The organism is Bacillus sp. LH1, assembly GCF_057924895.1.
Window position 1 is genome coordinate 5,238,872 of sequence record NZ_CM175007.1, and the last position, 57,671, is coordinate 5,296,542.

The 57,671-nt window shown below is 36.2% G+C and carries 60 protein-coding genes and 1 riboswitch (2 of these 61 running past the window's edge); of the genes, 18 read left to right on the forward strand and 42 right to left on the reverse strand.

All coding sequences use genetic code 11. The annotated features are described in order from the left end of the window. From ACX9TM_RS27065 to ACX9TM_RS27085, 5 genes are all read right to left on the reverse strand, one after another. On the reverse strand, positions 1-578 hold the 5' portion of the coding sequence (locus tag ACX9TM_RS27065) for an ECF-type sigma factor negative effector (protein WP_001001596.1). 94 nt of this gene lie to the left of the window's left edge; the window shows 578 of its 672 coding nt (coding positions 1-578); it begins with the start codon at positions 576-578; the stop codon falls past the left edge of the window. Then, a complete protein-coding gene (locus tag ACX9TM_RS27070; RefSeq protein WP_000656684.1) occupies positions 571-876 on the reverse strand; it encodes an ECF-type sigma factor negative effector in 306 nt (101 codons plus the stop codon). The genes ACX9TM_RS27065 and ACX9TM_RS27070 overlap by 8 nt, the downstream gene beginning before the upstream one ends. Then, positions 863-1,390 carry an RNA polymerase sigma factor gene (locus ACX9TM_RS27075; protein ID WP_000391642.1) on the reverse strand — a complete coding sequence of 176 codons (528 nt, stop codon included), beginning with the start codon at positions 1,388-1,390 and terminating at the stop codon, positions 863-865. The genes ACX9TM_RS27070 and ACX9TM_RS27075 overlap by 14 nt, the downstream gene beginning before the upstream one ends. A 391-nt stretch (positions 1,391-1,781) precedes the next feature. Next, a complete protein-coding gene (gene argS, locus ACX9TM_RS27080; RefSeq protein ID WP_001086454.1) occupies positions 1,782-3,452 on the reverse strand; it encodes an arginine--tRNA ligase in 1,671 nt (556 codons plus the stop codon). Further along, a complete protein-coding gene (locus ACX9TM_RS27085) occupies positions 3,452-3,889 on the reverse strand; it encodes a YwiB family protein (protein WP_065381844.1) in 438 nt (145 codons plus the stop codon). Before ACX9TM_RS27085 ends, argS begins: the two co-directional genes overlap by 1 nt. A 202-nt stretch (positions 3,890-4,091) precedes the next feature. Here ACX9TM_RS27085 and ACX9TM_RS27090 point away from each other — a divergent pair, with 202 nt between their 5' ends. After that, complete coding sequence (locus ACX9TM_RS27090) at positions 4,092-5,078, forward strand: S66 family peptidase (RefSeq protein WP_016125760.1); 987 nt, start codon at positions 4,092-4,094, stop codon at positions 5,076-5,078. A gap of 25 nt (positions 5,079-5,103) precedes the next feature. Here the strand turns inward: ACX9TM_RS27090 and ACX9TM_RS27095 are convergent, their stop codons facing one another. After that, positions 5,104-5,466: a YxeA family protein gene (locus ACX9TM_RS27095; RefSeq protein WP_000779921.1), complete on the reverse strand. Its 363-nt coding sequence runs from the start codon at positions 5,464-5,466 to the stop codon at positions 5,104-5,106. Positions 5,467-5,699: 233 nt separating this feature from the next. On the opposite strand from ACX9TM_RS27095, the gene ACX9TM_RS27100 reads away from it, so the two are divergent. Next, positions 5,700-6,737, forward strand: a complete 1,038-nt coding sequence (locus ACX9TM_RS27100; RefSeq protein WP_016125761.1) for a PTS sugar transporter subunit IIC — start codon at positions 5,700-5,702, stop codon at positions 6,735-6,737. 388 nt (positions 6,738-7,125) lie between these two features. Here ACX9TM_RS27100 and speB read toward each other — a convergent pair whose 3' ends face one another. The 4 genes from speB to ACX9TM_RS27120 form a co-directional block, all read right to left on the reverse strand. Then, a complete protein-coding gene (gene speB, locus ACX9TM_RS27105; RefSeq protein WP_001209831.1) occupies positions 7,126-7,998 on the reverse strand; it encodes an agmatinase in 873 nt (290 codons plus the stop codon). A gap of 217 nt (positions 7,999-8,215) precedes the next feature. Then, a complete protein-coding gene (speE, locus tag ACX9TM_RS27110; protein WP_000424696.1) occupies positions 8,216-9,043 on the reverse strand; it encodes a polyamine aminopropyltransferase in 828 nt (275 codons plus the stop codon). A gap of 186 nt (positions 9,044-9,229) precedes the next feature. Next, the gene (locus tag ACX9TM_RS27115) at positions 9,230-10,393 is read right to left on the reverse strand and encodes an MFS transporter (RefSeq protein ID WP_000444228.1); all 1,164 of its coding nucleotides are present in this window, start codon (positions 10,391-10,393) and stop codon (positions 9,230-9,232) included. A 5-nt stretch (positions 10,394-10,398) separates the two neighbouring features. Beyond that, positions 10,399-10,806, reverse strand: coding sequence for a MerR family transcriptional regulator (locus ACX9TM_RS27120; RefSeq protein WP_000276560.1), 408 nt, complete (start codon positions 10,804-10,806; stop codon positions 10,399-10,401). A gap of 152 nt (positions 10,807-10,958) precedes the next feature. On the opposite strand from ACX9TM_RS27120, the gene ACX9TM_RS27125 reads away from it, so the two are divergent. After that, a complete protein-coding gene (locus tag ACX9TM_RS27125) occupies positions 10,959-11,684 on the forward strand; it encodes a glycerophosphodiester phosphodiesterase (protein WP_000042779.1) in 726 nt (241 codons plus the stop codon). 100 nt (positions 11,685-11,784) lie between these two features. Further along, positions 11,785-13,836, forward strand: a complete 2,052-nt coding sequence (locus ACX9TM_RS27130; protein WP_000372958.1) for a transglycosylase domain-containing protein — start codon at positions 11,785-11,787, stop codon at positions 13,834-13,836. 34 nt (positions 13,837-13,870) lie between these two features. On the opposite strand, the gene ACX9TM_RS27135 is transcribed toward ACX9TM_RS27130, so the two are convergent. After that, the gene (locus ACX9TM_RS27135) at positions 13,871-14,380 is read right to left on the reverse strand and encodes a YwhD family protein (protein WP_000136678.1); all 510 of its coding nucleotides are present in this window, start codon (positions 14,378-14,380) and stop codon (positions 13,871-13,873) included. A 25-nt stretch (positions 14,381-14,405) separates the two neighbouring features. Beyond that, a complete protein-coding gene (locus ACX9TM_RS27140; protein WP_000372445.1) occupies positions 14,406-15,080 on the reverse strand; it encodes a site-2 protease family protein in 675 nt (224 codons plus the stop codon). Between the two features lie 112 nt (positions 15,081-15,192). Between ACX9TM_RS27140 and thmT the strand changes: the two genes are divergently transcribed. Beyond that, positions 15,193-15,378 carry a 2-hydroxymuconate tautomerase gene (gene thmT / locus ACX9TM_RS27145; RefSeq protein ID WP_001147171.1) on the forward strand — a complete coding sequence of 62 codons (186 nt, stop codon included), beginning with the start codon at positions 15,193-15,195 and terminating at the stop codon, positions 15,376-15,378. Positions 15,379-15,417: 39 nt separating this feature from the next. Here thmT and ACX9TM_RS27150 read toward each other — a convergent pair whose 3' ends face one another. From ACX9TM_RS27150 to ACX9TM_RS27175, 6 genes are all read right to left on the reverse strand, one after another. Next, positions 15,418-16,722 (reverse strand): HD domain-containing protein, encoded by a 1,305-nt coding sequence (locus tag ACX9TM_RS27150; RefSeq protein ID WP_065381845.1) that lies wholly within the window; start codon positions 16,720-16,722, stop codon positions 15,418-15,420. A 145-nt stretch (positions 16,723-16,867) separates the two neighbouring features. Further along, the gene (locus tag ACX9TM_RS27155; protein WP_000787724.1) at positions 16,868-17,806 is read right to left on the reverse strand and encodes an ABC transporter substrate-binding protein; all 939 of its coding nucleotides are present in this window, start codon (positions 17,804-17,806) and stop codon (positions 16,868-16,870) included. Positions 17,807-17,995: 189 nt separating this feature from the next. Further along, complete coding sequence (locus ACX9TM_RS27160; RefSeq protein WP_000212068.1) at positions 17,996-18,808, reverse strand: ABC transporter ATP-binding protein; 813 nt, start codon at positions 18,806-18,808, stop codon at positions 17,996-17,998. Positions 18,809-18,823: 15 nt separating this feature from the next. After that, entirely contained in the window at positions 18,824-19,840 is a 1,017-nt protein-coding gene (locus tag ACX9TM_RS27165; protein WP_001260757.1) for a FecCD family ABC transporter permease, read from the reverse strand. Next, the gene (locus tag ACX9TM_RS27170) at positions 19,837-20,892 is read right to left on the reverse strand and encodes a FecCD family ABC transporter permease (RefSeq protein ID WP_000388294.1); all 1,056 of its coding nucleotides are present in this window, start codon (positions 20,890-20,892) and stop codon (positions 19,837-19,839) included. The genes ACX9TM_RS27165 and ACX9TM_RS27170 overlap by 4 nt, the downstream gene beginning before the upstream one ends. 312 nt (positions 20,893-21,204) lie before the next feature. Continuing rightward, a complete protein-coding gene (locus ACX9TM_RS27175) occupies positions 21,205-21,429 on the reverse strand; it encodes a YuzB family protein (protein ID WP_000526071.1) in 225 nt (74 codons plus the stop codon). Between the two features lie 284 nt (positions 21,430-21,713). Between ACX9TM_RS27175 and ACX9TM_RS27180 the strand changes: the two genes are divergently transcribed. Both ACX9TM_RS27180 and lipL read left to right on the forward strand, forming a co-directional pair. Further along, positions 21,714-22,406 (forward strand): RsfA family transcriptional regulator, encoded by a 693-nt coding sequence (locus ACX9TM_RS27180; RefSeq protein WP_065381846.1) that lies wholly within the window; start codon positions 21,714-21,716, stop codon positions 22,404-22,406. Between the two features lie 128 nt (positions 22,407-22,534). After that, positions 22,535-23,380, forward strand: a complete 846-nt coding sequence (gene lipL, locus ACX9TM_RS27185) for an octanoyl-[GcvH]:protein N-octanoyltransferase (protein WP_050229024.1) — start codon at positions 22,535-22,537, stop codon at positions 23,378-23,380. A gap of 48 nt (positions 23,381-23,428) precedes the next feature. Here lipL and pta read toward each other — a convergent pair whose 3' ends face one another. Beyond that, positions 23,429-24,400 (reverse strand): phosphate acetyltransferase, encoded by a 972-nt coding sequence (gene pta / locus ACX9TM_RS27190; RefSeq protein WP_000067215.1) that lies wholly within the window; start codon positions 24,398-24,400, stop codon positions 23,429-23,431. A 255-nt stretch (positions 24,401-24,655) separates the two neighbouring features. Here pta and hemQ point away from each other — a divergent pair, with 255 nt between their 5' ends. The 4 genes from hemQ (at position 24,656) to gerQ (ending at position 28,068) form a co-directional block, all read left to right on the forward strand. Then, a complete protein-coding gene (hemQ, locus tag ACX9TM_RS27195) occupies positions 24,656-25,399 on the forward strand; it encodes a hydrogen peroxide-dependent heme synthase (RefSeq protein ID WP_001287595.1) in 744 nt (247 codons plus the stop codon). 199 nt (positions 25,400-25,598) lie between these two features. Further along, positions 25,599-26,870: a serine hydrolase gene (locus tag ACX9TM_RS27200; protein ID WP_000722869.1), complete on the forward strand. Its 1,272-nt coding sequence runs from the start codon at positions 25,599-25,601 to the stop codon at positions 26,868-26,870. A 319-nt stretch (positions 26,871-27,189) separates the two neighbouring features. Next, positions 27,190-27,612: a cell wall hydrolase CwlJ gene (cwlJ, locus tag ACX9TM_RS27205; RefSeq protein ID WP_000538169.1), complete on the forward strand. Its 423-nt coding sequence runs from the start codon at positions 27,190-27,192 to the stop codon at positions 27,610-27,612. A 27-nt stretch (positions 27,613-27,639) separates the two neighbouring features. After that, positions 27,640-28,068 carry a spore coat protein GerQ gene (gene gerQ, locus ACX9TM_RS27210; protein ID WP_000068652.1) on the forward strand — a complete coding sequence of 143 codons (429 nt, stop codon included), beginning with the start codon at positions 27,640-27,642 and terminating at the stop codon, positions 28,066-28,068. A 31-nt stretch (positions 28,069-28,099) separates the two neighbouring features. Here the strand turns inward: gerQ and ACX9TM_RS27215 are convergent, their stop codons facing one another. From ACX9TM_RS27215 to ACX9TM_RS27225, 3 genes are all read right to left on the reverse strand, one after another. After that, the gene (locus tag ACX9TM_RS27215; protein ID WP_000688315.1) at positions 28,100-28,468 is read right to left on the reverse strand and encodes a DUF423 domain-containing protein; all 369 of its coding nucleotides are present in this window, start codon (positions 28,466-28,468) and stop codon (positions 28,100-28,102) included. 64 nt (positions 28,469-28,532) lie between these two features. Further along, positions 28,533-28,820, reverse strand: a complete 288-nt coding sequence (locus ACX9TM_RS27220; RefSeq protein ID WP_063219918.1) for a YwdI family protein — start codon at positions 28,818-28,820, stop codon at positions 28,533-28,535. A 6-nt stretch (positions 28,821-28,826) separates the two neighbouring features. Next, a complete protein-coding gene (locus ACX9TM_RS27225; RefSeq protein WP_000993980.1) occupies positions 28,827-29,819 on the reverse strand; it encodes a potassium channel family protein in 993 nt (330 codons plus the stop codon). A gap of 95 nt (positions 29,820-29,914) precedes the next feature. Between ACX9TM_RS27225 and ACX9TM_RS27230 the strand changes: the two genes are divergently transcribed. From ACX9TM_RS27230 to ACX9TM_RS27240, 3 genes are all read left to right on the forward strand, one after another. After that, positions 29,915-31,198, forward strand: a complete 1,284-nt coding sequence (locus ACX9TM_RS27230) for a purine/pyrimidine permease (RefSeq protein WP_000847034.1) — start codon at positions 29,915-29,917, stop codon at positions 31,196-31,198. A 227-nt stretch (positions 31,199-31,425) separates the two neighbouring features. Further along, positions 31,426-32,247 (forward strand): Cof-type HAD-IIB family hydrolase, encoded by an 822-nt coding sequence (locus ACX9TM_RS27235; RefSeq protein WP_000221387.1) that lies wholly within the window; start codon positions 31,426-31,428, stop codon positions 32,245-32,247. 209 nt (positions 32,248-32,456) lie between these two features. Next, positions 32,457-32,750 carry a DUF3817 domain-containing protein gene (locus ACX9TM_RS27240; protein ID WP_000953396.1) on the forward strand — a complete coding sequence of 98 codons (294 nt, stop codon included), beginning with the start codon at positions 32,457-32,459 and terminating at the stop codon, positions 32,748-32,750. Between the two features lie 41 nt (positions 32,751-32,791). On the opposite strand, the gene ACX9TM_RS27245 is transcribed toward ACX9TM_RS27240, so the two are convergent. From ACX9TM_RS27245 to ACX9TM_RS27265, 5 genes are read right to left on the reverse strand one after another with little or no spacing between them, the layout of a single operon-like run. After that, the gene (locus tag ACX9TM_RS27245) at positions 32,792-33,469 is read right to left on the reverse strand and encodes a uracil-DNA glycosylase (RefSeq protein ID WP_000432519.1); all 678 of its coding nucleotides are present in this window, start codon (positions 33,467-33,469) and stop codon (positions 32,792-32,794) included. A 19-nt stretch (positions 33,470-33,488) separates the two neighbouring features. Further along, complete coding sequence (locus ACX9TM_RS27250) at positions 33,489-34,481, reverse strand: DUF2705 family protein (protein ID WP_001206500.1); 993 nt, start codon at positions 34,479-34,481, stop codon at positions 33,489-33,491. Then, positions 34,474-35,391 carry an ABC transporter ATP-binding protein gene (locus ACX9TM_RS27255; protein ID WP_063219916.1) on the reverse strand — a complete coding sequence of 306 codons (918 nt, stop codon included), beginning with the start codon at positions 35,389-35,391 and terminating at the stop codon, positions 34,474-34,476. The genes ACX9TM_RS27250 and ACX9TM_RS27255 overlap by 8 nt, the downstream gene beginning before the upstream one ends. Continuing rightward, positions 35,388-36,269 carry an SGNH/GDSL hydrolase family protein gene (locus tag ACX9TM_RS27260; RefSeq protein WP_139256955.1) on the reverse strand — a complete coding sequence of 294 codons (882 nt, stop codon included), beginning with the start codon at positions 36,267-36,269 and terminating at the stop codon, positions 35,388-35,390. Before ACX9TM_RS27260 ends, ACX9TM_RS27255 begins: the two co-directional genes overlap by 4 nt. Before the next feature lie 10 nt (positions 36,270-36,279). Next, positions 36,280-37,257 (reverse strand): LacI family DNA-binding transcriptional regulator, encoded by a 978-nt coding sequence (locus tag ACX9TM_RS27265; RefSeq protein WP_000181979.1) that lies wholly within the window; start codon positions 37,255-37,257, stop codon positions 36,280-36,282. A gap of 97 nt (positions 37,258-37,354) precedes the next feature. Here ACX9TM_RS27265 and ACX9TM_RS27270 point away from each other — a divergent pair, with 97 nt between their 5' ends. Then, positions 37,355-37,981: a YczE/YyaS/YitT family protein gene (locus ACX9TM_RS27270; protein WP_065381848.1), complete on the forward strand. Its 627-nt coding sequence runs from the start codon at positions 37,355-37,357 to the stop codon at positions 37,979-37,981. Between the two features lie 30 nt (positions 37,982-38,011). Here the strand turns inward: ACX9TM_RS27270 and ACX9TM_RS27275 are convergent, their stop codons facing one another. From ACX9TM_RS27275 to ACX9TM_RS27285, 3 genes are all read right to left on the reverse strand, one after another. Beyond that, entirely contained in the window at positions 38,012-39,307 is a 1,296-nt protein-coding gene (locus tag ACX9TM_RS27275) for a homoserine dehydrogenase (RefSeq protein WP_000659109.1), read from the reverse strand. A gap of 141 nt (positions 39,308-39,448) precedes the next feature. Next, a complete protein-coding gene (gene metA, locus ACX9TM_RS27280; RefSeq protein ID WP_065381849.1) occupies positions 39,449-40,354 on the reverse strand; it encodes a homoserine O-acetyltransferase MetA in 906 nt (301 codons plus the stop codon). Continuing rightward, entirely contained in the window at positions 40,338-41,636 is a 1,299-nt protein-coding gene (locus ACX9TM_RS27285) for a bifunctional O-acetylhomoserine aminocarboxypropyltransferase/cysteine synthase (protein WP_000504787.1), read from the reverse strand. The genes metA and ACX9TM_RS27285 overlap by 17 nt, the downstream gene beginning before the upstream one ends. A gap of 92 nt (positions 41,637-41,728) precedes the next feature. Beyond that, a riboswitch (SAM riboswitch) is annotated at positions 41,729-41,833 on the reverse strand. Between the two features lie 321 nt (positions 41,834-42,154). Between ACX9TM_RS27285 and ACX9TM_RS27290 the strand changes: the two genes are divergently transcribed. Beyond that, on the forward strand, positions 42,155-43,384 hold the full coding sequence (locus ACX9TM_RS27290) for a chloride channel protein (protein WP_000182456.1): 1,230 nt from the start codon (positions 42,155-42,157) through the stop codon (positions 43,382-43,384). Between the two features lie 45 nt (positions 43,385-43,429). Here ACX9TM_RS27290 and ACX9TM_RS27295 read toward each other — a convergent pair whose 3' ends face one another. Next, on the reverse strand, positions 43,430-44,125 hold the full coding sequence (locus tag ACX9TM_RS27295) for a YjjG family noncanonical pyrimidine nucleotidase (protein ID WP_000760196.1): 696 nt from the start codon (positions 44,123-44,125) through the stop codon (positions 43,430-43,432). A 107-nt stretch (positions 44,126-44,232) separates the two neighbouring features. On the opposite strand from ACX9TM_RS27295, the gene ACX9TM_RS27300 reads away from it, so the two are divergent. Next, a complete protein-coding gene (locus ACX9TM_RS27300; RefSeq protein WP_000703310.1) occupies positions 44,233-44,904 on the forward strand; it encodes a transcriptional regulator YeiL in 672 nt (223 codons plus the stop codon). 62 nt (positions 44,905-44,966) lie between these two features. On the opposite strand, the gene ACX9TM_RS27305 is transcribed toward ACX9TM_RS27300, so the two are convergent. The 3 genes from ACX9TM_RS27305 to ACX9TM_RS27315 all read right to left on the reverse strand — a co-directional run bounded on the left by ACX9TM_RS27305 (position 44,967) and on the right by ACX9TM_RS27315 (position 48,024). Then, positions 44,967-45,593 carry an FMN-dependent NADH-azoreductase gene (locus ACX9TM_RS27305; RefSeq protein ID WP_000246734.1) on the reverse strand — a complete coding sequence of 209 codons (627 nt, stop codon included), beginning with the start codon at positions 45,591-45,593 and terminating at the stop codon, positions 44,967-44,969. A gap of 191 nt (positions 45,594-45,784) precedes the next feature. Beyond that, the gene (locus ACX9TM_RS27310) at positions 45,785-46,432 is read right to left on the reverse strand and encodes a response regulator (protein ID WP_000695801.1); all 648 of its coding nucleotides are present in this window, start codon (positions 46,430-46,432) and stop codon (positions 45,785-45,787) included. A 20-nt stretch (positions 46,433-46,452) separates the two neighbouring features. Next, positions 46,453-48,024, reverse strand: a complete 1,572-nt coding sequence (locus ACX9TM_RS27315; protein ID WP_000488138.1) for a GAF domain-containing sensor histidine kinase — start codon at positions 48,022-48,024, stop codon at positions 46,453-46,455. Between the two features lie 134 nt (positions 48,025-48,158). Between ACX9TM_RS27315 and pdxK the strand changes: the two genes are divergently transcribed. Then, complete coding sequence (gene pdxK / locus ACX9TM_RS27320; RefSeq protein WP_000174260.1) at positions 48,159-48,983, forward strand: pyridoxine/pyridoxal/pyridoxamine kinase; 825 nt, start codon at positions 48,159-48,161, stop codon at positions 48,981-48,983. 85 nt (positions 48,984-49,068) lie between these two features. On the opposite strand, the gene ACX9TM_RS27325 is transcribed toward pdxK, so the two are convergent. The 8 genes from ACX9TM_RS27325 to ACX9TM_RS27360 all read right to left on the reverse strand — a co-directional run. Beyond that, positions 49,069-50,127: a GGDEF domain-containing protein gene (locus tag ACX9TM_RS27325; protein WP_000942917.1), complete on the reverse strand. Its 1,059-nt coding sequence runs from the start codon at positions 50,125-50,127 to the stop codon at positions 49,069-49,071. 145 nt (positions 50,128-50,272) lie between these two features. Continuing rightward, positions 50,273-50,476, reverse strand: coding sequence for a YbdD/YjiX family protein (locus tag ACX9TM_RS27330; RefSeq protein WP_000914503.1), 204 nt, complete (start codon positions 50,474-50,476; stop codon positions 50,273-50,275). Next, the gene (cstA, locus tag ACX9TM_RS27335; RefSeq protein ID WP_047792095.1) at positions 50,469-52,544 is read right to left on the reverse strand and encodes a carbon starvation protein CstA; all 2,076 of its coding nucleotides are present in this window, start codon (positions 52,542-52,544) and stop codon (positions 50,469-50,471) included. Before cstA ends, ACX9TM_RS27330 begins: the two co-directional genes overlap by 8 nt. 122 nt (positions 52,545-52,666) lie before the next feature. Next, complete coding sequence (locus ACX9TM_RS27340) at positions 52,667-53,383, reverse strand: LytR/AlgR family response regulator transcription factor (protein ID WP_000698256.1); 717 nt, start codon at positions 53,381-53,383, stop codon at positions 52,667-52,669. Between the two features lie 218 nt (positions 53,384-53,601). Then, a complete protein-coding gene (locus ACX9TM_RS27345; protein ID WP_000521075.1) occupies positions 53,602-54,801 on the reverse strand; it encodes an MFS transporter in 1,200 nt (399 codons plus the stop codon). Positions 54,802-55,015: 214 nt separating this feature from the next. After that, positions 55,016-55,756, reverse strand: a complete 741-nt coding sequence (locus tag ACX9TM_RS27350; protein WP_000290748.1) for a WecB/TagA/CpsF family glycosyltransferase — start codon at positions 55,754-55,756, stop codon at positions 55,016-55,018. Positions 55,757-55,777: 21 nt separating this feature from the next. Beyond that, entirely contained in the window at positions 55,778-56,887 is a 1,110-nt protein-coding gene (locus tag ACX9TM_RS27355) for a glycosyltransferase family 4 protein (RefSeq protein ID WP_001221227.1), read from the reverse strand. A gap of 95 nt (positions 56,888-56,982) precedes the next feature. Beyond that, a protein-coding gene (locus ACX9TM_RS27360; RefSeq protein ID WP_065381850.1) for an O-antigen ligase family protein crosses the window boundary here: on the reverse strand, positions 56,983-57,671 show its end. 784 nt of this gene lie beyond the right edge of the window; only the last 689 of its 1,473 coding nucleotides appear in the window; its start codon lies off the right edge, out of view — the gene reads right to left on this strand; the stop codon is at positions 56,983-56,985.

Sequence of the window (57,671 nt, forward strand, 5' to 3'; positions counted from 1 at the left end):
GTAAAACTACCTTTTTTCGATTCACAGATTTCCTTTAACTCTTTTATACCTTCTCCTCGTCTTTCATACACGCTAAAGCATAAGTTCCCTCGTTTTGCATCTGTCTCATAAGAAAATGTCACTTCTGTGTCCTTCTCATACTGAAGTTCAATATCTTTACCGGCAATATCCCATGATGAGAATTTCGCCTCGTAACTTGTCTCCCCTTGCTTCTCATTTTCTAAATATATATCTCCTGCTTTCCACGCGTCATCTAACGTTTGTGCAAAAGCAAAACCACTAAGTAATACAAACATTGTACTTGCCAATATCGCAACTAATGTTACTTTCTGTTTTTTAACAAAGTTCATCTTATATTCTCCTTCAACTTTCTTTTTACTTCTTCTTACCATATATAACAAAAAACCGATAAAAAATGGAAATATAACCGCTAAGACACTCCATCCTTTACTCATTTGATGTGCTTTAGCATCTGTATATACCCATGATGCAACACATATTAAAAGTGCTATAAAAGCTAAAAACATCGTCACTCCAGCTACTTCAAATAGTACAAACGGATTAGCGAACTCATTCATGTAATTTATACTCCTTCTTTAAAAATGACTGTATTACAACATATATCGGAATGTATACATGCATCATAATCACAATGGCTATTAACATAGGAATTTTATAATCCAAATGAGTGACAAATTGTTCTATAACAATTGTTAGCAAAACAATCCAAATGGTGTGAATACAAATCATCCATTTCCTCTCTAACTTCTGAGCCTTTCGCACGCCCTGCTTCGTGTTATTTATTAGCTCTTCGCTTGGAGTTATCTCTTCTGCTAAACTGCTCTTTATTTTCTGTTCAAATTTATCTTCCTTCATGAACGAACCCCTCCAAATGTTCTCGCATTTTCTTTTTCCCATAATTAAGCCGATACTTTACCGTACCAATCGGTATATTTAATATTTCGCTCATTTCTTTATAAGAGTATTGTTCATAATAGTAGAGTACGAGCACGGTTTTATATTTTTCATTCAATAGCTGTATAACTTCCCGTATCATTTCCGCTTCCACTTTTTGAATAAATTCTTCTGATATATTCACATCATCTGCGAAATCTATTTCTCCACCATCCTCTTTATGAAACAAATCCAATATTCGATCTTTCCACCTTTTTTTCTTACGATAAAAATCATAAAACGTACGAACACAAATTGTAGTAATCCATTTTTTATAATTCTCCACGTAAGAAAGTTGGTGCCGCGATGAAAAAACTTTTATCCATGTCTCTTGAAAAATATCTTCCGCGTCTTCTTTCGTCTTTGCTAACTTATAGCATAAGGAATATATTTGCTTCTTATATATATCAATTAATTCTTCTACCTTTTCTTCCATCATAAGCCTCCTGTCATTTATATAAGACGACGCAAATTCCCTTTTTGTTTGATAAAATTTTATTTTTTTATTATCTCCACATAAAAAGGCAATCACAACATCGTGTGATTGCCTTTTATTTAAAAACGAAAGTCCGCTTTTCTTTATGTCCAGCTCTGCCTCCTAGCCCCTTCTGTCTAAGAACCTTCCCCACTAGAAGATAAAATGCATCTTCTGTGGGAAAGAACCTTAGCCTTCGGGACTAAACAGTCGGCTCCGCTTTTCTTTATTGTCCAGCTCCAGCGGCTAGAATACTCGGTGGCTTCGCGCCTTCCTCCGAGGCAAAGTACGCCTCTCTGTCAGGAGCTCCATCCCCCTCCTATTCTAAACGAGCCGCTTCCGCTTTTCTTAATTACATTTTTTCTGGTGCAGATACTCCTACGATTGCTAATGCATTTTGAAGTGTAGTGCGTACTGCTTTCATTAACTCGTAACGAGCTTTACTTAATTCTAAATTATCTTGGTTTAATACTTTTTCTGCATTGTAGAAGCTGTGTAATGTTGCTGCTAATTCAAATGCATAGTTTGTAATACGGTGTGGTAGACGTTTTTGTGCTGCATCCGCAACTACCGCTGGGAATTCACCAAGTTTTTTCAGTAACTCTACTTCTTTTTCAGAAGTAACAAGTTTGTAGTTAACGTCTCCGCCTGTAGCTAATCCTAATTCTTCACCTTGGCGAAGGATGCTGCATACGCGAGCGTGAGCGTATTGTGCATAGTATACTGGGTTTTCATTAGATTTTGATACAGCTAAGTCCATATCGAAGTCTAAATGAGAGTCACCGCTACGCATTGCGAAGAAGTAACGCATTGCGTCCACGCCTACTTCTTCCATAAGCTCACGAAGTGTAACTGCTTTACCCGTACGCTTACTCATCTTCATTTTTTCACCATTTTGGTATAGTTGTACCATTTGGATGATTTCTACTTCAAGCGTGTCTTTATCGTAACCAAGTGCTTGAATAGCAGCTTTCATACGTGGGATATACCCGTGATGGTCAGCACCCCAAATGTTAATTAACTTATCGAAACCACGCTCTAATTTATCACGATGATACGCGATATCTGGCGTTAAGTATGTGTAAGAACCGTCATTTTTAATTAATACACGGTTTTTATCGTCACCGTAAGTCATTGAACGGAACCAAGTTGCACCGTCTTCTTCAAAGATCTCGTCGCGCTCTTTTAATACAGCAAGTGCTTGATCAATTTTCCCGTTTTTGTATAATGATGTTTCTGAGAACCATACATCAAATTTAACGCGGAAGCTTTCTAAGTCTTTTTGAAGTTTTGCTAATTCATATTTTAAACCGTACTCACGGTAGAATTCATAGCTTTCTTTTTCATCAGCTTTCGCATAACGATCACCGAATTCTTCTGCTAAACGTTTACCAATTCCAATGATATCCGCACCATGGTATCCGTCTTCTGGCATTTCTTTTTCTAAGCCTAAAGCTTGCATGTAACGAGCTTCAACAGAAAGAGCTAAGTTATGAATTTGGTTACCAGCGTCATTAATGTAGTACTCACGAGATACATCGTATCCTGCTTTTGCTAATAGGTTACATAAAGTGTCACCTACTGCCGCACCTCGTGCATGTCCTAAGTGAAGGTCACCTGTTGGATTCGCAGATACGAACTCAACTTGTACTTTTTCACCTTTACCAGTATTCGTTTCACCGTAAGCTTCACCAGCGTTTACGATTGTTGGAATTAAATCTGTTAAGTAGCTATTATCCATATAGAAGTTAATAAAACCAGGACCAGCGATTTCGATTTTTTCAATAGAAGCTTTTGCTTTATCGAAGTTTGCAACTAGTTCTTCTGCAATCATACGAGGTGCTTTTTTCGCAACGCGTGCAAGTTGCATTGCCATATTTGTAGAGAAGTCACCATTTGTTTTATCTTTTGGAGATTCTAATACAACGTTTGGAATTTGTTCTTCTGTCGCTAATTCTGCCTTTAATACAGCAGCCTGAATTTCTTCTTTAATCAATCCTTTTACCTGTTCTAAGGAATTCATTATTTTGCCTCCTTCAAATTAATTGTAATAATATATCTGCCAGCTTCTTGTTCACTTAGAAGCAATGCGTACGTTAAGAAGAGTTGTCCTTTTTTCTTTTCATCCGACCATTTAAAAAGAACGTTATCAGTCTTTGTTTGCAATGCAAACGTACCAAGTTCACTCGTATACGTACCAGTTGTCCATTCACCTTTCACATGCGTCTGACGCATAGAAACAGCACCTGAACGCATAATAAGAACTTGTTCATCTTGAATTTTAATAATTGTTTTCACTTCGCCTTGTTCGTTCGGCTCCTGGAATGTTACATATGTACCTTGACCTTTTACATAGTATTGACCATTTGCTTCAAAAGCAACGGTTTCCTTCCTCGCCCCTTCACGGATTTCTGTTACGAAATGAACGTGTACCGGCAAGCCTGCAAGTTGTTTCTCCACGTCTTGCACACCTTTCAAATGTTATAGATATTAAATACTACTTATAATAAATCACTTTTCCTATCATATCAAAAAAAGACTCTGTCTGTCTGCTGAAAAATCAGGAAAACTCCATTTCAAAAAATAATTCACTTCTACTTTATTTCATATGATAAAATATTTTTTAAATCTAAATATTCTTTCAATTAAAGAGGTGAATGTAGTGATACCAACAAAGTTAAAAAAGGGTGCTGAAATACGAGTGATTTCACCATCGTGTAGTTTAAGTATTGTTTCAAATGAAAATAGAAATCTTGCTATAAAAAGATTAACTGACATGGGCTTTCAAGTTACATTCTCAAAATATGCTGATGAGATAGATCGATTTGCTTCCTCCTCTATTTCTTCCCGCATTCAAGACCTCCATGAAGCATTTCGAGACTCTAATGTAAAAGCTATTTTGACTACACTTGGCGGATACAACTCAAATGGTTTATTGAAACATCTCGATTATGATTTAATTCGTGAAAACCCGAAATTTTTCTGTGGTTATTCTGATATTACTGCCTTAAATAATGCAATTTACGCAAAAACAGGGCTTGTTACATATTCAGGACCCCATTTCTCTTCGTTTGGAATGGAGAAAGGGCTCGGATATACAACCGATTACTTTTTAAAGTGCTTAACTTCTAATGAGCCTATTGAAGTCCTTCCATCTGAAACATGGAGCGATGATTCTTGGTATATAGATCAGGAAAATCGAGAATTTATTAAAAATGAAGGATATGTTTCAATTCAAGAAGGAGAAGCTACGGGAGATATTATCGGTGGCAATATGAGCACATTTAACTTACTGCAAGGTACACCATATATGCCAAATTTAAAGGAGAAAATTTTATTTATTGAAGAAGATAGTTTAACTGGAACATCTACTCTTAAAACTTTTGATCGTTATTTACATTCCCTTATGCAGCAGCAAGGTTTTGAATACATAAAGGGAATCGTTATAGGAAAGATGCAAAAAGGTGCAGAATGTACGATAGAAGACATTCAAGAAATGATTGCTTCAAAACCTGAACTTGCACATATCCCTATCATTGCAAACGCAAGTTTCGGGCATACAACCCCGATTTTCACTTTTCCAATTGGTGGACATGCAAAAATTATTTCTCACAAAGAGAAGACATCTATCACTATTTTAACGTACTAAAAAAGGAGCGAATGAGTCGCTCCTTTTATGGTTTTTCTATTTTTTCCAACGCTTTTTGCGGAATGGATTCTTTCGGGATTTCAGCCCATCCTTTTCCTTGCATACCTTTTGCATAAATTTTTATAAACGCCCCCGTATGCAATTCACGGTTCATCATTCTTTTAATAACTTGTAACTTTCCATCTTCTGTATACCCTTTAAAAGTATACAAGTATTCTCCGTCTTTTTTCTCACCTTTATCTATAACCGCATAATAATCTTGTATTTCTTTATTTGAAAAGAAGTTGTCTACAAAAGCATGTACACCTTCTGTTTTTGTGTTCAAATAATACGCTGTTCCACCTAGAATAATGGCGAATACAGCTAAAACTTTAATTACCAATTTCATACATGAACCTCCTGTTTGCACTTCTTTCTCGCTAGTATTATATCTATACTTGTATTATACGGAAAAGAGCATACTATACTCTATCTAAAAGTCTTACACTTTCCTTACATTATTGTAAGGGATTTTTTCTTACAACCAGTTCCCAAGAAAAAATTTTTCCGTTTCATACACTTTTATATTATTATTGAATGATACGAATTTTTATTACAAAAATCAAAGGAGACAGTTTTCAAATGGCTATCTTGCAAGGTTTAGCACTATTACTTGTTGTACTTTGTCTATTTACACTTTTCAGTTACCGTGCGCCTTACGGAATGAAGGCGATGGGCGCTTTAGCTAATGCAGCAATTGCAAGTTTTCTTATTGAAGCATTTCACCGTTATATAGGTGGAGAAATGTTTCATAATGACTTTTTACAATCAGTAGGAAAAGCTTCCGGTAGTATGAGCGGTGTCGCAGCAGCGATTTTAGTCGCATTAGCAATCGGTGTTTCCCCCGTATATGCTGTTTTAATTGGTATCGCTACTAGTGGATTTGGTATTTTACCAGGATTTTTCGCTGGATACGTTTGTGCCTTCGTCGTGAAATTTCTCGAAAAGAAATTACCAGCTGGTGTGGAATTTTTAGCAATCCTATTTATCGCTGCACCAATCTCACGCGGAATGGCAATGCTTATGGATCCGCTCGTTAACGCCACACTTGGTAAAATAGGTTCTATGATTTCAGTTGCAACTACAGAAAGTCCTATCATTATGGGTATTATGCTTGGTGGATTAATAACAGTTATTTCTACCTCTCCACTGAGTTCTATGGCACTAACTGCAATGCTTGGATTAACAGGTTTACCAATGGCAATTGGTAGTCTGGCTGTAGCAGCTTCAGCCCCAATGAACTTTATTTTCTTTAAACGCTTAAAAATTTGTTCAAAGAAAGATACAATTGCTGTAGCAATCGAGCCTTTAACACAAGCCGATGTTGTTTCAGCAAATCCGATTCCAATTTATGCGACAAACTTCGTTGGCGGTGCACTTGCTGGTATTATTACCTCTCTGTTCCAGCTCGTTAATAATGCACCAGGAACAGCATCACCAATCCCAGGACTTCTTGTCTTATTCGGATTTAATGACGTTGTAAAAGTAACAATTGCTGCTATATTATGTGGGATCGTTACCACTATTGTCGGATACATCGGATCTATTGTGTTCCATAAATATCCGATCCGCTCTGCTGATGAAATTCGCGGAGTTACTTCGGAAGAGAAGGTTGCATAAGAAAAAGAGCTATTCCCATCGTTTAGGAATAGCTCTTTTTTGTGTCGCGTAACAGTAAATAAAATTATATCGGCGATTTTTTTAATATATCGACTTACCGACACATAACGAAAAAATAAGAGCCCTCTAATCATATAGAGGGCTTTTATTTTATCTAGCTGCAGTGGCTAGAATGATCGGTTGCTTCGCTTCTTCCTTCGAGGCAAAAAGAGCCTCTACGTCTGAAGCTCCATCCCCCTCACATTCTGAGCGAGCCGCTTCCGCTTTTATTTCTATCCAGTTACGCCTCCTAGACCCTTGCGTCTAAGAACCTTCCCTGCCAAAAGGTAAAAAGCACCTTTTGCAGGAAAGAACCTTAGTCACCGGGTCTAAACAGTCGGCTTCACTTTTATTTTACCCAACCGAGCAGCATTTCCCGCACGAATTTGCTTGCTGCGACTGGTGTTTGATCACTATGGTCGTAGACTGGAGCTACTTCTACCAAGTCTGCTCCAACTACATTTATATTTGAATTTGCAATTGCTACGATGGAATCTAATAATTCTTTAGATGTGATACCGCCAGCTTCTAACGTTCCTGTTCCTGGAGCGTGAGCTGGGTCTAATACATCAATGTCGATTGTGACATAGACTGGGCGGCCAGCAAGTTTCGGTAATACTTCTTTTAACGGTTCTAATACGTCAAATTTGTATAAGTTCATACCTACTTCTTTCGCCCATTCAAATTCTTCCTTCATTCCAGAACGAATTCCGAAAGAATATACGTTTTCCGGACCAATTAAATCACACACTTTACGAATTGGTGTAGAGTGGGATAAAGGCTCCCCTTCATACGATTCACGTAAATCAGTATGAGCATCCATGTGGATGATTGCTAAATCCGGATATTTTTTTGCCATTGCCTTAAAAATTGGCCAAGACACTAGGTGCTCACCGCCGAGACCTAGTGGAAACTTATCGGCATCTAAAAGTTTTGATACATACTCTTCAATCATGTCTAAGCTGCGTTGTGCGTTTCCGAATGGTAATGGGATATCACCCGCATCAAAATATTTTACCTCTTCTAGTTCACGATCTAAATACGGGCTATATTCTTCAAGACCGATTGATACTTCACGAATACGTGCAGGGCCAAAACGAGATCCCGGACGGTAACTTACTGTCCAATCCATAGGCATCCCATAAATAACTACCTTTGACTCTTCAAAACTTGGATGACTTTTAATAAATACTTTACCTGAATAAGCTTCATCAAAACGCATATTCTTTTCCTCCTTATGTGGAACTTAAGGTATCCCAACCTTTCACTATTTCTCAAATTTGGAGCGAATTGCTCCTCTTTCTCGATTTACCGGGTCTTCTTTTTAACAACAAGAAGACGATTTTCTCTACAGAAGTGTAAGTAGCTAGCATGTTCAAGTCTTCTGGACAAACACCTTAAATGAGCTACTTACACTTTATTTGTTTGATACAATTCTCTTACTTAATTAAATCGCCAACAAATTTCGGTAATGCGAATGCTGCATTGTGTAATTCTTTTGTGTAGTATTTCGTTTCGATTTCGTGGAAACGCTCTTCACTTACTTCTAATGGATCATGTTTTTTAGATCCAATTGTGAACGTCCAAAGACCACTTGGGTAAGTTGGAATGTTTGCTGTGTATAAACGAGTGATTGGGAAGATCTCTTTTACGTCTTTAAACACAGTTGTAATTAACTCTGGTGTGAACCAAGGGTTGTCCGTTTGTGCAACGAAAATACCATCTTCTTTTAACGCTTTTGAAATTCCAGCGTAGAAGCCTTTTGTAAATAGGTTTACTGCTGGTCCTACTGGCTCAGTAGAATCTACCATAATTACATCGTATTCATTTTCGCTTTCTGCGATATGTAGGAAACCGTCTCCTACTTTTACTTCTACACGCTCATTATCTAATGCGCCTGCAATTGATGGTAAGTATTGTTTAGAGTACTCAATTACTTTTCCATCGATTTCAACAAGAGTTGCTTTCTTTACACTTGGGTGTTTTAACACTTCACGAATAACACCACCATCACCGCCACCAACAACTAATACGTTTTCAGGGTTTGGATGTGTAAATAAAGGTACGTGCGCTACCATTTCGTGATAAACGAACTCGTCCTTTTCTGTTGTCATAACCATGCCATCTAAAATAAGCATGTTTCCGAACTCTTCCGTTTCAACCATATCAAGTTTTTGGAATTCTGTTTGCTCCGTATGTAATGTGCGGTTAATACGCGCCGTAATCCCAAAATGTTTTGTTTGTTTTTCAGTGAACCATAGTTCCATCGTACAATCACGCCTTTCAATGCAAATTTATAATAGGGACATCATTAATGTCCCCTAACAAAAATAAAACAAAACATCCAAAATGTATAGTTAAAAGTACAAAAATACCGAAAATATATTTTAGTCAGAGGGTTCTAACATATGTGCGGAAAGGGTTTGCACCGTAAAAGGAAAGAAAACCCTTTCTTAAGAAAGGGCTTTTGTCTCTATTTCTACTGGTTTACGAATTGGAATTAGGATCATAATACAACCAACTAACACCACAATTCCACCTACTAAAAACGGACTTTGTGGTGAAACAGTATGACCGATAATTCCTGATAAAATCGGAGCAATCGCACCACCTAACCAACGAACAAAGTTATAAACACCTGACGTAACAGATCTTTCATAAGGTGAAATATCCATTACATAACTTGTGTATAATGCATTGTTTAAGCCAGACGCCAATCCTGATAAAACGATAAGAGTAATTTGTAACCACATAATTTTCACAAAGAATAGTGCAATTAAGAAAATCGCAAATACGAGTAAACTACCCTTCAATAATGTTTTTGGTTCATATTTCCCTTCTAGCTTATGTGCTAAAATTGCAGAACCGTAAGCTAACGCGAGTCCCCATCCGCAAAATACAAAGCCTAATTGAATAGCTGATAAATGCATAATAAGTGGTGAATATGCTAACACGACAAAAAATCCGTAGTAGTATAGCATCCCTGAAATGGCACCTTGCATAAATGGTTTATACTTCACCAGGTTAAGTAATTCCCCTACGCCAGCAGCCTTACGCTTCACTTTTCGTTCTGGTTCTTTTACAAAAAAGAATACTAAAATAAATGCTAAGAAAATTAAAATACTCGTCGCGAAAAACGGATAACGCCAAGAATGACCACCTAATATCCCGCCTAATAACGGTCCGCCAGCCATACCTAAGCCGATAGCTGCTTCGTATAATCCTACTGCTTCATGAACTTCTTTACTTAATGCAATCAATAAAGTCATCGCCGTCGCGAAGAACATCGCATTCCCTAATCCCCATCCAGCGCGGAAAAGAGATAATTGAGCAATCGTTTGTGACATACCACATATAAACGCAAATACAGTCACAATCGCAAGACCGATTGTCATCATCCGTTTATCACCAAATCTCGATGCAAATATACCAGCTGGTAACATCATAATTGCCATCGTTAAAATATAAGCGGTAAATAACATTTCAACTTGCCAATGCGATGCACCAATTTTCTCTGCAATAATCGGCAAAATTGGGTCGACTACTCCTATACCCGAAAAGGCAAGGAAGGTAGCCACCACTGTAATCAATCTCCCTAGTTTTTGTTTGCTCTCCATTTTGATTACTCTCCTTTTGTGCTCTCTAAAAATGTTACTGCACGATGTAAACTATCTTCTAGTTCTGCCTTTACACGTTGCATTTGCTCCATTTTTTCGTCTAACGTTTGCACTTGTTTTTCAAGCATATCTTTAATTTCTTGAATCACTTCACGATCACGAGGATTTTCGCTATTTCTTCTTTGCTCCATTCTTTCTTTTAGTGATAAGAAATGCTGCATTTCTTGAAGTGTGATTCCTAGCACTTCTTTCGCTTCTACAATTCTTTTAATTCTGGCAATATCCTCATCCGTATACAGACGGATATTTCCCTCACTACGTTCTGGGGGATGAATTAAACCAATTTCCTCATAATAACGAAGTGTACGTTTTGTTAAACCGACTTGCTTTGTTACTTCATCAATTTTATACATGTTTATTCCTCCCTTCACTTGATTATTACATTTTACGTTAACGTTAACTTTTCTGCAACTGTTAGACTTTTGTAAATGTTTGTCATATTCAATTGTATTTTCCCTAAAGCAGTTTCATAATAAAAGAAAAGAGATAATAAGGAGAATTTCACATGAGTAAACCACTTATTTTCGCTCACCGCGGAGTAAAAGGAACACATCCCGAAAATACGATGATTGCCTTCCAAGAAGCAGAACGCATTGGTGCTCACGGAATTGAACTCGATGTCCACTTATCAAAAGATGGTGAACTTGTCGTAATTCACGATGAAACCGTCGATCGTACAACAAATGGCGTTGGACTTGTTTCTGAAAAAACGGTAGAGGAACTACAATTATTGGACGCTGGTAGCTATAAAGACCCTTCTTTCCATGAAGCAAAAATCCCAACGTTGCGTGAGGTTTTCATTTGGCTTTCCACAACGAACTTACAACTAAATATTGAATTAAAGACAGATGTTATTCATTACCCAAATATTGAGGAAAAAGCTGTTGCACTTGTGCGTGAATATCATCTTTCTAATCAAATTGTATTTTCATCATTTAACCATGACTCTGTTTCATTATTAGCAGAAATTGCTCCTGAAATCCCAAGAGCAATTTTATATGATACACCACTTACTGATCCAATTTCCGAAGCAAAACATAGAGAAGCAAGTGGATTACATCCAAACTTCCAGTTATTAACGAAAGAATTTGTGCAGTTAGCACAAGAGCAAGGATATGTTTTCCGTCCATATACAATTAACGAATACAAAGATTTACAAACTATGATTGATTATGGTGTAGATGTCATCATTACCGATTGGCCAGCACGTGCCTTTGAGCTCCTTTCTTAATGGAAGGAGCTTTTTATTTTCGAAATTTCATTGTTTAAAATAAACGAAAACCCTCAATACTAATACAATAACGCTTGTATTAATGAGGGGCTGAAAAAAGATGGATCAAACTATGAATCCAAAACTTAAAAAATATAAACGTCTTTTCTTCACCGCAATGTTTTCGTGCGTCCTTTTCTTCGTTTTTTCTTTTTTTGTTATTATTATAGTTGCAAAAATTATGGGACCTCCTCCTGTTGCGGTCCCGCAAACAAGCGTCTTTTACGCAAACGATGATACTGTTATTGGACAAAGTAACGAAATTCAAAAACGTTACAATGTCTCTCTTAATGAAATTTCACCTTATGTAAAAGAAGCGACCCTTTCTATTGAAGATCAAAGATTTTATAAACATCACGGCTTCGATGTGAAACGGATTGCAGGTGCAATTGTTGCTGATTTAAAAGCGATGGCAAAGGTACAAGGAGCTAGTACAATTACACAACAATACGCGCGTAATCTGTATTTAGATCATGATAAAACGTGGAAACGAAAATTATTAGAGGCAATGTACACTATCCGCCTTGAAGTAAACTATAATAAAAATCATATTTTAGAAGGATATTTAAATACAATTTATTACGGACATGGCGCTTATGGCATCGAAGCTGCGTCCCGTCTATATTTCGATAAAACGGCAAAAGAGTTAACATTAGCAGAAGCTAGTATGCTGGCAGGTATCCCGAAAGGGCCAAGTGTCTATTCTCCCTTTTTGAAAGAGGATCGCGCTAAAGGACGACAAGCTCTCATATTAGATGAAATGGTGAAGCAAGGATATATTACGAAGCAACAAGCAACCTTAGCGAAGAAAGAGACACTAACTTTTGCCTCATTAGATACGAAAAAAGTAGCAGAGGTCGCACCATATTTCCAAGATGCTGTACAAGCTTCGCTTCTTCGTGATGTTGGATTAGACGAACAAGCTTTACAACGAGGTGGCTTACGAATTTATACAACGCTAGACCCTAAACTACAAGCTGTAGCAGAACAAGCTGTAAAAGATCATATACCTGACACAACAAACATACAAACTGCTCTCGTCTCTATGAATCCAACGACAGGTGAAGTGGCTGCTCTTGTTGGTGGAACTGATTATAATATGAGTCAATTTAACAGGGCTACACAAGCCGTTCGTCAGCCTGGTTCTACATTTAAGCCATTTCTATATTATGCGGCATTAGAACGAGGATTCACGCCTGCTACGCGCTTAAAAAGCGAATATACTGTATTCACCCTAGGTGACGGCGTTTCAAAGTATAAACCGAAGAACTATAAAGATTATTATGCAGATGATTTCGTAACGATGGCACAAGCTCTCGCAGTCTCTGATAACATTTATGCTGTGAAAACGAATTTGTTTTTAGGAGATGACACGCTAGCAAAAACAGCGAAACAATTTGGAATTAAAAGTGCATTAAAAGATGTGCCTTCTCTAGCTCTCGGTACATCACCAGTAAAACCAATTGAAATGGTTAACGCTTATAGCATGTTCGCAAACGGTGGAAAAGAAGTAAAACCTACTTTCATTCGCCGCATTATGGATCATGAAGGAAATATATTATACGATGCTCATTTAGAGAGTAAACAAGTTCTCGACAAGAGCAAAGCATTTGTAATGGAAGAAATGATGACTGGTATGTTTAATAAGAAACTAAGCAGTTATGCTGCTGTAACTGGCCAATCGATGTTATCAAAATTATCAAGAACATATGCCGGCAAATCTGGTTCTACTGAAACGGATAGTTGGATGATCGGATTTACTCCGCAAATCGTAACAGGTGTATGGGTCGGATATGATCAACCTAAATCTATTTCAAACGTAGCAGAACAGGGGTATGCGAAGAAAATATGGACTGATACGATGGAGAAGGGCTTAGATGGACAGCCTAAAAAAGAATTTAAACAACCAAGTGACGTCGTAGCGGTTAATATCAATCCAGAGAACGGTAAAATTGCTACAAAAAATTGTCCTATTTCTGTGAAAATGTATTTCGCTAAAGGTACCGAACCGACTGAATATTGTATGGATCACGTCGATGATAAAGAAGAATTTGAAAAAACAACTGAAGAAAAGAAAAAAACAAGTTGGTGGAAAAAATATCTTCCTTGGTAAAAAAAATAGCTGACGGGCATCCGTCAGCTATTTTTTATTCACTTAATAATGCACGGCGCAATTCTTCACTAGATTCGTTCCAAATCGCTTCATTATGTTCTTTCAAGAACGTACCAAGTACCTTTTTAGATGATTCATCCATATGGTCAACCATAATGTGACGCTTCAATGATTTATCCATTTTATTTACGTGTTCTGGAAGTGATTTATATCCGCGGCGAATCTCACGGTCAACTGTCATTTCACAAGCTGTTACACCTGCGTAATACGCACCTGTCGCAGTTCTTTCAATTGTTACCCAAACAAGCCAAAATGGTTTTCCATTTGGAACTTCATCTTTATTTGTTAAAAACTTAATACCTTTTTCTACTGTACTACGCGCATGCATTGCACCGATATCAACGAATGCAGTCTTCTCTAGTACATCAACAAATACAGGTGAAATGTTTTCTAAGCTTAATGCTCCAACACCAAACCCACCATGTCCATCTGTTGAATCATTTTTCACGATATTAAAACCGATTTTTTTCTTTTTCTCTGTCATATGTAAAATCCTCCTCACTTAAAAATTATAAAAGGCCAAAAATAGGCGCAATGATGCTGTCTAAAAATACAAACACATGCGGAATAACTACCTGGAAAATAGGTTGAATTGTGTAATTACTAAGCGGTGTAATAACGAGAATTAATAACGCAATTGCCCCGTATTTTTCATACTGTGTCATTTTCGCGCGAATATTTGCTGGCGCTAAATCTTCCACAACTCGATATCCATCAAGTGGCGGGATCGGTAATAAGTTAAATACAAGTAAAACGATATTCAGCATAATAAAAATCTGGAAAAATTGAGCTAACGTATCTGCCACTGCAGATGGAATTGAGTATAATACACCAAATTTTAATAAGCTATACCAAATAATTAAACCAATTGCACTCAAAATTAAGTTACTAATCGGCCCTGCAATTGAAACTAATATACCTGCCAGACGCGGTCTTTTAAAGTTATATGGATTAACAGGAACTGGTCTTGCCCAACCGAATCCAAGAATTAATACTGCAATCAAACCGATAGGGTCTAAATGGGCCATCGGTGATAACGTTAAACGCCCTTGTCTCTTTGCTGTATCGTCCCCAAATTTATATGCAACATATGCATGTGCAAATTCATGAACGGATAGTGCAATAATAATTGCCATTGCTACTAACGGAATTTCGTGCAATGGATATCTAAATAACTGATCCATACTTCATCTCCTCTTCCATATGTCAAAAAAAGAAATTATTTGTTTTTTCGATTGTTCTTCCCCATAATCCGCTATAATAAGAGTGTAACTTACATAAAAGGAGCGATTGTACATGCCATACGTAACAGTGAAAATGCTAGAAGGACGCACAGAAGAACAAAAGAAAGCTCTTGCTGAGAAAGTAACAGCAGCAGTAAGCGAAACAACTGGTGCTCCTGAAGAAAACATCGTTGTTTTCATCGAAGAAATGTCTAAAAACCATTATGCAGTTGGCGGAAAACGCTTAAGCGACAAATAATTTCAAGTTTTTTCATAAGAAGCAGCCATTAGCTGCTTCTTATTTCTTTCCTTCTAACAACTCAATAATTCTCTCTTTATATTTTCCTTTTCTTCCATCTTCATAGATTAAATCATGTGGATAGAATAGCTTTTGATCCGTTCTTTTCTTACCTGTAATCGCCTCAACAATATCCGACTCACGTGAAAGCTCTCTAAGCTCTCCGTTTGGCATAAGAAGTAGGATTGGTAGACGCTCTTCTTCTTCTCCTGCACGATAAAAGTCATACGGTAAGTCTGATGTTGAATCAACTACTAAATAATACTCCGGATCAAGTCCAATCTTTTTAAATAAACTACTTAATTCCATCCAATTATCTAAACCGTGTTTATCTGTAAACTCTACATATTTAAATAGATTTCGATTCATAAAACGGCGGCATAAATCGCTTAAAATTGGATCTTCTTCTTCCTGCCATACTTGGAAGTAGTAATACATAACGTTCTCGTCTAACTTTAAATAATCCTCTACTGTTACTTCTTCTTCAAATAAAGAATAGAAATGAACAGGATGATTTTTAAATGTATAATACTTCTCGTGCAGTGATTTCGCACGGTGTAAAATCTTCGTTAAAATAACTTCTGCACTTCGCGTTACTGGGTGGAAATATACTTGCCAATACATTTGATAACGACTCATAATGTAATGCTCAACAGCATGCATACCACTATTTTTAATGACTACTTGATCCCCATACGGGCGCATTACACGCAGTATACGTTCCATATCGAAGTTTCCGTACTTTACGCCTGTAAAATAAGCATCTCTTAATAAATAATCCATACGATCCGCATCAATTTGGCTCGAAATCATACTAATTGCTAATTTATTAGTAGACGTTTTTGCAATTACATCTGCTACCTTTTGTGGAAACTCCTTATCAACACGACTTAATACATCATTAATCTCCGTATCGCCAACGACAATCTTTTGCGTAAATTTCTCATGATCTAATGAAAATACTTTTTCAAACGAGTGAGAAAATGGGCCGTGGCCGACATCATGAAGTAATGCCGCACATAAACATAACAATCTATCTTCAGCATTCCAATTTGGTCTGCCATCAAACACATCATCAATCATACGACGAATAATTTCGTATACACCTAACGAATGAGTAAAGCGACTATGCTCTGCACCGTGAAATGTAAAAAATGTCGTTCCAAGCTGCTTAATACGGCGCAAGCGTTGAAATTCTTTCGTTCCGATTAAATCCCAAATAACACGATCACGCACGTGCACATATTTATGTACTGGGTCTTTAAACACTTTTGTTTCGCTGAGTTTGTCGTTTAAATATACCACTTTCCGACATCCCCCTTTCTTTACTACATTCTTACTTTATATTATAAACGAAATGAGAAACAGAAAGAAATGAAAGACTGTATTAATTCCCTTTATAAAAAGAAAAAATCACCTTTACCGAAGTAAAAGTGATTTCCTTTATACATTATTTACCTAAAACGAATTCAGCAACTTCGTCTAAGATCATATCTTTCCCAAGTGGGAAGTAACCTTTGTTTAAGTCTTCATTTTTAATTGTAAATACGTGGTTGTTTTTAACAGCGTTCATGTTTTTCCAAATTGATTCTTCTTGGAATTCTTTCAAGCGCTGAGAACCGTCACCAGTTGTAAACACGAATAAGTAATCTGGGTTGTAATCAATTAAAGCTTCTTTTTGTACTTGTACTAACGGTTTATCAGTTGGTGTACCTTTAACTGCTGGTAGTTTTAAATCATTAAAGATTACGCTACCGTAACCGTAGTCACCGTATACACGGAAAGCATTTGGATATGCAGCCATTTTCATAAATGTTGCTTCACCAGTTTTAGCGACGATTTTGTCATGTAATTTGCTTGCTTTTTCATCATACTTTTTGAACCATTCTTTTGTTTCTTTTTCTTTACCGAAGATTTGACCTACTTCTTCAAATTTTGGACGCCATTGATCTAATGGAGTGTTTAACATAACTGTTGGTGCAATTTTAGATAATTGATCATAAATCTTTTCTTGACGATTATTTACAAGAATTAAATCTGGTTTTGCAGCAGCTACTGCTTCGATGTTAATTTTATCGCCCCAAGCAGAACCAACTGGTTTAACGTCTTTTAGTTTCTTTTCAATATGTGCATCAATTTTTTCTTGAGATGTATTAGCAGTAATAACCGGTTTCATACCGAAAATTAATAATTCTTCTGTTGAACCACTAAGGTCAGCAATTTTCTTTGGGTTTGCAGGAATTTTAATTTCCCCTTTTGCATGTTTTACAGTGCGCTCTTCAGTCTTTGCATCTGCTTTCTTTTCTTCTTCTTTGTTAGAACAAGCTGCAAATAGTACAGAAGTCACAACTAGTACCATTGCTAATAGTGCCATTTTAAAATTCTTCATGTTCCCACTCCTTCTAGCTGTATTTATCTTATAAGTTACAACGAACTATAAGAAACAAAGATAACAAATAATTAATATATATTTATTAATTGTTGTTAATAACCCATTCTAACGGGCGTTCAACTTCCCATTCTTATATAAGAAGCTCAACGTCCATTAGAAGTCCCCCTCTTCACGAGGGGGTTCTACTTATGCTTTTTTACGCAATTGATTACTAATCATCGCTAAATCATATGTTAAACAAATTGGCTTACAGTTTACTGGACATGGAACGATTTGAGCTTCAATCTCAAATACGTTACGAAGTGTTTCACTTGTCATAACTTCATCTGGCGTTCCTTGTTTCATTAACTTACCTGCTTTTAATGCAATCATATGATCGGAGAAACGAGAAGCGTGATTTAAGTCATGGATAACCATAACAATCGTTCTACCTTCTTCTTCATTTAACTTTTTCAATAAGTTTAATACTTCTAATTGATGAGCCATATCTAAGTACGTCGTTGGTTCATCCAATACAAGTAATTCTGTTCCTTGTGCAAGAGCCATTGCAATCCAAACACGTTGACGTTGACCGCCTGATAGCGCTTCTGCTGGACGATTCGCAAATTCTTTCATTCCTGTCACTTCAAGTGCCCAGTTAATATAGCGATAATCCTCTTCTTTCAACGTGCCAAACCCTTTTTGATGAGGGAATCTTCCATATGACACAAGCTCAAATACAGTAAGACCCGTTGGCACTTCTGCAGTTTGTGGTAAAATCGCCATTTTCTTTGCAATTTCTTTCGTTGGCTGTTTCTCAATTGCTTTTCCGTCAAGATAAACAGTACCTTGCTTTGCCTTCAAAATACGAGACGCCGTTTTTAATAATGTGGACTTCCCACAACCATTTGGTCCAATAATTGTTGTAATTTTCCCTTCCGGAATTTCAACTGTTAATCCATCAATAATTAAACCTTCATTATAGCCAACCGATACCGCATCCACCGCTAAAGTTGCCATACGAAAAGCCTCCCTTTATTTTGTCCTCATAAGTAAATAAATAAAATACGGTGCACCAATTACAGAAATAACAAGACCGACTGGTATTTCTGAAGTTGTTAGTACACTTCTTGAAATTACGTCTGCGAATAAAAGTAAAAACGTTCCTATTAGCGCAGCTGTGGGCAACATAATTTGATGTTTACCACCAACAAGGCGCCTTGCTAAATGCGGGGCCATTAAACCGATAAAGCCAATTCCGCCGGCAACAGCAACAGATGCCCCTGCTAAACAAACTGCAATAAATAATAATTTACGTCTTTCTTTTTCTACGTTTACACCAAGGCCAACTGCTGTAGAATCGCCTAGGTTCATTACATTTAATATGTGTGCTTTACTTATAGCAAGCGGTAAGAAAATAACCATCCATGGAAGTACACTTAATACGAATTTCCAATCTGTACCCCATAGACTTCCCGCCAGCCAAATCGTAGCAAAACGAAAATCGTTAGATGTCATCTTCATAGAGAAAATTAAACTAACAGCTCCAAATCCAGCTGCAACGGCAATACCGACTAGTATTAATCGAGTCGATGAAACGCCGTCTTTCCATGCTAGTAAATAAATAATTACCGCTGCTAATATTGCTCCAACTAGTGCGAAGAATGGGAGAATGAATACAGATAAAAATGTACCAGTCCCTACTTTCCCGAAGAAGAAGTAGACGAATATAACAACTGTTAATCCCGCTCCAGCATTAATACCTATAATACCTGGATCAGCAAGAGGATTTCGTGATAAACCTTGCAAAATCGCGCCTGACATAGCTAAAGCAGATCCGACTAGTATAGCAATTACCATACGCGGCATACGGAATTCAAATAAAATAACAGACTGATCTTCAGCCCCTAGTCCAACCAATGACTTTAATACGTCCATTGGCGGGATTTTAAAAGTTCCTGTATTTAAACTAATAAGAAATATAGAAACGATTAGTCCTACTAAAATCGTTAATATAGAAATGTTCTTTTTTGTTAAGACACTCGTCCTCACATCTTTCCTCTCCCTTCATTACGTGCTAAGTAGAGGAAGAATGGAACCCCAATTAGCGCTGTAATTGCTCCAATTGGCGTTTCAAATGGCGGGTTAATAACGCGAGATAACATATCTGCACATTCAATTAACAGCCCACCTAAGACCGCAGAACATGGAATAACCCATCTATAGTCCGAGCCTACGAGGAAACGAGTCATATGCGGAATTACAAGACCAACAAATCCAACTGATCCTGCCATGGAAACTGCGGAACCCGTTAAAACAAGAACAAGTACTGTTCCGATAAATTTAATCAATGTCGTATTTTGACCAAGTCCAATCGCAATTTCTTCACCGAAGCTCAAAATTGTAATATATCTCGACATCATAATTGCGATAAAAAGACAAACAAGGCCAATTGGCACTAACATATTAATACTTTGCCATTTCACTCCAGCGACTCCGCCTGCATTCCACATACTCACCTCTTGGGCAAGATTGAAATACAATGCGATTCCAGATGAAATTGCCCCTAATAAAGCACTAATAGCTGCACCTGCTAAAGCTAATTTCACAGGTGTTAATCCACCTGGTGAAGAAGATCCAATTCCATATACAATGCTTGCACCAAACGCAGCTCCAATAAAAGATGCGATAACAAACATTAAATAAGGTGAATTAGGGAAAAATGCATACATAATTGCAATTCCAAATACAGCTCCATCTGTAATCCCCATTAACGATGGTGAAGCAAGTGGATTTCGCGTCATACCTTGCATAATTGCTCCTGATACCGCTAAAAAGGCACCTGCAACTACGCCCCCTATTGCTCTAGGCATGCGAAGCTCTTGAATTACGTTATGATGTGTAATAGATCCATCAAACTGAAATACAGCTTGCCATACAGTCTTTAAACTAATATCTGCAGCCCCAAAAGAAATAGAAACTGCCATGCTTAAAGCTAACAAAATTGTACCCGCTACTAAAATAATAGAAGCGATGAGCGGTCTGCTCTTAATCTCTTTAACATTCTCTTCTTGCTGTTCTATACTGCTTGCGCTCGCTTCCATCCCTCAACCATCCTAACCAACAACATATATTTATTGAAATGAAATTTATTCTCAAATAGTAATAAAAAAATTAGGTGAATTGTTATTTCCCTGATAATGATTCTCAGAATCAGACACTTCTATTCTACCTATCGCTTTAAAAGACTGTCAACCATTATTTTGAAATATAAATTTATACAAATTGGTATTTTAATACAAAAGTTATGTTCATCCTTTAGAAAATGTTCGTCCACACAAGAGTACTTTCGCAGAATAAATCATTCCTCTTATGGGCATAAAAAAAGAAGAGTAATCTTTTCACTCTTCTTTTTCTTACTTATTTAACTTTGCTTCAATTTTCACGATTAACTCATCTTCTGTTGGAGCCGCAACTGGACGGTTATTTACAAATGCGAATGATTTTTTACGACCAGGACCACAGTAAGACTGACATCCAACTTCAATCGTTGCACATGAATCTACTTTTTTTAACTTCGGAACTAACGTTTTAATGTTCGTTGCCTGACAGTCATCGCACACGCGAAACTCGTTTCCCATTACATAACACTTCCTCTATTTTAAACTTTTCTCAAGTACATTTAAAAATAAACACTAAATGGTATTTTACCGCTCTTTGAAGCTCGTTGCAAGTTTCCCTACAAAGCCTATTCTCTACATAATGATACATATTTATATGCTCTCCTACAGAAGCGCTCACCATTCATGGGAAAATTTTTACCTTTCATCGAAATCTACCATATTTTTAAAAGCTTTGTATAAAAGTTTATTTTTTTGCCCATTATAAAAATAGGAAGTTCATAAAAAGAAAGGGAGTTGAATCTATGAAAGTAAGACAAGATGCTTGGACAGATGAGGATGATTTATTACTTGCTGAAACGGTACTTCGTCATGTTAGAGAAGGAAGTACGCAATTAAATGCATTTGAGGAAGTAGGGGATCAGTTAAATCGTACATCTGCTGCTTGTGGTTTCCGCTGGAATGCTGTTGTTCGCTATAGCTATGAACAAGCTCTTCAACTAGCAAAAAAACATCGTAAAGATAAAATGCGTGCTGCAAGCGGTGAACAAGCGAAAAAACGTTTACTTTATACACCACCAGCTTCAGATTCGATAACTGATTATGAAGAATTAGTACAAGAAGAATCAATCGTACAATATAAAGAAGCTATTCCATATCAAGAATCTACTGCTCCTGCTGCAAGAGGCTCTATGACAATGCAAGATGTTATTTATTTTTTACAAACAGTCGGATCTTCAAATATAAAAGTGACAGCTCTTGAAAACGAGAATACGAGATTGAAACAAGAAATTAAAGCACAAATCCTTCGGAATGAGGAACTAGAAAAGAAACTAGAAAAATTAGAAAAGAAATCTCATACTGTACAAGAAGATTACGAAACACTTATGAACATTATGAACCGTGCTCGTAAATTGGCAGTCATGGATGACGAAGAACGTTCTCAAACATCTTTCCGAATGGACCGAAACGGTAATTTAGAAAAAATTGCAGAATAAGAAGGATGCATGCAATGCATCCTTTTTATTATTTCACCTTTAAGCTCCCCCTTTATATGTGAGAAAACTCCATTCTTCATTTTTTGCTATAATAGAGATTGTCATTTTAAAGATAAGGGGTTAGTTATATGAGCAATTCCCGTTCCATTTTATCTCAGCCAGAGTGGCGCATTGTAGATCAGTCTAGTTTGGGACCAACATTCCATGCACTTCAGTCATTCGCAATGGATGACACATTATGCACAAGCATTGGAAATGGCAAGTCAGCCGCAACAATGCGTTCTTGGGTTCATCACAATACAATTGTCCTTGGCATTCAAGATTCACGCCTTCCGCATTTAGAAGAAGGTATTTCTTTTTTAAAACAACACAACTTCAATGTTATTGTTCGTAATTCTGGCGGGCTTGCAGTCGTGCTTGATGAAGGTGTTTTAAACGTATCACTTTTATTCCAAGAAACAGAAAAAGGTATCGATATTGATCTTGGATACGATACAATGTGGCATTTGATTAAGGAGATGTTAAAGGATTACGACGTTACTATCGAGGCAAAAGAAATTGTTGGCTCTTACTGTCCTGGTAGTTATGACTTAAGTATTCGCGATCAAAAATTCGCTGGTATTTCACAACGTCGTATTCGCGGGGGGGTCGCTGTCCAAATTTATCTCTGTGCTACCGGAAGTGGCTCTGAGCGTGCCGCACTCGTTCGTGATTTCTACAACCTAGCAATTCAAGGAGAAGAAACACGCTTTACGTACCCTGAAATTGTACCAAGTACGATGGCCTCACTCTCAGAATTACTTGGCGAAACCATTACAGTACAAGATTTAATGATGCGTCTTTTAAAAACATTGCAGCAATTCGCTTCAAAGTTAACACCATCTCAATTAACAATAGACGAGATTCCTTTATATGAGACGAATTTACAACGTATTATTGATCGTAATAATAAAGCACTTGGCTTAGAAAAATAAAGACCGTCGCTATTATAGCGACGGTCTTTATTTCAATTCATTATAGAATTAAAGTGCTTGAGCTGCTGTAATTAAAGCTAACTTGTACACTTCTTCTTCGTTACATCCACGAGATAGATCATTTACAGGCATGTTTAAGCCTTGTAAGATTGGTCCTACTGCTTCGAAGTTACCTAAACGTTGAGCGATTTTGTAGCCAATATTACCAGCTTCTAAGCTTGGGAATACGAATACGTTAGCATCACCTTTAATTGTAGAACCTGGAGCTTTTTTCTCAGCTACAGATGGTACGAATGCAGCATCGAATTGGAATTCTCCATCTAAAGTTAACTCAGGAGCCATTTCTTTTGCAATGCGAGTTGCTTCTACAACTTTTTCTGTTTCTGGAGATTTCGCAGAACCTTTTGTAGAGAAGCTTAACATAGCAACGCGTGGATCAATGCCGAATAACTCAGCAGTTTTCGCACTTTCGATACCGATTTCAGCTAAATCTTGGCTGTTTGGTGCAATGTTAATTGCGCAATCAGCGAATACATATTTCTCTTCTTCACGTACCATGATGAATACGCCAGAAGTTTTTGTAACGCCTGGTTTTGTTTTAATAATTTGAAGTGCTGGACGAACTGTATCAGCTGTAGAGTGAGCTGCACCACTTACTAAACCGTGTGCTTTGCCCATGTATACAAGCATTGTACCGAAGTAGTTTTCGTCTTTAAGGATTTTGCGAGCGTCTTCTTCAGTTGCTTTACCTTTACGGCGTTCAACGAAAGATGCTACCATTGCATCCATTTCTTCGTATGTAGCTGGGTCGTAAATATCAACGCCTGCTAATGTTAAATTCATGCTAGCAGCTTTTGCGCTAATTTCTTCCTTATTACCAACTAAGATTGGTTTTACTAACTCTTCTTTCGCTAAACGCTCTGCAGCGCCTAAAATTCTTTCATCAGTTCCTTCAGGAAGTACGATAGAAATGCCTTTTCCTTGAACTTTTTCTTTTACTGTTGTAAATAAGTTGCTCACGAATAAACCCTCCTACATATGTTAAAAAAACTCTATCTTTAAGAATACTGCTTTTCTTCTATATTTTAAACTTATAGCTCCCAAAAAATAGATAAAATAAAAATGATTATATTTTCATAAAATTCAGCCGTTAAATTCACCTTGCTTAAACACTTAAATGTGACAATTTTATGCGCCAAGGTTTTATATAGATGATTTTAAAACTATATATGCTATAGTTAACGTGTAAAACTATCATTAACTGAGGTGAATAGAATGAGTGAAGCAACAACAACGTTAGATGGCTGGTATTGTTTACATGATTTACGTTCTATTGATTGGGCTGCATGGAAAACATTATCTAGCGACGAACGCGGACAAGCAGTGTCTGAATTTTTAAATGTCGTTGAAAAATGGAACGAAGTAGCTACTGCGAAAAAAGGTAGTCACGCAATGTATACAGTTGTTGGCCAAAAAGCTGATATTATGCTTATGATTTTACGTCCAACAATGGAAGAGTTAAATGAAATTGAGACAGAATTGAATAAAACAACTTTAGCTGAATATATGGTTCCTGCATATTCTTACGTATCTGTTGTTGAATTAAGCAACTACCTTCCAGCTGATGAGGATCCATACCAAAACCCGCAAATTTTAGCTCGTTTATATCCTGAATTACCGAAAGCAAATCATATTTGCTTCTATCCAATGGATAAGCGTCGCCAAGGTGATGACAACTGGTACATGCTTCCTATGGAAGAACGTAAAAAAATGATGTACAGCCATAGTAAAATTGGTCGTCAATACGCAGGTAAAGTACGCCAAGTGATTTCAGGATCTGTTGGATTCGACGATTTCGAATGGGGCGTAACATTATTCGCTGACGATGTTCTTCAATTTAAGAAACTTATATACGAAATGCGCTTCGATGAAGTAAGTGCTCGTTATGGTGAATTTGGAACATTCTTCGTTGGAAACATTTTACCAGACGAAAAAGTAGAGAAATTTTTACACATATAAATGGTGAAAAGGAACGAAATTCGTTCCTTTTTTTATTCTTCTCTATATTTATCCTCAAAAATCTCCTTTTTTCTACACTTTTGAAGAAAAACCAACATTTTTTCAAATTTCTTGTAAAATTGTAACCTTTTTATATGTAAAGATATGCTAAAATGATACGAGCTATATGCTAAATAACGATGCGAAGGTGATAATCTATATGAAAAAAATCTTGTCTATTTTACTATTGCTTGTATTGTCAATTTCTTCCTTAGGAGTAACAACATCCCATGCGGAAGAAAAAATACATATTGAGGCGGCTGCTGCACTTTTATTTGATGCAGATACAGGAAAAATACTTCACGAGCAAAATCCAGATGAATTGCTAGCTATTGCTAGTATGTCAAAATTAATTGTTGTTTACGCTGTTTTAGAAGCAATTAAAGAAGGAAAAATCACATGGGATACGAAAGTAAATATTTCTGATTACGCTTATGAAGTCTCTCGTAATAATGAATTCTCTAATGTACCGTTCGAAAAAGGACGTCAATATACTGTAAAAGAATTATATCATTCTATTGTTATATTCTCTGCAAATGGATCTAGTATTGCTTTAGCAGAACTTCTTGCAGGAAGTGAGAAAAACTTCTTAAATCTTGCAAATGAACATGCTAAAAAGCTAGGATTAAAGAAATATAAATTTGTAAACGCTACTGGCTTAAATAACGCTGACTTAAAAGGAAAACATCCTGAGGGTACTGATCCAAATGCAGAAAACTCTATGTCAGCTCGTGATATGGGTATGCTTTCAAAAGCAATGATTACAAAGTATCCAGAAATGCTAGAGGATACAAAACAAAGATTTAGAAACTTCCCAGACAATCACCCAAAACCAATTCGTATGGAAAACTGGAATTGGATGTTACCAGGAGCCGCTTTCGCTTATGAAGGTACTGATGGTTTAAAAACCGGAAGTTCTGATACAGCTGGATACGGATTTACCATTACTGCTAAACGTGGTGATGTACGTCTTATCTCGGTTATTATTAAAACAAAATCAATGGATGAACGTTTCACGGAATCTCGTGAATTAATCGAATATGGATTTAATAACTTTGAAAAACAAAAACTAAAAGTTAATAAAAACAATACAATCTCTGTAGTAAAAGGGAAAGAAGACCAAGTAACTGTTGCACCCGAAAAAGAAATAACAGTAATTGCGAAAAAAGGTAGCAAAGAGCCTTATAAAATTGGAACTGAATTAGATAAATCTCTTTCTGAAGATGGACATTTAGTTGCCCCTATTAAGAAAGATACCAAAGTAGGCTCAATTACTTTAGAATCAACTGATAAATATGGTTTCTTAGACGGTAGTAAAAGTATGAAAGTTACTGCAAAAACGACAGAGGAAGTTGAAAAAGCAAATTGGTTTGTGTTAACAATGCGCTCTATTGGTGATTTCTTCTCAAACTTATGGTCTAAAATTTTTTAATAAAAAAGCTGGCTCACGCTAGCTTTTTTTATTTTCCACTCTCAATGTAAAACTTCGTTTGGTTGTCATATCTGAGTCCTTTTTCTCATACGTATGAACTAGTAATTGTTACACACTTCATCTAGAAATAAAGTGAAACTTTAATCAGTGGGGGAATCCCCCGCTGATTATTAGTTGAACCAATCGGGCGTTTACGGGCAGTTTGATCTCCCATCTAATTTCTTTACTTCAACCAAATTTTAGGGCAGGAGTCTTACTGCCCGTTAATGCGGGATAAACCTCTTTCCAAAAGGTATTACAAAAAGAGAGGTGACACATAATGGGCGTTATTGCTTATAACGAAGAAGATGTAAAGTTGTTGGCTAGACTGATGCGTGCTGAAGCCGAAGGAGAAGGGCAACAAGGAATGTTAATGGTCGGAAACGTTGGAGTAAATCGTGTCCGCGGAAATTGTTTAGATTTTAGAAAAATACGTAATTTACGTCAAATGGTTTATCAAAATCCTGGTGGTTTTGAGGCAACACAAAAAGGGTATTTTTATCAAAGAGCCAGGGAACAAGATATCGCCTTAGCAAGGCGAACTATTCAAGGACAACGTTTTTGGCCCGCTAACTTTGCCTTATGGTTCTTTAGACCTGAAGGTCCTTGTCCGCCAACTTGGTATAACCAACAAAACTCTGGTCGCTTCAAAAAGCACTGCTTCTTCCAACCATCTGGCGAAGACTGCCCTAGCGTATATTAAGAGATGAAAATGAGGAGGGATTTTTGAATGGCACAGCAACAAAATCCGTACTATGGAACAGGTTTTTATCAACCATCTGGAACTTATGTACAACCGCAACAAATGACTCAACAACAGCAGCAAGCGATGCAACAACAAACAGCTCAAGCTGCGCAAGCTCAATATGCAATTTCTCAAGGCATGTTACCTCTAGAGCAATCCTATATTGAAAATATCCTTCGTTTAAACAAAGGTAAGCAAGCTACGGTTGTAATGACCTATGAACGTGGCAGTTCCCTTGGCACACAATCTTATACAGGTATTATTGAAGCAGCTGGCCGTGACCATATCGTTATTAGTGAACCGCAATCAGGAAAACGCTATTTACTACTAATGATCTACTTAGATTACGTAGAATTTCCAGAAGAAATTACGTATTTACCTAGTCAACAAGCAACTTATACTCCAAGACCATAAAAAAAGCTGGCAAATGCCAGCTTTTGTTTTTTTATAATCCTTTTACAACTGCAGTCCCTACTAGGATCCACGCCACAATAAACGCTACACCACCAAGAGGTGTAATTGGACCAAAGAACTTAATACCTGTCGTACTTAATGCATACAAACTACCTGAGAACATAATAATTCCAGCTACCATTAGCCAACCAGCAGTAGTTAAAAGTGATGATTGAACCTTATCCATCAATAAAGCAACTACGAATAGTCCACCTGCATGAAACATTTGATATGTAACGCCTGTTTTCCACACTTCTAACATTTTTGCAGAAATTTTATTTTCTAAACCGTGTGCTCCAAAGGCCCCTAATGCAACAGATAGCCCCGCTGCAATACAACCTAGTAAAAAGAAAATTTTCATCTTAATTCCCCTTTTTTACCTTTATCATAAGCAATTTTTGCATATAAGCCAAACGATTTATCTTCTAAAAATCAAATAAAGAATTACCGTTTGCATCACTTTCTTTTATATATACTGGCTCCCCAGAAACAGGTGCAATTGGTTGCATAGTTGTTACTGGTTGTGATCCAATTACTTGCGATGGAATTTGCGGTTCTCTATATGTAGATGTTTCAACTTGTTCATCTAATAATAAGTCACATAAAGCACGCACAACTAATAAATGTTCTTTTGACTTTTGTCCTTCACTACCTTTTGCCTTCGCAATTTCATTCGCCATTTTATTTAAAATCTTGTCGCTAGATATTTGCATTTCTTCTCACCTCGTACTTTGTAATTCTTTCTCGAATTGCCCCAATTTCTCTACTGAACCAAATACTATTATCATATCACGTTCTTTCAATTTTTCCTGCCCTGCTGGATTATGTATAATATCCCCATTTCTTGAAATCGCTAATATTGTTACATCAAACTGATTCCTTACATTACTCTCTAGTAACGATTTACCAACTAATATTGAATCTTTTCCAACTAGAATTTCTTCAATGACAAATGACTGTTCTATTCCATACAACACTGTATCAATATAATGAACGGTTAATGGATTTGCAATACCTTTTGCGATATGAATACCCGCCATACTAGATGGATTAATAACCTTATTTGCACCGGCACGCCTTAATTTCTCTTCAGTTTCTGGCTTTTCAGATCTCGCCACAATTTTAATCGTATCGTTTAACCCTCTTGCTGTTAATGTAATAAATACATTTTCGGCATCATTTGCAACAATAGCAACTAAACCAGCTGCTTTTAAAATTCCGGCATTATGTAATACTTGATCTTCCGTTGCATCTCCATGTACAAATAAAAGCTTTTCCTGCTCCAATATACTTTCATCTTTATCAACAACGACAAATGGAATATTCTTTTCTTGCAATTCATGTACAACTTGAAGCCCCACTCTACCGCAACCACATACTATAATATGATTTTTCAACTGCGCTATTTGTTTATCCATCTTCTTCCTCCGTACTGCATGAAATAAATTCCCTTCAATAATCATAGCGGCCACTACCCCAATTGCATACGTAACAATACCTACGCCAACAGGAATAATAAGAAGCGCAAATACTTTCCCCGCTTGCGTTACAGGAACAGCATCTCCGTATCCAACAGTCAATACAGTAATCATTGTCATCCAAAATGCTTGAAACAAACTAATCTCTTCAATCGTCATAAATCCTATCGTTCCTAGAATTACAACAAAAGTCATACATATAACTGCTATCCATAATTGCTTACGTGCATTCATACCGTGTTTCAACTCTTTTCTCTATCTACAATCTTTGCCAGTGGAAATAAAATACGTATATACTAGATACGGAATCTATGAAAGAGGTTGATATAATGAAGACATTTCTTTCCGCCTTACAATGGGCACTATTTATTTTAGCTGGAAGCCTTATTGTACCAATTAGTGTCGCAACTAGTTATGGTCTTGATGGCGCTGAAGCTATCGCATTCGTACAAAGAACGTTATTTGTTCTAGGCTTTGCTGGTCTCTTGCAAGCTATATTTGGGCATAAACTTCCTATTCAAGAAGGTCCTGCTGGCCTTTGGTGGGGAATTTTCTCCCTTTACGCAAGTTTAGGCGTCGTATTATTTGGATCAAGCAATGAGACACTTAAAGTTCTTCAATATGCTTTCTTATTAAGCGGTATTATTTGTATTATTCTTAGCGTTTTTGGACTTATTGATAAACTTGTTCGCTATTTTACACCGACAGTCATTGGAACGTATTTATTTCTTCTTGTCGCGCAGCTTAGTGGCTCCTTCTTAAAGGGAATGTTTGGCCTTGATGGAAAACATACAGAAGTACAACCTAACGTATTTATTCTTTCACTCATTGTTATTTTACTATCCTTTTTCATCATGAAGCTACCTATTATTGGACAATATTCCGTTCTTTTCAGTATCGTATGCGGCTGGATATTATTCGCATGTTTCGGATTATCTAATCCAATAACACCAGTGACAGACATAATCCGTTTTCCATCCTTATTTGTTTTCGGAATGCCTCGTGTTGAATGGAACATGGTAATTACGGTCATTTTCGTTACACTCTTACTTCTAACAAATATGTTAGCAAGTATTCGCGTTGTACAAAAGGTTGTCTCTAAATATGAAGAAAACGCTGCATCAGATCGTTTTAAACAAGCTGGCATTATAACAGGAATCAACCAATTGCTAGGCGGCCTATTTTCAGCTATTGGGCCTGTCGCTATTTCTGGATCAGCAGGTTTTATTGCAACGACTAATATTTATAAACGTCTCCCGTTTATATTAGGGTCAAGCTTTATTATTGTCGTTAGTATATTTCCAAAGATTACTTCATTCTTTGCAGCAATCCCTGTTGCAGTTGGTTATGCCGCTATTTATCCTGTATTCGCAAGCATGATTGGTCTCGCCTTTCGAGAATACGAAACTGTCCAGGATAAAGAACGATTATTTAAAGTAGCCGGTCTTTCAATCTTTACAGGAGTCGGAGTTATGTTTGTTCCAGCAGGAGCATATTCCACACTTCCACCATTTCTAGCATCGTTTTTAAGTAATGGTCTCGTTCTTGGATCTGTAATGGCAATCTTGCTAGAAATACTATTTTCTCGTTCCGCTGCAAAACAAATATCGTAAATTGGAAAACTTCCATTATTGCACTCTACCTTTAGAGTTGTTACGATAAAATCAAACTTTAATCATTGGGGTTTTATTCTTCCCCAATGATTATTAACCAATATTATGAGCAACAACTCATAATAATTTATCTACTTCTTTTCAAAGAGGTTTGATGTCTTACTATTATTCCTCAACATCTTCATGAACATGTATTTTGATTTCAATTAAAGAAAGGAATTTTCTATATGACTTATAAAATGATTGTTTTAGATTTAGATGATACTTTATTACGTGATGACCATACTATTTCACCTCGTACGAAAGAAGCGTTAATGACTGCACAAGAGCAAGGGGTAAAGGTTGTACTTGCTTCTGGACGTCCAACGTTTGGTATGCGCAATGTAGCCAAAGAACTTCGCTTAGAAGAATACGGCAGTTTCATTCTATCTTTTAATGGCGCAAAAATTATTAACTGTAAAACAAACGAAGAAATCTTTAGTAGTACACTATCTCCTGAAATCGTTCACAACCTATTTGAAATTAGTAAAACTGAAGATGTATGGATTCATACTTATATGGGCGATGATATCGTAACGGAAGAAAATAATCCTTATACTGAAATTGAGGGCGATATTACTGGTATGCCAATTGTTGTAGTAGATGACTTTAAAGCCGCAGTTAAAGAGCCTGTAGTAAAAGTATTAATGAATAAAGAAGCTGAACGCCTTGTTGAAGTTGAAAAGAAACTTCAACAACAACTAGAAGGCCAATTAAGCGTGATGCGTTCGAAACCATTCTTCTTAGAATTTACAGAAGCCGGTGTTACAAAAGGAACGAGCTTAAACAAACTGATTCAAAAGCTTGGCATTAAGCGTGAAGAAGTTATCGCAATGGGCGATAGCTATAACGACCAAGCAATGATTGAATTTGCTGGTCTTGGCGTTGCAATGGGCAATGCACCTGATGATATTAAAGAAATTGCGAACTACGTAACAGATACAAATATGAACGATGGTGTTGCAAAAGTTGTAGAGAAATTCGTTTTAAAAACGGATGTACTTGTTTAATATTTTCATTCACAAAACCTATTTGAAGTCAAATACTTCAAATAGGTTTTTATTTAAATTCTCATGCTTTTGTGACTATATTTTGAACTTTGCACTATTCTCGTAGTGTAAACTTTCTTTTTGTATATAATGAAACAAAATAGACTATTTTATTTTGAAAAAGAATACAAATTTACTATATACAAGCATACGTTAAAGGAGGCTACTTTATGTTATCTACACCAATCGGACGATTAAGAGCAATTGGACTAGTTGAGGGTATTTCTTTCCTATTACTATTATTTGTAGCAATGCCATTGAAATATTTCGCAGGATTTGCAACAGCTGTTAAAATTACAGGCATGGCTCATGGTGTTCTATTTATTCTATTCATCTTTGCAGTAATTCAAGTAACAATCGTACACCGTAAATCAATTTTATGGGCACTTGGAGCATTCGTTTCATCAGTTATCCCATTTGGTACTTTTGTACTAGATGCAAAATTAAAGAACGAGCAACAATGATAATAAAAAGGTAGTTAACAACTGTTAACTACCTTTTCTATTTATAAATTTGGAATTTCCCAATCAATTTCTCTTTCGCCCATATTAGCTAAAATTGTATTTATTTTAGAATATGGCTTACTACCAAAGAAACCACGTCTTGCCGATAATGGGCTTGGATGTACAGATTCGATAATATGATGATTCGGATTCGTAATTAATTTCTTCTTCGCCTGCGCATGGCGCCCCCACAATATGAAAATAACTGGCTTTTCACGTTCGTTCAATAGTTCAATTACACGATCTGTGAAGTGCTCCCATCCTTTTCCCTTATGAGAATTTGCTTCGCCTTGACGAACTGTTAATACGGTATTTAGTAATAATACTCCTTGTTCCGCCCATTTTACTAAATAACCGTTATTCGGGATTTCATAACCATATTCATCTCGAAGTTCTTTATACATATTTAACAATGACGGTGGTGTTTTAACACCAGGTTGCACAGAAAAGCTTAAACCATGCGCTTGATTCGGTCCATGATATGGATCTTGCCCTAAAATGACAACCTTTGTATTTTCATAACTTGTATACTGAAGAGCGTTAAAAATATCTTCTACCTTCGGATAAACAACATGCGTGCTGTATTCTTCTGTCAAAAAACTGGATAGAGTAAGATAATACTCTTTCTCGAATTCTGGTGCCAATAGTGGCTCCCAATCATTCTTTAAAACATTTTCCATACTGTCACTTCCTGTCTAATTAATTCACCATATCCTGTCTTGTAAATACTACGAACGAAATAACAAGAGAAACAACTGCCCAAACAGTTAAATTCATCAAAGAAAATCCCATCGATAAACCTTGTAATGCAGGTAATTTTCCTGATAAATAATCCGTTAATGATAAATTCACACTAAAAATATATTTGGCGCCTTCCCAAGATGTTGCGAACGAGCTTAAAATACCGCCTGCAATTAATGCAGCTAGCATAACGCCCATACCAGCTGGTGTATTACGAATTAAAACAGAGACCATAAATGATATAGTTCCGACAACGATAGCAACAAACCAGGCTAGTCCATACGCCATTAAGATGTATTGCCACTGCGGAATAAGATGTACAAAGTTCGTATTTAACGTTTCCTTATCAATGACGAATCCTGTTAAAACAGGTAAATTCCATCCCGAGTACCCAAATACAAGCCCTGATAATATGTAAGCAAACAAACCTACAAGAAACAGTATGAGCGAAATGAAAAATAACATCGTCACGTATTTACTAAGGAGTATTTTCCAGCGCCGAATCGGCCGCGTAAGTAACATCTTCATCGTCCCATCACTTCGTTCTCCTGAAACGATATCAATGGCGACAATCATTACGAGAAGCGGAATAAATAATGTAATTCCTTGTTCAATAAATGCTCTGACAAAAGTCGGTGCACCCGGTGCCATCGGATTAATATTATGATCTAAATAATATTGTTGTTGCTCAACTCTTACCTTTAACCAATCACGCCATTCTTCTGGCAACCTAGAATTGTTCAACCGGTTCTGAGAATCAACAATTTGCTGTTGCAATGAAACCTTCCAATCAGTTGTACCGAGTCTTTTTTGTGTCGTTTCTATTTCACGATACTGCGCGTACACAAAAAGCGGGATCAAGATTGCTAAAATAAGCATGACAACAAAAATACGTTTCTTGCGGTAAATCTTTTCTGATTCATTTAAAACTAGATTCGCAAATTCACGCATGCTGCTCACCCCTTGTGAGTTCAATAAATAAATCTTCTAGCGTAAATACAAGCTCCTTAACGCTATGTACATCTATTTCATTTGCGACAAAGTGTTTATTCCAACTACTTATAGATGCAATATCCATGCGGCATAGTAATCGATCGCCTTCTACACTCACTTCCCTTACTTCTTCGGCCGCTTCTAGCATATCTTTCGCCTTAGAAATCGGTGTAACAATCCATTCTACACGATCACTTGCTGTTTTAATTAATTCTTCAACCTTGGCAACTGTTATCATCTTTCCTTTATGAATAATAGCAACGCGATCGCATATCATTTGCACTTCACTTAGCAAGTGACTTGAAATAAACACGCTCATATTTTCTTCTTTCACAAGCTTATGTATAAATTCCCTAAGTTCTCTAATCCCTGCTGGATCTAAACCATTCGTTGGCTCATCTAATATGAGCAATTTCGGATTCCCAAGGAGCGCCTGTGCAATTCCAAGGCGTTGTTTCATACCAAGTGAGTACGTTTTTACCTTGTCATGAATTCTTTCATCTAAATGAACCATTTCAGCAATTTCGATAATACGTTCATCTGATATATCACCTAACATACGAGCAAATTGCTTTAAATTTTCCCATCCCGTTAAATATGTATACAACTCTGGGTTTTCAACGATACTCCCAATTTGACGCATCGCTTCTCTGAAATTTCCCTTAATCGAATAACCACCGATAGAAATCGTACCTTCTGTCGCCTTAATCAATCCGACTAACATTCGAATGGTAGTCGTCTTTCCAGCACCATTTGGTCCTAAGAACCCGAACACTTCTCCTTGCTTTACATCAAAGGAAATATTCTCTACAAGAGTCTTCTTTCCAATTACCTTCTTCAAGTCTCGTACGGAAAGTATCGTCGTCATTTTACCCCTCCTTGTTCTAGTTTTAATTTACTTACAACATTTTGAACTAAACGTTCTGCCATATACGTATAACCTACTTCGTTCGGATGAAAATGATCAGAGTATAATAAATCTTTCCCGCGGTTTTGGAATAAATCAAATGTCGGTGTAATATACACATTTTTATCGTTTAGCGCTAATTTCTCTAAAGATGCATTCCAGTCCACAACAATGTTTGAAGACCCTTTTAAATCTTCTACATCTTCAAAAGGATTGTATAAACCAAGCCAAAAAATCGGACTATCTGTATTTAATTTACGAATTTCTTCTATAATTTTCTTTGCTTCATTTTGAAACGTCTCTGTGTCAGGACGATACGTCTCTAAATCTATTTTCCCAAGTGATTCCCAGCCTGGGAACAAATCATTTCCACCAATCGTTAACACAATTACATCTGCTTGCTTAATTGAATATTGAGCGCCATTACTTTCAATTTGTTTTAATAAATCGGGCATTTTTGCACCACTAACTGCTAAATTTGTTAATGCAATTTTTTGCTTATAATCTTTTTGTAAATCCTCTTTCATTCGCCCAACATAGCCAATTCCTTCTTTATCACCAACGCCACGCGTTAATGAATCACCTAAACTAACGATTTGTAACGTTCCCATTTTCTTTTTCTCTTTTGCCACTACATCGGTCTTTTTAATTAAATTTGAAGCTTTCGGATTTAATACATCATTTACACCTGAAACAAAGCCATATGCAAATAAACAGAAAGATACAATTGTAATGAGTAGAATTACTTTTACTACTTTTGATCTCATATCAAAACCCCTTTTAGCCCTCATAGATTGTCCATAATTATACCAAACGAAATTTTGAAAAGCGATTTTCACACCTTCTCAATTATGTCGTTTCTCTATCTACTAACTCTGGTAATAACTCTATATGCTTCACATCTAATTTCTCTTCATTAATCTTTTCATATAATAATTCAAACGCTTTCACTCCAACGTTTTTACTAGAATGCGAAATCGTCGTTATACCCAATATATCTGCCACCTCTTGATCATCACACCCGATAATCGTAATATCCTCTGGAATACGAACTCCTTGTTTTTTTGCTTCTGTAACCATCCCCGCTGCAATATGGTTACAAGATACAAGGAACGCCGTCGGTTTTACTGACATATGAGCCCATTCTCTAATTACATTGCGTCCATCTTCCACTGTAAAACATCCCTCAAATTTCCAGGTCTCTAACGATGTTACGATACTCTGTTGAAGCGAATCTTCGTACGCCTTCTTTCGTCTTTGGCTATTAACGCTATTACTTCTTCCAATACAATATCCAATACGTGTATGACCGGCATCTATTAAGCTTTTCATCCCACGTGAAAATACTTTGTAGTAATCGATATGGACACTTGAAATATACTTCGAATCTATTTCTTCACACATAACAATCGGGCCGAATTTCGTATATTCTTCAAGCTTCTCCTTACTATTTGTCCGAGAACAAATAATAACCCCATCAAGCTTTTTCATTTTTAACATATTCAAAATTTCTAGTTCTCTTTCTTCACTATAATTCGTCTGGCAAAGCATCATATTATAATTATTCTTTGCTGTCTCTTTTGATATCCCCTCGATAATAGCGCTATAATATTGATCATTTACGTGTGGCAATAAAACGCCAATTACATTCGTTTTTCCTTTCACTAAATGAATTGCATTCACGTTTTGCGTGTAATTTAATTCTTCTATAATCGCTAAAATTTCTTTTCGTTTCTGTTCATTTACGTACGGATGATTATTTAGTACACGTGAAACAGTTGAAACAGATACTCCAGCAAGTTCAGCAATCTTTCTTATATTTGTCATCTCATTTTCCCCTTCTCACAAAAATTCTTCCTTGACCTGGTAAGCTTTCCACAATATATCCTTTCCTAGCAAATACATTTAGAAAGGATATACAACTATGCTTCGATTCAAATTAGAATATATATTTTTCATTGGCGGTTTACTCATTCTTGCCATCGGTATTAATATGATGACGACAATTACTTCCTTTGGACTTAGCCCTTATGATTCCTTCTTTATTGCACTATATCAAAATTTTGGGATAAGTATTGGTTTTTGGATTTTCATGATTAACTTTGCCTTTACACTTATCGTACTCTTTTGGAATGGAAAACAAATTACAATCGGTACAATTGTAACGATGGTTCTTATTTCTCTTTTTGTTGATTGGATTGGTTCCATTACAACTATTATGGACGCTATCCGCTCTCTTCCAAAATATATAACACTTATTTGCGGAAATCTATTCGTTGGAGCTGGAATTGGTCTTTACGTCTCTACAAACCTTTGTGCAGCGCCTCAAGAAGCTTTCGTTTTAACGGTTGCCGAGAAGAAAAAATGGACGTTTAGAAGAACAGAGATTTCATTAGCCTTTTTATTTTTAACGTTAAGCTTTTTATTAGATGGACCTATCTATTTTGGAACAATCATCTTATCCTTTACAACAGGCTGGATTATCCAAGCATTTATTCAAGTTGGTACGCAGATTTTAAATAGAAAAGAGCCTATTAAGCAAGCTGCTTAATAGGCTCTTTCTGTTTTATGGTAAGAGATACTACTTAGCATCCCCTTCAATTCGATAGTTCGCTTTCAAACAATCTATTTCTTCATACCCTTGCAACGTATGTAGAATATAATCATAATCAGCAAGAGACGCACGATGCGTTACAATTACAATTTCAGCCTTTCCTTTCTCTTCAAGCGGCATTTGAATAATTTTCTCAAAGCTAACTCCGCGCTCAGAGAACAATGAAGTAATTTTTGCAAATACACCAATTTCGTCTTTTACATGCAGTCTTAAAAACTTTTTCACGACAATTTCGTCTGGCTCTTTTAATACTTTTTGATATTGTGGGACTACAGCACTATTTCCTGTTACCCCTAATCTAATATTTTGCATTACAGCAACTAAATCCGAAACAACAGCTGTCGCTGTCGGTAAACTTCCTGCGCCTGGTCCATAAAACATCGTTTCTCCAACTGCTTCACCGTACACATACACAGCGTTATATTCATTTTGTACTGCCGCAAGAGGATGTGTATTTGGAAGTAAAGTTGGTTCAACTGTAACCTCCAATTTTTCACCATCTCGTTTTGCAAGACCGATTAATTTAATTGTATAACCTAAGCTCTTACTGTATTCAATATCTTCCTCTGTAATAGAGGTAATCCCTTTTACTTTCACATCTCCAAGCTCTACATTTGTAGAGAAACCGAGGGTAGCTAAAATCGTCATTTTTCTTGCTGCATCTAAACCTTCTACATCTGATGTTGGATCTGCTTCTGCAAATCCAAGTTGTTGGGCTTCTTTTAACACGTCGTTATATGCTCTCCCTTCGTCTGACATTTTCGTCAAAATAAAATTTGTTGTTCCATTTACAATTCCCATTACTTTCGTAATAAGATCTGAAGAAAGTCCTTCTACGATACTGCGTAAAATTGGAATTCCCCCTGCCACACTCGCCTCATAGAATAAATCAGCCTTATTATCTTTTGCTGTCGCTAATAATTCAGCTCCATGTAATGCCATTAAGTCTTTATTTGCAGTTACAACATGCTTTCCGCTTTTTAAAGCTTGTAAAATATATGATTTTGCATCATCAATGCCACCCATCACTTCAATGACAACATCAATATTTGGATTATCTAAAATTTCATTTGCATCTTGTGTCAATAGAGTAGAAGGTACCTCTACCTCTCTCTCTTTCTCAATGTTTTGCACTAATACTTTCGTTACCTTCACTGGACAACCTACTTGGTGTATGAGTCGTTCTTGATGATCCGTAATAATACGAACCACACCACTGCCAACTGTCCCAAGACCTAATAACCCAACTTGAATTTCTTTCATAGTACTGTCCACCCCTCAAAAATTGTGTTTAGATGAAATTATATGAGTAAAAAATCTGAAAAACAATGTATTTTGAACATTCGGAAAAATAAAGGTTAATCTTTACAAGGAAAACGTTACCACGTGTTACACAATCTTTCTTTACAATATATAAGGGGTTTCTTGATACACGTAATAATTCAACCAATTAGAAAACAATAAATTACCATGACTCCTCCACCTAACAAGCGGCTTTTCATCTGGATTATTATGTTTAAAATAGTTTTTTGGCACATCAATATTTAATCCCTTGTCACGATCTCGTTCGTATTCTTGTTTTAACGTCTCACAACTATATTCGCTATGTCCAAGAGCAAACACTTGCCTTCCTTCTGGCCCAATAACAAGGTGAACACCTGCTTCTTCAGAGTTTGCTAACAATGTTAATTCTTTCACTCCTCTAATATCATTCTCTCGTACTTCTGTATGACGAGAATGCGGAGCAAAAAACAATTCATCAAATCCTTGTAATAATTTCACATGTTGCTCGCAAACTTCATGTTCAAATACACCAAACATTTTTTCCTTAAGGGGATACTTTGGAACACCATAATGATAGTACAAGCCAGCCTGTGCCCCCCAGCAAATATGGAGCGTAGATGTTACATTCGTTTTTGAATACTCCATAATATGTTTAAGCTCTTCCCAATAATCTACCTCTTCAAAAGCAAGGGTCTCCACTGGCGCTCCTGTAATAATGAGCCCATCAAACTTTTCATTTTCAATATCACGAAACGTTTTATAAAAGCTTGTTAAATGTTCTTGCGTTACATTACGCGATAGATGTGATTCCATATGAAGCAAATGAACATCTAATTGTAACGGTGTGTTTCCAATTAAGCGAAGTAATTGCGCCTCTGTGTCTTGCTTCGTTGGCATTAAATTTAATATAGCAATTTTTAAAGCACGTATATCTTGTGTTTCTGCCCGCTCCTTCGTCATTACAAAAATATTTTCTTTTTGCAACACTTTGCGAGCCGGTAAATCTTTATCAATTATGATCGGCATGTGTTTTGCCTCCAACTAGAGCTGCTTCCAAATCTGCAATAATATCAGAAACATCTTCTATACCAACCGATAAACGAATTAAATCAGATGTAACACCCGCTAAACGCTGATCTTCAGCATTTAATTGTCTATGCGTCGTACTAGCAGGATGTATAACGCAAGTTCGTGCATCAGCTACGTGCGTTACAAGAGTTGCTAGTTTTACATTTGCGATAAATTCTTTTGCTGCTTCTAATCCGCCTTTAATACCGAAAGTTAAAACACCACTAGCACCTTTTTTCAAGTACTGTTGTGCTAATGAGTAATTTTCATTACTATCTAAGCCTGGATAATTCACCCATTCAATACGTTCATGATTAGCAAGCCACTTAGCAACTGCCAGAGCATTTTCGCTATGACGCTCCATTCGTAAATGCAAAGTCTCTAAGCCAATATTGCTAATATATGCATTGAATGGGCTCATACAATTTCCATAATCTCTTAATAGTTGAACACGTGCTTTCACAATATATGCTGCTGCACCAAAGTTTTGAACGTAACTTACACCGTGATAACTTGGATCTGGTTCAACAAGCTCAGGATATTTTCCATTTGTCCAATCAAAGTTTCCACCGTCAATTACAATACCGCCTAAAGAGCTCGCATGCCCATCGATATACTTCGTCGTAGAATGAACAATAATATTTGCCCCATATTCAAACGCTTGGCATAAATAAGGAGTTGCTAATGTATTATCAACGATAAAAGGTACCTCTAATTCTTTAGCGGCAGCTGAAAATTCTTTGAAATTTAAAACATTCATCGCTGGATTTCCTAATGATTCTGCATAGATAAGTTTCGTCTTATCGTTAGCAAGTGCCGTAATTTCATCTGCCGTTAAATTTGGATTAAAGAACGTAACATCAATGCCAAGCTTACGTAAACTCACCCCAAATAAATTAAACGTTCCCCCGTAAACAGTTGAAGAGCAAAGTAAATGATCCCCACTACTACAAATATTTAAAACTGCGAGCATAATAGCTGCTTGCCCAGAAGCCGTTGCAACAGCTCCTACACCGCCTTCTAAATCTGATAACTTCTGCTCAAATGCTGCTAAAGTAGGGTTTCCAATACGTGTATAAATATATCCTTCTGCCTCTAAGTTAAATAGAGCTGCTAAATCATCCGAAGTATCGTATTTATACGTTGTGCTTTGATAAAGTGGTAAAACACGTGGTTCACCATTCTTTGGCGTATAGCCACCTTGCACACAAATTGTTCCTTTTCCCCATGATTCTCCCATCTCTCATTCTCCTTTCTTTTATACAAAATAAAAAACTGCCCCTTTCCTGAAAACAAGAAAGGAGCAGTTTGAAAACACGCTCTAAAGGCTCTTTCTTATCTCTCAGGATTACTACCTGCAGGATTTGGCACAATTCCGTTATACGGCTGTTGCCAAGGTTTCATCGGGCCTGTCCCTCCACCTTTTCTTGATAAGACTATACAATTACCGTTGATTTTATAGCAATAATTTCCTAATGTCAAACAGTTTTTCTGAATGTTCTAAAATAAATGTTAACAGTTTCATATAAAGCAACAAAAGAAATATATTCTAGTCTATTTCAAAAAAGACCTTTAAAAACCTCAAATCAGTCTATAAAATTAAATAAGTAATTTAACCTATAAATTCAAATTCCCCAAAAGTTAGCCTATATGTTGAATAGGCCATCTTCTCAAAAAGATACTATATATATTCAATCCATTTTTCACTAGTATATTTCACTTTTTTCCCTACTAAGATTTACATAACGGAGGTATAACATGACAAATAAAAAAGATATGCATTACATACTTGCTCTATATGGCATTCTTCTAGGATCTATAGTAGGAGCTACAGTCTGGTTATTTTTAGTCACAATAAATATTGGAATCCACTTTATTTGGGGATACTTGCCTGAAGTTCTCTCTTTTCCCTCTTATTACACCCTTTGCGTAACAATAATTGGCGGGGTCCTTGTTGGTCTATCACAAAAACATTTCGGTACATACCCACGCCTTATGCCTGAAGTAATGGCTGAATATAAAAAAACTGGTCGAATCGAATATCGCTTTGTCCATCGGGCTACTTTAACAGCGATTATTGTTTTAATTTTCGGTGCTAGTCTTGGTCCAGAAGCCGCACTAGTTGGAATTATAGGCGGACTGTGCACATGGGTAGGGGATCGCTTTAAATTTGCCTTAAAGGGTATGAATGAGCTAACCGAGATCGGAATTGGCGCTACTTTAAGTGTCATTTTTAACGCACCATTATTCGGTTATTTAGCACCAAATGAAAATGAGGGGGAAGAAATTGCTGCTTTTTCTAAAGGAAAAAAAGCGATTGTATACTTAGCTACTACTTTCGCAGGTTTTTCTGTTTATTTACTACTGAGTAAACTTGATAATCGTGGATCCTTTATTGTTGATTTCGGAGAAGGTACACTTTCTTTCAATGAATGGATTGCATTTCTTCCACTTGCTAGTATCGGTGCTATAGTTGGTTTCTTTTATTTCAAGTTAGAATTCACATTAGAAAAGTTAATTCACCCTTTTAGAGAATACAAGCTGACACTCGGAATTATCGGTGGTATTTTATTAGGAATTGCGGGAACCTTTCTTCCGTACACATTATTTTCAGGGGAACATCAATTAAAAGAATTAGTTGTTGAATGGAGCCATTTATCTTTTTGGATACTACTTCTTTCAGGGATTTTAAAGTTGTGCATTACTGCCGTTTGTTTGAACACAGGGTGGCGAGGTGGACATATCTTCCCAATTATATTTTCTGGGTCAAGTATCGGATACGCTGTAGCATCTATTCTTCCTATAGATCCAGTAGCATCTGTTGCCATCGTAACAACAGCAATTTCAAGCTATGCGTTACGAAAGCCAATAGCTATAACATTACTATTACTTATGTTTTTCCCGCTTAATTTACTATTGCCCATGCTTGGTGCAGCTGCTATCGGGAATGCCTTTCCACTCCCAAAACATAACGAAAATAAAAATTAATAAAAATAGGCAGTGGGGACGAAAGCTCCACTGTCTATTTTTTTATTACACATGCTGCTTCAATAACGCTTCTAACTCCTCAAAATTATGCACTTCATATGTCGGTATAATCCCACTATCATTTAATTTCCTTTCTGGATTAAACCAACAAGTATCAATTCCCGCTACATATCCACCTTTAATATCAGCGCTTAATGAATCTCCAATAATCAGCCCTTCTTCAGGTGCAAAGTTAGGAATCCGTTCAAAAACATAATCAAAATACTCTTTCATCGGTTTTTGAAAACCTGTATCTTCCGAAACAAAGACATCTTTAAATAATGAATGTAACCCTGCATTGCGCAAACGTTTATCTTGCGTCTTAGAAACACCATTTGTCACTATATACAATTCATACTCCCCTTGAATTTGATTTATAAATTCAAATGCACCTTGCATGAGTTGATTTCCTTCTTCTAAGTAGTTACGATAATTATTTTCGAATAATATTCCATTTACTTCTTCTCCATACTCTTTAAACAACAGAGAGAATCGTGTATTTACAACTTCATTGCGTGATAGTTCACCTTTTTCAAAAGCATCCCAAAGACCTTTATTTATTTTTTTATAACGAGCCTCTATCTCGTCTGTTAAAGGGATTCCCTTCTCTTCAAAAAGCACCCGTAAAGCCACTTTTTCAGCCTTTTGGAAATCTAATAATGTATCATCTACATCAAATAGCAATGTTTTATATTTTTTCATAAACTCATCACACTCTCTTTTCTACAAAAACAAATTTACATAAATCGTATCATTCCTTCTTGTAAAGATAATAGGAGATATCTCATACTATAAATAGAGGTGAAAATATGAAAATCAGCAAAAATGAGGAAGAAATTTATCAATACATGCAAATCCATCAATTCCATACCCTATTTTCATTTCATGTCTTGCCATATGTAGAGCTACATTCTTTTCAAACGAAAGAGATGATATGTAGCGAAGGAAATACTCTCCCTTATCTCTATTACTTAATTTCTGGGAAGGCAAAAATATATATGAGTCATAAAAACGGGAAGGTTTCATTAATTAATTTTATTCAAGCACCATCTTTTATCGGGGAATTAGGATTAATAGGAGTAGAAAATATTACTAAGTCCGTTGAAGTACTAGAAGATTGTGTTTGTTTGGCACTTCCTCTTAAAGATTGTCAGCAACTTTTATTACAAGATGCAACATTTTTACAGCACTTATGCAAATTTATTGGAGAAAAGACAATTACTCGCACTGAAAATTACGCAAAAAACTATAGTTATCCTTTTGAAAATCGATTAGCTGCTTTTATTTTATTAACAGAACAAAATAATTGTTATATAGAAAAGCATACTGAGGCCTCGGAATATTTAAATGTCAGCTACCGTCATCTTTTATATGTATTAAATCAGTTTTGCCAACAAAATTACTTAAAAAAAGACGGAAGAACCTATTACATACGAGATCGAATTCAATTAAAAAAACTTGCTGATGAACTAAAAATATAAAAAAAGCAGCATTAACGTTTACATGTTAATGCTGCTTTTTCGAGTGACGATTATCATTTTAATTAAAATTTACTTGCTACTTTAGCTGCTTCTTCAAGACCTGTAGCAATGATTTCTTCTGCTTTATCTGGGAATTGGTTATGTCCTTCAATAATTACTGTTTCCATGTTTGTTGCGCCGAAGAAGCCCATCATACTTGCTACATATTTAACAGCCATTTCTACCTCAGCTGCTGGACCTTCTGAATATACGCCGCCTCTTGCATTTAATAATGCAATCTTCTTATCTCCAATTAGGCCAACTGGACCCTCTGGCGTATATTTGAACGTTTTACCAGCACGGTTTAAATAATCAATATATGTGTGCAATACTGCTGGAATCGTTAAGTTCCATAATGGGAAGCCGAAAACAACTTTATCAGCTTCTAGGAATTGATTTAAATACTTATCAGCAACTGCTACTGCTTTTGCTTCTTCTTCTGTTAAATCAAATCCTTTACCTACCTTGAATGTACCATTGATCATGTCTACGCCTACGTATGGTAATTCTTCTTTATATAAATCAAGTTCTACTACTGTATCATTTGGGTGTGCTTCTTTATAGTTTGCTAAAAATGCCTCATATAATTTTACACTAACTGCTTGTTCCGCTGGACGGTTATTTGCTTTAACGAATAAAACTGTTGCCATTATTTATTCCTCCTAGTACTCACTCTTATGTTGTTATATGCTTTCAAAAAAGGTATCCCTTGTAATTGTTGTTTTGTTGCTTACAAACATATTTTATCTTTATATAAAGACAATTTCGTCCTCACATAGACGTATTTTTCCATAAAAAAAGTCCACCTTCTAAAGGCGAACTTGGTCTTACGACTTTCGTCTTATACAATTCCATTTTTAACTGCATATAATGCCGCTTGCGTACGATCAGATAAATTCAACTTACTCAAAATACTACTTACATGCGCCTTAACCGTCTTTTCTGTAATAACTAAAACAGATGCAATTTCCTTATTGCTCATCCCTTTCGCTAATAGCTGCAATACTTCATTTTCTCTCGCTGTTAGCACATCCACTTGAATAGAAGATTCTTCTTCCTTTTCTTCTACAGGTAATGTTTGAGAGAGAAGAGCATTTGCTATATCCGGATGTAATTGAATATTACCTTTATATGCGCTTCGAATAGCCTCAACAAGCTGATCTGGTTCTACATCTTTTAAAATATACCCACTTGCTCCAGCCCTTAATGCAGGTAACACATGCGCCTGATCAGAAAAGCTAGTTAATACAATTACTTTCACATTTGGATACTCTTTTTTTATATATGCCGTCGCCTCAACACCATCCATTTCAGGCATATATAAATCCATTAATATAACATCGGGATTTGTTTCTCCTACTTTCACTAACGCTTCTTTCCCATTATTCGCTTCTCCAACTAACTCTAAATCTTCCTGTGTACTTAAGAAAAATGCTAATCCTTTTAAAACGACTGTATGATCATCAACTAACAATACTTTTATTTTCACAAACTTCCCTCATTTTCACATCATAATGGTACATTTACTTTTACGCTCGTTCGTTTATTACTACTTACAATTTTAATTGTTCCACCAACTAATTCTACTCTTTCACGCATCGTAGTCATACCTAGTGATTTCTTTTCTTTTATATTCTTTTCCACAAAGCCCTTTCCTTGATCAACTATTTCTAATGATACATTTTTCTCATTCACTGTAAAATAAATCGTCGCTTCTTTTACACCTGCATGCTTACTTACATTGTTCAGTGCTTCTTGGCCTATGCGCCACAAAGCTTCTTCTACTACACGAGGTAAATCACGAACACCCGTAACTTGCTCCCTAATTTTCAGTCCCAAATTTTCACCGTACTGCTTTAGAGCTGGCAATAATCCTTTTTCTAATCCTGCCGGACGAAGCTGCCAAATTAATGTCCTCATTTCTTTCAAAGCTCCTTGCGCAAGTTCACGCATCTCATGCAAAGATTGATCTACCTTTTCATTTTTACCTTTTAAAACTGCCTCGGCGCCTTTTGTCATGAAGGTTAATGAAAATAATTTTTGCGAAACAGAATCATGTAAATCTCTTGCTAACCGATTTCTTTCTTCCATTCGTACAAGTTCACGGCGCTGCTCGTTTAACCTCAAATTCTCTATTATTAACGAAACATGGTTCGATAATGCTTGAATTACATCTATTGTATTAGCATCAAACTCTCCATTATTCAAACTAACACATAAAACACCAAATATATGGTTTTGAATATGTATTGGTGTAGCAATAACAGCTCGATTTAGATGTACATTATGTCCTATTTGATGTTTTATTAGAACTGGTTCATCTTGTTCTAACGCCTTCTTGGCCGCCTCTTTTACATCCTCTTGTAACTCTTCCTGAACGTAAGACGCTCGCAGAGATAATTCTTTTTCCTCCCTAATAAAAAGCGCTACTTGATTCCATTGAAATACTTCACCTACGTGATTTACCACCTTTTCAGGTAGTACATTAAACTTATGAATCATTTTTAAATCTTGAATGAAACGCTCTAATTTCACATAATAATGTGCTCTTCTCTTTTCATTTTCATATAATTTTGTTCGCTTTAAAGCCGTACCAATTTGGAAGGCAACCGATTGGAGTAATACTAATTCTTCTTCTGAAAAATGTGTTTTACCCGGACTTGCAACATTTAACACCCCAAATTTTTCTCCCCCAGCTTTTAAAGGAACCGTAGCATGATGAAGAATGCCCTCCGTATCCCCCCAATTATATTCAATTGCATTATTAATTCTTTTACATTCAATAATATTAACGGCTCTCTCCAATTTTCCATCTACAAAACCTCGTAAACACCAACATTCACCTTCGCACATCGGGCGTTTATTTTCATATGTAAGTGCCTCTGGTAATTGATAATCAATTAACTTCGTATACTTCCCATTTTCATCCGCAAGAAAAATCCATCCTGTCGTTAAACCTGTTACACTTAGCAATTTCTCGAGGACAGCTTGCAATACATGATATGTATCATTTGATGTATTTAATGTTTCTGCAATTTCCTTTAATATAACTAATTCATTCGTACGATTATCTCGAAACATACTCATTCTCCTGCATACAAGATTTTAAATAGCTCTTAAAATAAATCATCTACTTTTCACTTTGTACTTATTCGTAACATTGATATAATGGTGAAAACATAGTTTTCATTATATCACTCGAGGGGGCTTTCATAATGACATTAAATAAAGCACTTACTATCGCTGGTTCTGACACAAGTGGCGGTGCTGGTATACAAGCAGATTTAAAAACATTCCAAGAACTGGGCGTATACGGAATGACATCTCTTACAACAATCGTAACGATGGATCCACATAACGGTTGGGCACATAACGTATTTCCAATCCCAGCTTCTACATTAAAACCACAATTAGAAACAACAATTGAAGGTGTTGGCGTAGACGCTTTAAAAACAGGTATGCTTGGATCAGTAGAAATTATTGAAATGGTTGCAGAAACAATCGAAAAGCACAATTTCAAAAATGTAGTAGTTGACCCTGTTATGGTATGTAAAGGTGCAGATGAAGCATTACACCCTGAAACGAACGATTGCTTACGTGACGTTCTTGTGCCAAAGGCATTAGTTGTAACGCCAAACTTATTTGAAGCTTACCAATTAAGTGGTGTGAAAATTAATTCTCTTGAGGACATGAAAGAAGCAGCGAAGAAAATTCACGCTTTAGGTCCCAAATACGTACTAATTAAAGGCGGAAGCAAACTTGGTACGGAAACTGCAATCGACGTCCTATATGATGGAGAAACATTCGAACTTCTAGAATCAGAAAAAATCGATACAACCAATACACACGGTGCAGGTTGTACATATTCTGCTGCAATTACAGCAGAACTTGCAAAAGGAAAACCTGTGAAAGAAGCAGTAAAAACTGCTAAAGAATTCATCACAGCTGCTATTCGTTACTCATTCAAAATTAACGAATACGTAGGTCCAACTCACCATGGTGCATATCGTAAATTCGTTGTATCAAAAGAACTTGTCTAATATATAAATAAAAACACTCACAAGGTTCATACATTGCCTCTGTGAGTGTTTTTTATAAGCTTTATGTCTTCCGGTCATCTTATCTTTAAGATGCAGAGCTGACCTTATTTCTACCATTTCGTTTCGAGTAGTATAACGCATCATCCGCCGCTTGAATAAATTGCTCTGATGCCCCTTCATACTCTGAAACCCCTACCGAAACTGTAATTTTTATTTTTGTTCCATCTAACAATTCAAATGAATGTTTTTCAACAGCTATACGAGTTTGTTCCCCAACATGAATTCCATAAGCTATTCCTTTCCTTGGTATCAAAAGCGCAAACTCCTCTCCACCCTTTCGAAAAACCAAATCCGGAAATGCTGACATTTCTCGCAAAATATGCCCTACTTGTTTTAACACTTCGTCTCCCGCTGGGTGCCCATACGTATCATTTACATGCTTAAAATGGTCAATATCTATAAGTAGTAAACAAAGTGAATCGTTTTTCAAGTGTTTATTACTAATATGACGATTCATTTCTAAATCAAACTGTCTTACGTTTCCTAGACCTGTCAATGCATCTATCGTTGCGTATTGCTTCATCGTTTGAAATAGCTCATTGGATTGTAAAACATAATTTGCACTTATGAATGTTATGTAACCTGTAATAATACTAGAAATTAAATATAATCCCACTATGTGGATCTCTTTAATTAACCATATATATAACGCTGGGATTAGAATAGATAAAATATATGCGTGTAACCATACCCACTTTTCCCCTAAAGAAAGCTTCATACGCGAAATAAAGATACTCCCTATTCCTATCGCAATGATTGTATAAAAGGCCACTTGAGAAGCTAATGAATAATCCATAAACAACAGTCTAGTTACTAAAATCATAATAATTGTTATGGTACTCGCTATCGGCCCTCCAATAATAACAGCTAGAATAACAGCTAAGTAGCGTAAATCCAATAGGATGGTACCAACACGAACACCGAAATACATTAGTAATATACCTAGTATCCCAGTAAAAATGCCTACTACACATTTCTGCCCAAAAGAGAATCCTTCTTTTAACGGCTTATCTCTTAAAAGCTGACCTCCAACAAAAATAAAGGAAAGAATAATTGTTGTATTTACAAATAAGTCCCTTAACATAAAATGATCTCCTTACTTTTCTATCTATCCCTTTCCTTACTTTATTGTATACGAAATCCCTATAATTCCCAAAGTTTTTATTTATTTTTTGCTGTTCCACGTGAAACAGCAAAAAATAAAAAGGGCGAAAACTCGCCCTTTTTCATTAACAACAGCGTGATATTTTTCCACCCTTTGCGTTAAATCTTGCTTCTTGTGCCTCAGCAAAAAATTGCTTTTGACATAAAACCTCTTCTTCAGGATGATGCTTTTTCATATGCTCCACATATACTTCATAACTTGGTACCCCAACGAGCAAACTAATAAAGCGCTTCCTTTCCCCCCATACTTGCCACAGCTTTTTAAGCATAGTTCCTCGACTCACTTTCATCTCTAGGAATATATGGTGCCTCTTTTAACGGCATTGGCTTATTTCTTAATACTTGTATCCAAATTCGAAGTGCTGAAACTAACACAGCGATTACAACTATCATAAAAATCCCACAAAGCGCTGCATCAATATAATCATTGAAAATAATTTGCTTCATTTGAGCGACATTTTTAGCTGGCGCTAACACTTTTCCCTCATCTAATGCTCTCTGAAATACCTTTGCATGCGATAGAAATCCAATTTTAGGATTTTCATGAAATAGCTTTTGATACCCCGCCGTCATTGTTACAATCAGCAACCCGACAGTTGGAATAAGTGTTACCCAAACGTACGCCTTTTTTCCCATTTTGAACAAAATTGTCGTTCCAAGTAATAATGCAATACCTGCTAGCATTTGATTTGCAATACCGAAAAGTGGCCATAATGTATTAATTCCACCGAGCGGATCTATTACCCCTTGGTATAAGAAATATCCCCACCCTAATACACATAATGTTGTAGCGATTACATTTGCTAATGTAGAATCCGTTTTCCCAAATGGCTTATATACATGCCCTAAAATATCTTGAATCATAAATCGGCCGACACGCGTTCCGGCATCAATCGTTGTTAAAATAAATAGGGCTTCAAAGAGAATCGCAAAATGATACCAAAATGCCATCATGGCCGTTCCACCTATTACTTGTGAGAAAATATATGCCATACCTATCGCTAATGTTGGCGCACCACCTGTACGTGATAAAATCGTTTGCTCTCCAACATTTACAGCGAGATCTTTTAGTTCATTTGGTGTAATAGCAAATCCCCATGAGGAAATAACTTGAGCTGCCTGCGAGACATCTGTACCGATAAGTGCTGCCGGACTATTAATTGCAAAATACGTTCCCGGTGTTAATACACAAGCTGCAATCATCGCCATCGCTGCTACAAACGACTCCATTAACATTGCTCCATAACCGATTGGCTGTGCGTGTCCCTCTTGCTCAATCATCTTCGGCGTCGTACCTGATGAAACAAGAGCATGGAATCCAGACACTGCACCACAAGCAATAGTAATAAATAAGAAAGGGAATAGGTTTCCAGAGAACACAGGACCAGTTCCATCAATAAATTTCGAAACTGCTGGCATTTGTAAATCTGGTGCTACAATTAAGATACCGATTGCTAACCCTACAATTGTTCCGACTTTTAAAAATGTACTTAAATAATCACGTGGTGCTAAAAGCATCCAAACTGGTAATGCAGATGCAATAAATCCATATACAATAAGCATAATAGCAATTGTTTCACCACTAAATGTGAACATACTTGCAAGTGTTGGATTTTCTGCTACATACTGTCCTCCAACAAGAGATAAAATAAGTAGGATAATACCAATTACTGATCCTTCTCCAACACGACCAGGCCTAATATAGCGCATATAAACTCCCATTAAAATAGCGATAGGAATCGTTGCTGCTATCGTAAACATTCCCCAAGGACTTCCGATTAGTGCCTTTACTACGACCAACGCTAATACTGCTAATAAAATAATCATAATTCCTAAAATACCTATCATTGCAATTAGTCCTGTAACAGGTCCAATCTCATCTTTAATCATTTCTCCTAACGATTTACCATTACGTCTCATTGAAGCAAATAAAATAACAAAATCTTGGACAGCCCCCGCAACAACTACCCCAACAATAATCCAAATGGTCCCTGGTAAATACCCCATTTGTGCCGCTAAAATCGGTCCTACTAAAGGTCCCGCTCCAGCAATCGCTGCAAAGTGATGTCCAAACAATACCCACTTATTTGTTGGAACATAGTCTTTCCCATCATTTAATGTATGGGCTGGTGTTTGCCGATTATCATCTAAATTAAAAACCTTTCTCGCTATAAATCTACTATAAAAGCGATAAGCAACTGCATATACACATACGGCAGCTACTAAGAGCCATACAGCATTAATGGTTTCACCTTGTGATAAAGCTATTACCCCAAAAGCACCTGCTCCTACTGCTGTAATAACGCCCCAAAGTAAAATCGATTTCAATGTCTTCACATACAATTCCCCCAATACTATTTCTTAGTGGAGATTGTACTAAATTTTCTGAATATTTAACTTGAATCCTCCCTATCATGAAGGATTTTCAGTTTATCATGTTAAAATACTCTCATTATCTACTATAATTCAATGTTATTTCGAAGGCGTTTTACATAATTACGACTGACTGGAATCGGTTGCTCATCATACCTATCTAAATACAAATTATACGTGCCATTATAATAAGGTTTCAGTTCTTTTACATATGACATATTAATTAAATAGCTTTTATGTACACGTAAAAAATCATATGCATTTAGCTTATTTTCTAATTCCTGAAGTGTATATGTTGAAATATACTGATTATTCGTTGTGTAAATTGAAACAGTTTTATTTTCTTTATTTTTACTTACATATACGATATCTTCTGGAAGAATATATCGTATGCCCTCTTGACTTTCTATCGGTAGTTTTCGCAAATAACTCTTTGCTTTCTCACCTTGTTCTTTACCTATTTTATATAAAAGAAATTGTAAATCTTCTTCACGAAATGGTCGCAATAAATAATAAAATGCTTGAAAACGAAAAGCTGTAATAGATTCTTCTATGTTTTCACCTACAAAAATAAATTTTGTATAGCAATTTATTTCTCGTAATAAACTTGCATATTCAAAACCAGTACCATCTAGTAATTTGGAACTTAAAAAAACAAAGTCTGGTATATGTTTTTTCATCATAAATAAAGATTCTGTTCCTGTCTTTGCTTCAAAACATTCTACATTTCTCATATTTTCAGTGAAATTTTCAGCTAACTCTCTTCTCTCTTCTGCCTCTTCCATAATCAGTAAAATTTTCATTTCTTCAACCACCTAATTCTTTGTCCATATGTCCTGTTGTATACATTCGCTTTTATAAGAAATAATCCCTTTTTCTTACTATACCATTATTTATCTAAAAAAACAGAAAAAAGGAAACCACTTCGGTTTCCTCTCCCCCTTTATCCCGTACTAACTGCCTATAAAGAGACAAGTAGTGTAGGATGATAAACGATCCAGGATACGTTTAAATTTTCACTTTATACTAATTCTCGTTGCTTCGTTTCCTGTCCAAGTATTATTACAGCGAATACACCAATTAAAATTGATCCACAGAAAATCGTAAATATTAATGATAGTGAAGCTTCTGAGGCAACTAAATATCCCACTAATAGTGGCCCAAGGATACCACCGATACGACCAAATGCTGCTGCCATTCCTGCACCTGTACCACGAATAACCGTTGGATACTGCTCAGGTGTATAGGCGTATAATGCTCCCCAAGCACCTAAGTTAAAGAAGGATAGTAGCATACCTGCCACAATTAATACTGTTAATGAATCCGCAACCCCAAACAAATAAGCACTGCAAGCTGTCCCAATTAAATACGTAACCAAAACAAATTTACGACCGAGACGTTCAATAAACCAAGCAGCGGTGAAATATCCTGGAAGTTGAGCTAATGTCATAATAAGTACGTATTGGAAACTTTTTATTAAACTAAATCCTTTTAGCACCATTACACTCGGTAACCAAAGGAACATTCCATAATAGGAAAAGACAACACAAAACCATAGAATCCATAGCATAATTGTTGCTTTACGATATTCCCCAGACCAAACTGATTTTATATTTTCAATAACAGATGGCCTTTTTTCAACTTTTTGGAACCTTGGGGAATCCGGTAAATTCCATCTTAAATATAAAGCATATAGTGCTGGAATTGCACTCAATACCATCGCAACTTCCCAACCATATTTAGGAATAACAAAATACGAGATAAGAGCTGCAATTAGCCATCCACCTGCCCAAAAACTTTCTAATAACACAACAATTTTCCCACGCTCATGCGCTTCAACACTCTCTGATACTAGTGTAGAGGCAACTGGAAGCTCTCCGCCAAGCCCCATACCAATTAAAAAGCGTAAAACGAGAAACATTGCAAGTGTTGTTGTTAATGCAGTTAAACCACTACCGATAGAAAATAACAATAATGTAATAATAAAGACTGATTTCCGCCCTATTTTATCTGATAGTATCCCAAAAATAAGCGCTCCTACTGCCATACCGATTGAGTTAATACTGCCTATCCAGCCCATTTCTTGCGTACTTAATCCCCAATCCTTTTGCAAGGCTACCATTACAAATGAAAGCATTCCAACATCCATCGCATCAAATAGCCATCCAAGCCCAGCTATACCAAGTAGTTTGCGCTTCGAAATTTCTTTTACCTTGCCCACTAGAAGTCCTCCTCACACAGGTGTCTTTACACATCATTTTACATGTGTGAATTGTATAAGTAAAATACTTTTGTGTAAAAAATTCTCCTTCATCATTCCCAAAAAGTAAAACGTCTATCCCGATTGGTGAGAGCTAATAATCAGTGGGGATGCCTCACTAATTAAAATTTCAATTTATTAAAAATGAACAAATAAAAAAAGCAGCGATATTTCGCTACTTTTTCGAACGCATTACTTCTTTTAAAAATTCCGCTAATACTAACTGACGACGCCAGCGTGTTGGATTACTGCATAATCTATAAAACCACTCTAAATGAATCGCTTGAATCCATTTTGGTGCACGTTTTACCTCTCCAGCCCATACGTCTAAACTTCCACCCACTCCAACAGCCATTTTCGTTTCTAAACGATGCTTATTGTTTTGGATAAAGTTCTCTTGTCTCGGGAAACCAAGTGCAACAAGTAATAAATCTGGTTTTGCTTCTTGAATGCGAGAAATAATATTCTCTTCGTCTTCTTGTTTAAAATAACCATCTTGTATACCGGCGATGGATACAGCTGAATATGTCTTTGTTAAATGATCTGCTGCAGCTTGTACAACATGCGGCTTTGCACCTAATAAGAAAACAGATACCGGCTTACTATCTTCTGATAACTTCGCAAGTAAATTACACATTAAATCAAAACCTGCTACACGTTCTTTTAAAGGTGTACCAAGCATCCCGCTTGCCTTTACAACCCCAATACCATCAGGTGTAATTAAATCTGTATTCAATAATGTTTGATAGAACTTTTCATCCTTTTTTGCGCACATAACAATTTCAGGGTTTGCTGTTACTACCTGAAACGTATGAGTTCGCTCCGCTTCTAGTTGTTCTTTTAAATATTGGACCGTTTCATCCATTGTCATTGTAGAAAAAGGAACGCCTAGAATATCAACTGTTTGTACTGCCATAGTTAACTATCCTCTCTATCATTACAAGTTTTTCGCTATTAATTGCTTATATGTTTCCTTTGTATCTTCATATAGTTTTTGAAGTGAGAAGTTCATAGTAGCATGCTCATAAATATGTTTACCCATTGCTGCTAACTCTCCAGTTTTCCACTTATCATACGCTTCTTCTAAAGCTAATGCTAATGCCTTTCCATCACCTGTTGGCACAATCCATCCGTAAGTTTCATCTACGATTAATGGTTCAATTTCTCCAGCCCTAGTCACAATTGATGGTACGCGTTGATTTGCCGCTTCTAATAAAACTAGTGGGAACCCTTCACTATGGGAAGTTAATAAATTTACATGTGACGACGCAAATAATTGTTTTACATCTTGACGATGTCCTAAAAACTCTACTTTATCGTTAATCCCTTTTTCAGTAGCTAATGACTTTAGATTTTCTTCTAATGGGCCATCGCCAACTAATAATACTTTAATTTTCTCTAATTTTGTTTGTTGTAACGCATCGAATAAAACTTCATGTCCTTTGACAGGATGTAATCGTGCTACTTGGATTGCCGTAAATACATCTTCATCAATATTGAACATTTCTTTTTTATTATAGCCTTCTGCTTTTTCCTTATCGTATTCAATTCCATTATAAATAACATGCATCTTTTCATTTGAAATACCTAATGCTGCCAGGCTTTTTTTTAATCTATTTGTTACAACGAAAAATAAGTCTATATTTTTTAAGGCTTTCAAATTTAATTTCGTAAAAATCCAACCTTTTAAGCCCTGTTTAGTAAAGTCTTGAAATGGATCACTATGAATAGTCGTTACCCATTTTGCCTTTATTCTCTTTTTCATTAAAGAAACATAGAAATTAGCCCTAGGGCCATGTGTATGAACTACATCAAATTTTTCTTTATTAATAAATTCACTTATATTCTTTAAAATGGATAAATCATAGCGCGATTTTTGTGAAAACACATGGACTTTTATCCCTAACTCCCTTGCTTCCTTCGCAACAATTCCATCTTCAAATACTGCTAATTCTACTTCACCAGTTGGAAACTGATCGAGAAGTGAAATAATATGTGTTTTCCCTCCCCCATCTTCTGCTCCTGCATTCATATGCAATATTCTCATATTTTTTCCTCCTTTAAATCCTCGCTACGTTTCCATCTATTTTTATTTTACTGTACTAAAAAATAAAAGCTAACAAAAGTTAGCTTTTATTTTTATCATTCAATTTCTAGGTCTACTATTAGATAAGCTAACACCACTACAAAGTAAATCCCAACTCCTGGTGCTGTTAAAATATGTCCTGCAATATAAGCAATACCTAACGCTAACAATAAGCTTGCTGAAATCATTCCATATTTTATATTGAATATGTCCTTAAATCTCGTAGCAAATGCTAGTAAAATTCTTAGCCCGTAATAAATAAATGGAATCATTAGTAATACAAAGCCAATAATCCCGAAATCATAAAACCAATCATGGAAGTCCATTTCAATTAGTTTTGGATCTGGCTGCTTTTGTTCATTGTATTTAAAGTTACCTGCATAACCCATTCCTAATAACTTTTGTGACATTGGCGCTTCTTTAAAGAACTGCTTATGTCTTTCTTCATATACTTGACGTCCACTGAAAATAAGATTTTCTTGATTTTCTTTCTTTTGCTCTTTCTCAAGCTCTTTCTTAACTTCCTCTTCTATCTTCGCCTTTTCTTCTGGCTTTTCAACTTTATGATGATTTTCTTCTTTTTCTTTAAGTTCTTGCTCTTTTTTCAGCTTCTCTTTAATTTCTTTTTCTTTTTGACCTTGCTGTGCCACATTTTGCTCTGATAAATAATTATTGTGAATACCCATATTTTGTGCTAATGGTGTTTGTTTAAACGTCCCAACTACACCAGCTAATAGGACCATAG

Coding starts and splice junctions, on each gene's coding strand:
- ACX9TM_RS27175 (WP_000526071.1), bottom strand. CDS start 21,429: ATGGGAAACGAGTTTCGCGTGTGCGATGACTGTCAGGCAACGAACATT.
- ACX9TM_RS27220 (WP_063219918.1), bottom strand. CDS start 28,820: ATGCAAATATCTAGCGACAAGATTTTAAATAAAATGGCGAATGAAATT.
- ACX9TM_RS27180 (WP_065381846.1), top strand. CDS start 21,714: ATGAAAGTAAGACAAGATGCTTGGACAGATGAGGATGATTTATTACTT.
- ACX9TM_RS27120 (WP_000276560.1), bottom strand. CDS start 10,806: ATGTATAAAATTGATGAAGTAACAAAGCAAGTCGGTTTAACAAAACGT.
- ACX9TM_RS27225 (WP_000993980.1), bottom strand. CDS start 29,819: ATGAATGCACGTAAGCAATTATGGATAGCAGTTATATGTATGACTTTT.
- ACX9TM_RS27265 (WP_000181979.1), bottom strand. CDS start 37,257: ATGACAAATATAAGAAAGATTGCTGAACTTGCTGGAGTATCTGTTTCA.
- ACX9TM_RS27275 (WP_000659109.1), bottom strand. CDS start 39,307: ATGAAAGAAATTCAAGTTGGGTTATTAGGTCTTGGGACAGTTGGCAGT.
- ACX9TM_RS27135 (WP_000136678.1), bottom strand. CDS start 14,380: ATGACAGAGAAAAAGAAAAAAATCGGTTTTAATATCGTGAAAAATGAT.
- ACX9TM_RS27245 (WP_000432519.1), bottom strand. CDS start 33,469: ATGGAAAATGTTTTAAAGAATGATTGGGAGCCACTATTGGCACCAGAA.
- ACX9TM_RS27160 (WP_000212068.1), bottom strand. CDS start 18,808: ATGGCAACTTTAGCGGTGGATGCGGTATCGGTTGGCTATAATGAAGGT.
- ACX9TM_RS27240 (WP_000953396.1), top strand. CDS start 32,457: ATGTTATCTACACCAATCGGACGATTAAGAGCAATTGGACTAGTTGAG.
- ACX9TM_RS27270 (WP_065381848.1), top strand. CDS start 37,355: ATGCTTCGATTCAAATTAGAATATATATTTTTCATTGGCGGTTTACTC.
- ACX9TM_RS27070 (WP_000656684.1), bottom strand. CDS start 876: ATGAAGGAAGATAAATTTGAACAGAAAATAAAGAGCAGTTTAGCAGAA.
- ACX9TM_RS27125 (WP_000042779.1), top strand. CDS start 10,959: ATGAGTAAACCACTTATTTTCGCTCACCGCGGAGTAAAAGGAACACAT.
- speE (WP_000424696.1), bottom strand. CDS start 9,043: ATGGAACTATGGTTCACTGAAAAACAAACAAAACATTTTGGGATTACG.
- ACX9TM_RS27290 (WP_000182456.1), top strand. CDS start 42,155: ATGACAAATAAAAAAGATATGCATTACATACTTGCTCTATATGGCATT.
- ACX9TM_RS27305 (WP_000246734.1), bottom strand. CDS start 45,593: ATGGCAACAGTTTTATTCGTTAAAGCAAATAACCGTCCAGCGGAACAA.
- ACX9TM_RS27340 (WP_000698256.1), bottom strand. CDS start 53,383: ATGAAAATTTTACTGATTATGGAAGAGGCAGAAGAGAGAAGAGAGTTA.
- metA (WP_065381849.1), bottom strand. CDS start 40,354: ATGCCGATCATAATTGATAAAGATTTACCGGCTCGCAAAGTGTTGCAA.
- ACX9TM_RS27155 (WP_000787724.1), bottom strand. CDS start 17,806: ATGAAGAATTTTAAAATGGCACTATTAGCAATGGTACTAGTTGTGACT.
- ACX9TM_RS27115 (WP_000444228.1), bottom strand. CDS start 10,393: ATGGAGAGCAAACAAAAACTAGGGAGATTGATTACAGTGGTGGCTACC.
- gerQ (WP_000068652.1), top strand. CDS start 27,640: ATGGCACAGCAACAAAATCCGTACTATGGAACAGGTTTTTATCAACCA.
- ACX9TM_RS27200 (WP_000722869.1), top strand. CDS start 25,599: ATGAAAAAAATCTTGTCTATTTTACTATTGCTTGTATTGTCAATTTCT.
- ACX9TM_RS27130 (WP_000372958.1), top strand. CDS start 11,785: ATGGATCAAACTATGAATCCAAAACTTAAAAAATATAAACGTCTTTTC.
- ACX9TM_RS27325 (WP_000942917.1), bottom strand. CDS start 50,127: ATGTTAAGGGACTTATTTGTAAATACAACAATTATTCTTTCCTTTATT.
- ACX9TM_RS27235 (WP_000221387.1), top strand. CDS start 31,426: ATGACTTATAAAATGATTGTTTTAGATTTAGATGATACTTTATTACGT.
- ACX9TM_RS27355 (WP_001221227.1), bottom strand. CDS start 56,887: ATGAGAATATTGCATATGAATGCAGGAGCAGAAGATGGGGGAGGGAAA.
- speB (WP_001209831.1), bottom strand. CDS start 7,998: ATGCGTTTTGATGAAGCTTATTCAGGTAAAGTATTTATTAAAAGTCAT.
- ACX9TM_RS27295 (WP_000760196.1), bottom strand. CDS start 44,125: ATGAAAAAATATAAAACATTGCTATTTGATGTAGATGATACATTATTA.
- ACX9TM_RS27170 (WP_000388294.1), bottom strand. CDS start 20,892: ATGGAAGCGAGCGCAAGCAGTATAGAACAGCAAGAAGAGAATGTTAAA.
- ACX9TM_RS27075 (WP_000391642.1), bottom strand. CDS start 1,390: ATGGAAGAAAAGGTAGAAGAATTAATTGATATATATAAGAAGCAAATA.
- hemQ (WP_001287595.1), top strand. CDS start 24,656: ATGAGTGAAGCAACAACAACGTTAGATGGCTGGTATTGTTTACATGAT.
- ACX9TM_RS27350 (WP_000290748.1), bottom strand. CDS start 55,756: ATGGCAGTACAAACAGTTGATATTCTAGGCGTTCCTTTTTCTACAATG.
- ACX9TM_RS27095 (WP_000779921.1), bottom strand. CDS start 5,466: ATGAAATTGGTAATTAAAGTTTTAGCTGTATTCGCCATTATTCTAGGT.
- ACX9TM_RS27285 (WP_000504787.1), bottom strand. CDS start 41,636: ATGGGAGAATCATGGGGAAAAGGAACAATTTGTGTGCAAGGTGGCTAT.
- ACX9TM_RS27250 (WP_001206500.1), bottom strand. CDS start 34,481: ATGCGTGAATTTGCGAATCTAGTTTTAAATGAATCAGAAAAGATTTAC.
- ACX9TM_RS27315 (WP_000488138.1), bottom strand. CDS start 48,024: ATGTTTCGAGATAATCGTACGAATGAATTAGTTATATTAAAGGAAATT.
- ACX9TM_RS27215 (WP_000688315.1), bottom strand. CDS start 28,468: ATGAAAATTTTCTTTTTACTAGGTTGTATTGCAGCGGGGCTATCTGTT.
- ACX9TM_RS27330 (WP_000914503.1), bottom strand. CDS start 50,476: ATGCTTAAAAAGCTGTGGCAAGTATGGGGGGAAAGGAAGCGCTTTATT.
- ACX9TM_RS27140 (WP_000372445.1), bottom strand. CDS start 15,080: ATGGATCAGTTATTTAGATATCCATTGCACGAAATTCCGTTAGTAGCA.
- ACX9TM_RS27300 (WP_000703310.1), top strand. CDS start 44,233: ATGAAAATCAGCAAAAATGAGGAAGAAATTTATCAATACATGCAAATC.
- thmT (WP_001147171.1), top strand. CDS start 15,193: ATGCCATACGTAACAGTGAAAATGCTAGAAGGACGCACAGAAGAACAA.
- ACX9TM_RS27230 (WP_000847034.1), top strand. CDS start 29,915: ATGAAGACATTTCTTTCCGCCTTACAATGGGCACTATTTATTTTAGCT.
- ACX9TM_RS27100 (WP_016125761.1), top strand. CDS start 5,700: ATGGCTATCTTGCAAGGTTTAGCACTATTACTTGTTGTACTTTGTCTA.
- lipL (WP_050229024.1), top strand. CDS start 22,535: ATGAGCAATTCCCGTTCCATTTTATCTCAGCCAGAGTGGCGCATTGTA.
- ACX9TM_RS27255 (WP_063219916.1), bottom strand. CDS start 35,391: ATGACGACGATACTTTCCGTACGAGACTTGAAGAAGGTAATTGGAAAG.
- argS (WP_001086454.1), bottom strand. CDS start 3,452: ATGAATTCCTTAGAACAGGTAAAAGGATTGATTAAAGAAGAAATTCAG.
- pdxK (WP_000174260.1), top strand. CDS start 48,159: ATGACATTAAATAAAGCACTTACTATCGCTGGTTCTGACACAAGTGGC.
- cwlJ (WP_000538169.1), top strand. CDS start 27,190: ATGGGCGTTATTGCTTATAACGAAGAAGATGTAAAGTTGTTGGCTAGA.